Annotated in this window: 49 protein-coding genes, 1 tRNA gene and 1 pseudogene; 28 read left to right on the forward strand and 23 right to left on the reverse strand. The window is 41.7% G+C overall.

Going from position 1 to position 57,671, the window contains the following annotated elements; genetic code table 11:
• The 9 genes from ACEYW6_RS13190 to alr form a co-directional block, all read right to left on the reverse strand.
• On the reverse strand, positions 1-1,916 hold a 1,916-nt coding region (locus ACEYW6_RS13190), incomplete at its 3' end, for a HEAT repeat domain-containing protein (RefSeq protein WP_412980040.1).
• A gap of 150 nt (positions 1,917-2,066) precedes the next feature.
• Positions 2,067-2,507, reverse strand: a complete 441-nt coding sequence (locus tag ACEYW6_RS13195; RefSeq protein ID WP_412980041.1) for a hypothetical protein — start codon at positions 2,505-2,507, stop codon at positions 2,067-2,069.
• 440 nt (positions 2,508-2,947) lie between these two features.
• Complete coding sequence (locus ACEYW6_RS13200) at positions 2,948-5,983, reverse strand: response regulator (protein WP_412980042.1); 3,036 nt, start codon at positions 5,981-5,983, stop codon at positions 2,948-2,950.
• Positions 5,984-6,068: 85 nt separating this feature from the next.
• Complete coding sequence (locus ACEYW6_RS13205) at positions 6,069-8,897, reverse strand: methyl-accepting chemotaxis protein (protein ID WP_412980043.1); 2,829 nt, start codon at positions 8,895-8,897, stop codon at positions 6,069-6,071.
• Positions 8,898-8,959: 62 nt separating this feature from the next.
• Complete coding sequence (locus ACEYW6_RS13210; protein WP_412980044.1) at positions 8,960-9,457, reverse strand: chemotaxis protein CheW; 498 nt, start codon at positions 9,455-9,457, stop codon at positions 8,960-8,962.
• A 4-nt stretch (positions 9,458-9,461) separates the two neighbouring features.
• The gene (locus ACEYW6_RS13215) at positions 9,462-9,839 is read right to left on the reverse strand and encodes a response regulator transcription factor (protein WP_069071198.1); all 378 of its coding nucleotides are present in this window, start codon (positions 9,837-9,839) and stop codon (positions 9,462-9,464) included.
• Between the two features lie 62 nt (positions 9,840-9,901).
• The gene (locus ACEYW6_RS13220) at positions 9,902-10,969 is read right to left on the reverse strand and encodes a response regulator (protein ID WP_190890187.1); all 1,068 of its coding nucleotides are present in this window, start codon (positions 10,967-10,969) and stop codon (positions 9,902-9,904) included.
• A 1,016-nt stretch (positions 10,970-11,985) separates the two neighbouring features.
• Positions 11,986-12,067: transfer RNA gene (locus tag ACEYW6_RS13225), tRNA-Leu, on the reverse strand.
• 90 nt (positions 12,068-12,157) lie between these two features.
• Positions 12,158-13,345, reverse strand: a complete 1,188-nt coding sequence (gene alr, locus ACEYW6_RS13230) for an alanine racemase (protein WP_412980045.1) — start codon at positions 13,343-13,345, stop codon at positions 12,158-12,160.
• Between the two features lie 289 nt (positions 13,346-13,634).
• Between alr and ACEYW6_RS13235 the strand changes: the two genes are divergently transcribed.
• The 11 genes from ACEYW6_RS13235 to ACEYW6_RS13285 all read left to right on the forward strand — a co-directional run bounded on the left by ACEYW6_RS13235 (position 13,635) and on the right by ACEYW6_RS13285 (position 24,247).
• Positions 13,635-14,132, forward strand: coding sequence for an HNH endonuclease (locus ACEYW6_RS13235; RefSeq protein WP_190890185.1), 498 nt, complete (start codon positions 13,635-13,637; stop codon positions 14,130-14,132).
• Positions 14,133-14,828: 696 nt separating this feature from the next.
• A complete protein-coding gene (locus ACEYW6_RS13240) occupies positions 14,829-16,112 on the forward strand; it encodes a DHH family phosphoesterase (protein WP_190890184.1) in 1,284 nt (427 codons plus the stop codon).
• 256 nt (positions 16,113-16,368) lie between these two features.
• Positions 16,369-16,581 carry a DUF29 family protein gene (locus tag ACEYW6_RS13245; RefSeq protein ID WP_412980046.1) on the forward strand — a complete coding sequence of 71 codons (213 nt, stop codon included), beginning with the start codon at positions 16,369-16,371 and terminating at the stop codon, positions 16,579-16,581.
• Positions 16,582-16,964: 383 nt separating this feature from the next.
• A complete protein-coding gene (sixA, locus tag ACEYW6_RS13250) occupies positions 16,965-17,459 on the forward strand; it encodes a phosphohistidine phosphatase SixA (RefSeq protein ID WP_196510432.1) in 495 nt (164 codons plus the stop codon).
• Positions 17,460-17,567: 108 nt separating this feature from the next.
• A complete protein-coding gene (locus ACEYW6_RS13255) occupies positions 17,568-18,704 on the forward strand; it encodes a citrate synthase (protein WP_190890182.1) in 1,137 nt (378 codons plus the stop codon).
• 475 nt (positions 18,705-19,179) lie between these two features.
• Positions 19,180-20,298: an NADH-quinone oxidoreductase subunit NuoH gene (gene nuoH / locus ACEYW6_RS13260; RefSeq protein ID WP_190890177.1), complete on the forward strand. Its 1,119-nt coding sequence runs from the start codon at positions 19,180-19,182 to the stop codon at positions 20,296-20,298.
• A gap of 132 nt (positions 20,299-20,430) precedes the next feature.
• A complete protein-coding gene (ndhI, locus tag ACEYW6_RS13265) occupies positions 20,431-21,015 on the forward strand; it encodes an NAD(P)H-quinone oxidoreductase subunit I (protein ID WP_190890175.1) in 585 nt (194 codons plus the stop codon).
• A gap of 80 nt (positions 21,016-21,095) precedes the next feature.
• Positions 21,096-21,710 (forward strand): NADH-quinone oxidoreductase subunit J, encoded by a 615-nt coding sequence (locus ACEYW6_RS13270; RefSeq protein WP_412980047.1) that lies wholly within the window; start codon positions 21,096-21,098, stop codon positions 21,708-21,710.
• A gap of 59 nt (positions 21,711-21,769) precedes the next feature.
• Positions 21,770-22,075, forward strand: coding sequence for an NADH-quinone oxidoreductase subunit NuoK (nuoK, locus tag ACEYW6_RS13275; protein WP_006199065.1), 306 nt, complete (start codon positions 21,770-21,772; stop codon positions 22,073-22,075).
• A 6-nt stretch (positions 22,076-22,081) separates the two neighbouring features.
• The gene (locus ACEYW6_RS13280; protein ID WP_190890173.1) at positions 22,082-23,002 is read left to right on the forward strand and encodes an NAD(+) kinase; all 921 of its coding nucleotides are present in this window, start codon (positions 22,082-22,084) and stop codon (positions 23,000-23,002) included.
• Between the two features lie 414 nt (positions 23,003-23,416).
• Positions 23,417-24,247, forward strand: coding sequence for a GNAT family N-acetyltransferase (locus tag ACEYW6_RS13285; RefSeq protein ID WP_412980048.1), 831 nt, complete (start codon positions 23,417-23,419; stop codon positions 24,245-24,247).
• On the opposite strand, the gene ACEYW6_RS13290 is transcribed toward ACEYW6_RS13285, so the two are convergent.
• Together ACEYW6_RS13290 and ACEYW6_RS13295 are read right to left on the reverse strand one after the other, a co-directional pair.
• A complete protein-coding gene (locus ACEYW6_RS13290) occupies positions 24,221-26,839 on the reverse strand; it encodes an EAL domain-containing protein (RefSeq protein ID WP_412980049.1) in 2,619 nt (872 codons plus the stop codon). The two genes, ACEYW6_RS13285 and ACEYW6_RS13290, sit on opposite strands and share 27 nt — an antisense overlap.
• Positions 26,840-26,980: 141 nt before the next feature.
• Positions 26,981-27,268: a pentapeptide repeat-containing protein gene (locus ACEYW6_RS13295; RefSeq protein ID WP_412980050.1), complete on the reverse strand. Its 288-nt coding sequence runs from the start codon at positions 27,266-27,268 to the stop codon at positions 26,981-26,983.
• A gap of 381 nt (positions 27,269-27,649) precedes the next feature.
• Between ACEYW6_RS13295 and ACEYW6_RS13300 the strand changes: the two genes are divergently transcribed.
• Together ACEYW6_RS13300 and ACEYW6_RS13305 are read left to right on the forward strand one after the other, a co-directional pair.
• Positions 27,650-29,311 carry a glycosyltransferase family 39 protein gene (locus ACEYW6_RS13300; RefSeq protein ID WP_412980051.1) on the forward strand — a complete coding sequence of 554 codons (1,662 nt, stop codon included), beginning with the start codon at positions 27,650-27,652 and terminating at the stop codon, positions 29,309-29,311.
• A gap of 217 nt (positions 29,312-29,528) precedes the next feature.
• The gene (locus ACEYW6_RS13305) at positions 29,529-30,248 is read left to right on the forward strand and encodes a DUF4079 domain-containing protein (protein ID WP_412980052.1); all 720 of its coding nucleotides are present in this window, start codon (positions 29,529-29,531) and stop codon (positions 30,246-30,248) included.
• A 280-nt stretch (positions 30,249-30,528) separates the two neighbouring features.
• On the opposite strand, the gene ACEYW6_RS13310 is transcribed toward ACEYW6_RS13305, so the two are convergent.
• Positions 30,529-30,978 carry a hypothetical protein gene (locus ACEYW6_RS13310; protein WP_412980053.1) on the reverse strand — a complete coding sequence of 150 codons (450 nt, stop codon included), beginning with the start codon at positions 30,976-30,978 and terminating at the stop codon, positions 30,529-30,531.
• Positions 30,979-31,027: 49 nt separating this feature from the next.
• On the reverse strand, positions 31,028-31,600 hold the full coding sequence (cobU, locus tag ACEYW6_RS13315; protein ID WP_412980054.1) for a bifunctional adenosylcobinamide kinase/adenosylcobinamide-phosphate guanylyltransferase: 573 nt from the start codon (positions 31,598-31,600) through the stop codon (positions 31,028-31,030).
• A 216-nt stretch (positions 31,601-31,816) separates the two neighbouring features.
• Here cobU and ACEYW6_RS13320 point away from each other — a divergent pair, with 216 nt between their 5' ends.
• From ACEYW6_RS13320 to ACEYW6_RS13345, 6 genes are all read left to right on the forward strand, one after another.
• Positions 31,817-32,626 (forward strand): hypothetical protein, encoded by an 810-nt coding sequence (locus ACEYW6_RS13320; RefSeq protein WP_412980055.1) that lies wholly within the window; start codon positions 31,817-31,819, stop codon positions 32,624-32,626.
• Positions 32,627-32,805: 179 nt separating this feature from the next.
• Positions 32,806-33,738: a glycosyltransferase gene (locus ACEYW6_RS13325; RefSeq protein ID WP_412980056.1), complete on the forward strand. Its 933-nt coding sequence runs from the start codon at positions 32,806-32,808 to the stop codon at positions 33,736-33,738.
• A gap of 67 nt (positions 33,739-33,805) precedes the next feature.
• Positions 33,806-34,762 carry a glycosyltransferase family 2 protein gene (locus ACEYW6_RS13330; protein ID WP_412980057.1) on the forward strand — a complete coding sequence of 319 codons (957 nt, stop codon included), beginning with the start codon at positions 33,806-33,808 and terminating at the stop codon, positions 34,760-34,762.
• Positions 34,763-34,772: 10 nt separating this feature from the next.
• Positions 34,773-35,354: a hormogonium polysaccharide biosynthesis acetyltransferase HpsU gene (gene hpsU / locus ACEYW6_RS13335; protein ID WP_412980058.1), complete on the forward strand. Its 582-nt coding sequence runs from the start codon at positions 34,773-34,775 to the stop codon at positions 35,352-35,354.
• Positions 35,355-35,895: 541 nt separating this feature from the next.
• Positions 35,896-38,292 carry a response regulator gene (locus tag ACEYW6_RS13340; protein ID WP_412980059.1) on the forward strand — a complete coding sequence of 799 codons (2,397 nt, stop codon included), beginning with the start codon at positions 35,896-35,898 and terminating at the stop codon, positions 38,290-38,292.
• Positions 38,293-38,429: 137 nt separating this feature from the next.
• Positions 38,430-38,906 (forward strand): hypothetical protein, encoded by a 477-nt coding sequence (locus tag ACEYW6_RS13345; protein ID WP_190890148.1) that lies wholly within the window; start codon positions 38,430-38,432, stop codon positions 38,904-38,906.
• 43 nt (positions 38,907-38,949) lie between these two features.
• Here the strand turns inward: ACEYW6_RS13345 and ACEYW6_RS13350 are convergent, their stop codons facing one another.
• From ACEYW6_RS13350 to ACEYW6_RS13360, 3 genes are all read right to left on the reverse strand, one after another.
• A complete protein-coding gene (locus ACEYW6_RS13350) occupies positions 38,950-39,348 on the reverse strand; it encodes a nuclear transport factor 2 family protein (protein WP_190890146.1) in 399 nt (132 codons plus the stop codon).
• Positions 39,349-39,386: 38 nt separating this feature from the next.
• Positions 39,387-40,394, reverse strand: a complete 1,008-nt coding sequence (locus ACEYW6_RS13355) for a zinc-binding dehydrogenase (protein ID WP_412980060.1) — start codon at positions 40,392-40,394, stop codon at positions 39,387-39,389.
• A gap of 345 nt (positions 40,395-40,739) precedes the next feature.
• On the reverse strand, positions 40,740-41,534 hold the full coding sequence (locus tag ACEYW6_RS13360) for an aspartyl/asparaginyl beta-hydroxylase domain-containing protein (RefSeq protein ID WP_412980092.1): 795 nt from the start codon (positions 41,532-41,534) through the stop codon (positions 40,740-40,742).
• Between the two features lie 117 nt (positions 41,535-41,651).
• Between ACEYW6_RS13360 and ACEYW6_RS13365 the strand changes: the two genes are divergently transcribed.
• Positions 41,652-43,127, forward strand: a complete 1,476-nt coding sequence (locus ACEYW6_RS13365) for an amidohydrolase family protein (RefSeq protein ID WP_412980061.1) — start codon at positions 41,652-41,654, stop codon at positions 43,125-43,127.
• 164 nt (positions 43,128-43,291) lie between these two features.
• On the opposite strand, the gene ACEYW6_RS13370 is transcribed toward ACEYW6_RS13365, so the two are convergent.
• From ACEYW6_RS13370 to ACEYW6_RS13385, 4 genes are all read right to left on the reverse strand, one after another.
• A complete protein-coding gene (locus ACEYW6_RS13370; RefSeq protein ID WP_412980062.1) occupies positions 43,292-44,065 on the reverse strand; it encodes a DUF4437 domain-containing protein in 774 nt (257 codons plus the stop codon).
• A 30-nt stretch (positions 44,066-44,095) separates the two neighbouring features.
• Positions 44,096-44,920 (reverse strand): alpha/beta fold hydrolase, encoded by an 825-nt coding sequence (locus ACEYW6_RS13375; protein ID WP_412980063.1) that lies wholly within the window; start codon positions 44,918-44,920, stop codon positions 44,096-44,098.
• A gap of 154 nt (positions 44,921-45,074) precedes the next feature.
• Entirely contained in the window at positions 45,075-45,374 is a 300-nt protein-coding gene (locus ACEYW6_RS13380; protein WP_412980064.1) for a protealysin inhibitor emfourin, read from the reverse strand.
• Positions 45,375-45,550: 176 nt separating this feature from the next.
• On the reverse strand, positions 45,551-46,630 hold the full coding sequence (locus ACEYW6_RS13385; RefSeq protein WP_412980065.1) for a M4 family metallopeptidase: 1,080 nt from the start codon (positions 46,628-46,630) through the stop codon (positions 45,551-45,553).
• Positions 46,631-47,062: 432 nt separating this feature from the next.
• Here ACEYW6_RS13385 and ACEYW6_RS13390 point away from each other — a divergent pair, with 432 nt between their 5' ends.
• Together ACEYW6_RS13390 and ACEYW6_RS13395 are read left to right on the forward strand one after the other, a co-directional pair.
• Positions 47,063-47,410 carry a histidine kinase dimerization/phospho-acceptor domain-containing protein gene (locus ACEYW6_RS13390; RefSeq protein ID WP_412980066.1) on the forward strand — a complete coding sequence of 116 codons (348 nt, stop codon included), beginning with the start codon at positions 47,063-47,065 and terminating at the stop codon, positions 47,408-47,410.
• A gap of 20 nt (positions 47,411-47,430) precedes the next feature.
• Positions 47,431-47,763: an ATP-binding protein gene (locus tag ACEYW6_RS13395; protein ID WP_412980093.1), complete on the forward strand. Its 333-nt coding sequence runs from the start codon at positions 47,431-47,433 to the stop codon at positions 47,761-47,763.
• A 92-nt stretch (positions 47,764-47,855) separates the two neighbouring features.
• On the opposite strand, the gene ACEYW6_RS13400 is transcribed toward ACEYW6_RS13395, so the two are convergent.
• The gene (locus tag ACEYW6_RS13400) at positions 47,856-50,126 is read right to left on the reverse strand and encodes a RelA/SpoT family protein (protein WP_190895252.1); all 2,271 of its coding nucleotides are present in this window, start codon (positions 50,124-50,126) and stop codon (positions 47,856-47,858) included.
• Between the two features lie 295 nt (positions 50,127-50,421).
• Between ACEYW6_RS13400 and patD the strand changes: the two genes are divergently transcribed.
• Positions 50,422-50,775 (forward strand): heterocyst frequency control protein PatD, encoded by a 354-nt coding sequence (gene patD / locus ACEYW6_RS13405; protein ID WP_412980067.1) that lies wholly within the window; start codon positions 50,422-50,424, stop codon positions 50,773-50,775.
• Positions 50,776-50,953: 178 nt separating this feature from the next.
• On the opposite strand, the gene ACEYW6_RS13410 is transcribed toward patD, so the two are convergent.
• Complete coding sequence (locus ACEYW6_RS13410; protein ID WP_412980068.1) at positions 50,954-51,145, reverse strand: TetR/AcrR family transcriptional regulator; 192 nt, start codon at positions 51,143-51,145, stop codon at positions 50,954-50,956.
• Between the two features lie 675 nt (positions 51,146-51,820).
• Here ACEYW6_RS13410 and cysH point away from each other — a divergent pair.
• From cysH to trxA, 5 genes are all read left to right on the forward strand, one after another.
• The gene (cysH, locus tag ACEYW6_RS13415) at positions 51,821-52,546 is read left to right on the forward strand and encodes a phosphoadenosine phosphosulfate reductase (RefSeq protein WP_412980069.1); all 726 of its coding nucleotides are present in this window, start codon (positions 51,821-51,823) and stop codon (positions 52,544-52,546) included.
• A 63-nt stretch (positions 52,547-52,609) separates the two neighbouring features.
• Complete coding sequence (gene sbcD / locus ACEYW6_RS13420; RefSeq protein WP_412980070.1) at positions 52,610-53,863, forward strand: exonuclease subunit SbcD; 1,254 nt, start codon at positions 52,610-52,612, stop codon at positions 53,861-53,863.
• Positions 53,864-54,168: 305 nt separating this feature from the next.
• A complete protein-coding gene (locus ACEYW6_RS13425; protein WP_190895344.1) occupies positions 54,169-54,699 on the forward strand; it encodes a YdcF family protein in 531 nt (176 codons plus the stop codon).
• A 335-nt stretch (positions 54,700-55,034) separates the two neighbouring features.
• Positions 55,035-56,198 (forward strand): GuaB3 family IMP dehydrogenase-related protein, encoded by a 1,164-nt coding sequence (locus ACEYW6_RS13430; protein ID WP_100898834.1) that lies wholly within the window; start codon positions 55,035-55,037, stop codon positions 56,196-56,198.
• A gap of 415 nt (positions 56,199-56,613) precedes the next feature.
• Positions 56,614-56,937: a thioredoxin gene (gene trxA / locus ACEYW6_RS13435; RefSeq protein WP_190895257.1), complete on the forward strand. Its 324-nt coding sequence runs from the start codon at positions 56,614-56,616 to the stop codon at positions 56,935-56,937.
• Positions 56,938-57,085: 148 nt separating this feature from the next.
• Here trxA and ACEYW6_RS13440 read toward each other — a convergent pair.
• Positions 57,086-57,638, reverse strand: a pseudogene (locus ACEYW6_RS13440) (MarC family protein).
• Positions 57,639-57,671 lie beyond the last annotated feature (33 nt).

Below are 57,671 nucleotides of genomic sequence, written 5' to 3' on the forward strand. Positions count from 1 at the left end.
TCTGCCGCCCGCCAACGGGTGGAGTCATTCACAGTAGTTGATTGCAGCAGTTGCACCAAGGCGGCGATCGCAATTTCATTGCCAGTGCCGATTCCCCCTAACCTAGATGCTGCCTGCCAACGGGTGTAGTCATCCACAGTAGTTGATTGCAGCAGTTGCACCAAGGCGGCGATCGCAAATTCATTGCCTGTACCGATTTCCCCTAAGCTATCTGCTGCCAGCCTACGGGTGAAGTCATCCAGATGAGTTGATTGCAGCAGTTGCACTAAGGCGGAGATCGCAAATTCATTGCCTGTACCGATTTCCCCTAAGATAAATGCTACCTCTCCACGGATGTGGTCATTTACATCTTTTGATTGCAGCAGTTCTACCAAGGCAGCGATCGCTTTTGTACGGTCTGTTTGTTGCAGTGCTGATCTAGCTTCATCCTTAATTGGATCGGCAAATGTTATCCACTTCTGTTTTTTAGTGTTGAAATAACCAAATCCCCATTTGATAATTTGCTTAACTATTTCACTTGCTCTAGAATCACCTCTAAACTCTGCAATTCCTGTCGCAGCTAAAAAATAGGTGCGATATTCATAAAATCCTTTATTTACATTTTCTCTATTACCCTTACCACATCCATCTTTAAAGTTGACCAAAGCATCAATAAATTGTTCCTTTTTATCTTTGAGGTTTTCTTCTTCTCGACCTAACCAAAGTAATATTGTTTGCTTCCATTGCGGTTCAAAGATGCGATAAGTTCCTTGACTGGGATTTTTCGGAACGTGGTTGAGAAAGAAATGCCAGTCATCAATTGCTTTAGCAGCAAAGTACTCTTGAAATGAGGCATGAAAGAAAGCGTAAACAGGTTTTCTATTCGTATCTATCCCGACACAGTTTAGCCAGCCGCGATTTAGTGCCAATTTCAGCAGCGAATTTTCATCATCAGCATCACCCAAAAACTGAGTAACAGAATCCTGTCGCAAGCGAAAACGGGTTTCTTCTTTATCTAATATTGCTGCTTTAGCTAATTCTCCCAGTTTGACATTAAGTTGCTGACGCTGTTTAGAGTTTGTTACAAATTCGGCTTTTTTCCAATTGTCGAAGTCATCAACAAATTGCTGATAGAGTCCCGCTTGAGTATCGGGTAATTTACCATCTCCCGATTGCCAATTTAAACACAGCAGCGTCAACCGCAAAGGATTTTTCACTAAATCTTGAATCCGTTCTTTACCTGGTTCTTTTAACGCAGTACATAACTGCTTTGCAGTTTCGGGAATAGCAGCGAACCATTTGTGAATAAATTTCTCTACCTGTTCTGGATAAGAAAAATCTAAACTGCGATATGTATCAAAATCATCAAGTGCATTAATGCTGCCATCCCACAAATTAACCCGACAGGTCAGCACAATTCGCACTTGAGAAATTAATCCCCCTTCACGAAATTGTCGTGCAATCTCCGTTAGAGAATTAGATGCAGACATTTCATCTAACCCATCTAACAACAGCCACACATTATTTTGATTAAACAGAGCAACAAAATCATCCTTCAGTTGCTTAGTGGCTTCAGCTTTACCTATTTTCTCAGCCACCTGAGTTAACCAAGTTTCAAACAGATAAGATTTTAGTTCCTGACCTCGCAAATCTGCTAAAGATACCCAAATGACAATCGACTGGTGAATCTCACGAGATACCCAATCAGCAATCTGTTGTAACAGTGTTGTCTTTCCTGCTCCTGGTTCGCCAATAATCGCAATTCGCTTACCTTGACTTTTAGGCGTGTTCTTCTGTTTGAGAACTTCTTCAAGAAAAACATCATGCTCAAACGTTTTGGTGATTTCTGTCTCCTTGTATAGTTCTGAACCCTGTTCTGGAGAAATATCACCTTGAGGCTTGGATGGTTTTTTGCGCTCAACTAATCCCAGTGGCACATAAACATCATCAACTTGCAGGTTAACGCCTTCAGTTGATGTCAGAGGATTTGTAGTTAGCTTTCGCCGTTCTACCAGAATTTCACGGCAGATTTTACGCCACTCATCGGGAGTTAACTTTGTCCCATCCTCCCCTGGGGACGACTGTAGTCAAAACGTTTGGTTAATAGTCTGATTATTAACTGTGCCTTGATTTACAACCCCAATTTTTTCTGCTAGCTGCGTCAGATTTTGAATGGTTGGCTGTTGAGACTTGAGGGTATTTTCGATTTCTTGAATTTTTTGAGTGAGTTTTGGTTCTGCTTTTGCTGCTGCTTCCACTTCCACAACTGCTTGAGCAATTTCTGAGTCTGCATCTGCTGCGGCTTTCAGTTCCAGCACTGCTTGACCATAATCTAAACGCTGCGGTTCATTTGCTTCTACAGCACTGGTGAGTAATGGCGATTTATTCTTCTGGCGGAGCTTTTCTATTAACTTGCCACCTAGCGTCCATGTAGCATCACCAATATTTTCGCCGATTTTCTCTTGGGCTTTAGTCCAAAGTGTAGTTGCGATCGCAGTAGCAACAGCCGTCAGTGTTACAGTCACCATAAATTCACTACAAATTGAGTTGATGTAGAGATTATTTGAATTGACACAAATAGTATCACGAAAAAGCTAGGCGATTAATTATTAGTGATATCAATCAATACAGTTCAGATAAAACCAAAACAATTGTAGAGACGGCGATTTATCGCGTCTCAAAAACCCAAATTTTTGCCAGTAGCCTTTAACCCAAGCGTATTGTGATATAAATCAGTCTTATAACCCGCGCAGGTGGGTTTTGTCTGTGTAGCCGCGACTTCTAGTCGCCAGGATACTAATATCAATTCAATTAATGATTGCAACATATCCTTGGGTAAAGACGCGATGAATCGCGTCTCTACAAATGGTCTGTTTGTCGCATTCTTGTTTCAAATTTGTATAAAAAGGTGCGTTAGCCTTTGGCATAACGCACCCTACGAAAATATATGCAACCTAGTTATGAATTATTAATTGGAAGCTGCTTTTTGCGCTACAGTGCGAATTATCTCCTCTAGCGTTTGAAGTAATTCTTGCTCGTTATAAGGTTTAGAAAAGTAAGCCCGCGCCCCTAATTGCATAGCGAGTTGTCGATGTTTATTGCTACTACGAGAAGTCAGCATTGCAACTGGAATATTTTTTGTATCAACATCTGAATTTACCTTACCTAAAAAGCCATAACCATCAAGGCGAGGCATTTCAATATCACAAATTACTGCTTCAACTCTCAATCCACTATGGAGTTTTTCTAAAGCATCTTGACCATCTTTAGCTTGTTCTACTTGATATCCTCCTTTTTCAAGGGTCAGAGCTAAAAAGCGGCGAACATTAATTGAATCATCTACGATTAAAATTGTGCCTTTCTGCTTAACAGATGCTGCTGATATTTTCTCTTCATCAAATATGAGGAACGGTGTCTTTAACCTTGCTGATGGTAATTGAGTACCTCTGGGAGTCCGCCGATTTGTAGCAATCCAATACAGCAACTCATTGACATTAACTAGTGGCACTACTCGGCCATCACCGAGAATTGTGCAGTTGCTGAAGCCTTCAGGTAAAGGTATATTTCCCTCGACTTGGCGAATAGCAACTTCCTGTTCACCCCAGCAACGGTCTATTTGGATAGCTACTGGCTGATTATTACCTTTGACTACTAACACGCTGTTAGCATTAATTGCGGCTGGAGTCTCCAACTCTGGGCTATCGTAGCGCAGGCAATTAAACTCTAAGTAGCGAGTCAGGCGAATCAGTGGCAGCATGGTTCCTTGCCAATTTAGAACTTCGCTACCTGCCATTTGGAAAACTCGCTCGTCTTGGAGTAAAGATATTTCTGAAATCACATCTGTGGGAAATGCCAATAGGATTTTGTTGATTTCTACCAGCAGAACTCGCGCAACGGAAAGTGTAAATGGAACTGATAGGGTGAAGGTAGTACCAACCCCTGGTTCCGTATCAACTTTGACATCTCCTCGAATTAGTTTGAGGTTGTTGCGAACCACATCCATACCGACACCGCGACCAGATAATGCTGTCACTTGCTCAGAGGTAGTAAAACCTGGTTCAAAAATTAGTGATAACAGTTCTTCATCACTAGCATTAGCGAGTAGAGAAGCATCTAATCCCATAGCTAGAGCGCGGGTGCGAATTTTCTCCAGAGAAATGCCCCAACCATCATCACGGATAGTAATCAGGGTACGATTACTGCGGTGAGTAGCTGTAATTTCAATCAATCCTTGTTCTGGCTTACCCAGAAGGCGGCGGGTGGCAGAGTCTTCAATACCATGATCAAAGGCGTTCCTTAATAGGTGCATTAAAGGTTCGTTTAATGCTTCTAAAATGCTGCGTTCAATTAAAGTGTTGCCACCTTCAATTTTTAACTGGACATTTTTCCCATACTCTACATTTAAATCGCGCAAAGCTCTAGGAAAACGTTCAACTAAATCGGACAGCGGCCGCATCCTGATATGATTTAGTTTTGTCTGTAACTGTTTCGATGTTTTGTTTAGTTTACGAGCAATTTGGTCTGTATCATCTACACTGAGTTGTACATCAGTTGTAACTTCCTGTACCTGAACAATGGTTTCCATAACTTCCTGCGATCGCAGGTTTAAATCGTTATAGCGATCCATCTCTAAGGCATCAAATTCCCTTTCTGTACCTTGTGTTTGGTGGCTATTTTTATCTTGCACCCGCACTTCAGTAGACATGGAAGCTTGAGTGGAAATTTTGTCGTAGACTATACGTAATTCCTGGTTTTCGCGGTCGAGAACTTGGACTCGTTGGTTAAGGTTACGAACGAGTTTGCGTAATCTTTCTAGTTGGGAGTTTAACCCATTCCGCTGAACAATTAGTTCACCAAATAAATCATTAATTTGCTCTAATTGTTTGCTAGGAACTCGAACGCTATTTTCATGAATTTCCCTCTCTTTAGCAACGCCATTTTGTTCTCCTTTGCCTTCACCAAATCTGGCATCTGGAGAATTATTTTCTTTAGCAAATATTGTATTGTGCTCGGTGACATTTACAGCATTTACGTCATCGGCAAATTCTGCATCCACAAATGTAAAATTAGCCGCGATACCTGCGGTGGGCTGCACTAACGCTTCATCATTAGTCCAATTTTCCCTAGTGTTTTCTGGTTGCCAAACAGATGTTGACACTGCTTCTGTGTCTGTGGCGATAAACTGTGGTATTACTTCTGCTGGTAATAGTAGCTGGGATTGCGTATAACTACCAAAATCAAGTTCTGTAGGCAAGTTATCTAATTGATTCGTCAGCACCAAAGCTTGCGATCGCCGCCATGCTTGCAATGCTAACTGGGCAATTTCGGGAATGCGCGAGCTAGTAACAGTTTCCAATTGCTGTGTTACTGACTCACAAAGCTTGGTAAAAGCTGCCAACTGGAGCATTTCCCCTAAACCACCCAATTCAGCTGCCATGATCACAACTTCTTCATGCAAACCGGACTGTTCGCTATCTGCCAATACAGATTCTAGACGCTGTAAACACTCTTCTACTTCTGTGCCAAATAGCAAGGGGATAACGTCTTGGCCATCTTCTGGGGATAGCATAGTTGAGGCATCCTCAGGGGTGGGGTCACCCAAGCGATCGTGTAACTCATCAAAAATTGGGTAACAGAAGGTTGCTAACCACGCATCTTCAACAACATTTCCTTCTGCAAGCAATTCTACAATTTGACGCAGCCAGTCAACTCCAGATAGCAATAAACTTTGCAACTGAGTATCAATTTCTAAAGAATTTTTTTTAGTTTTTAAAACTTTAAAGGAATCTTCCAGACGGTGAGATAAATCACTTAGCGATCTAAATCCCATCATCCCCGCACCACCTTTGATAGAATGGGTGGCGCGGAGTGCAGCATTGATTTTATCTAAATCGATGCGGTTAGTAGTATCGATTTCCAACAATACCGATTCTAAGGTATTCAAGTATTCAGTTGCTTCTTCCAGAAACTGCATCTGGATTTCTAGTTCTTTGTCTTGTAACATGGTTTTTGTTAATAGTCATTTGTCATTTGTCATTTGTCATTTGTCAGTAGTAAGTAGTGAAAAACAAACAACTGACAGATGACCACTAACTAACTTTGAAAGCCTCGACAGTCTCTTGCAACTGCTGGGAAATCTCCACAGTTTGTTGCAGAGATTCAGAAACTTGGCGAGAAGAATCGCTAGTGCGTTGTGATATGGCAGCGATATCTTTCATTAATTGGCTAACACTTTGTGATGTTTCAACTTGAGATGCAGTTGCAGTAGAAATTGACTGCACCAAGGAGTCAATTTGAGATGATACATCCAAAATTTGACTCAGACTTTGTTTAGCCTCCTCCACAATTCGAGTCCCTTCTACCACTTGGGTGGTTCCTATTTCCATTGCTTGCACTACTTCACTGGTTTCGCGTTGGATATTTTCAACAATTTGTTCAATTTCTTGGGTTGCTGCGGCACTCCTGACTGCTAGTTCGCCGACTTCTTCAGCCACTACGGCAAAACCTTGACCTTCTTCACCCGCACGCGCTGCTTCAATACCGGCGTTAATCGCAAGCAAGTTAGTTTGAATAGCGATTTGGTTAATCAAGGAAACCACGCGAGAAATTTGTTGCGAAGATTCTCCCAAACGTTTCACTTTCTTAGCAGTTTCACCAACGGTTTCCCGCAAAGACAGGATATTTTGTACTGTCAAATCCATCGCGTATCCACTCTTGGTGGCGGTGTGAGCAGCATTGTTGGCAATGAAAGCAGCTTTTTCGGCGCTTTCGGCTACGGCTTTCATAGATTGGGTCATTTGGTCAACAGCATCGAGGGTGCGGTTGATTTCGGCAGCTTGGGTGAGTGCTTCTTCTGCTAGGTGGCGAATGGCTCCTTCGTTAGAGCCAATGGCACTATTCACATGGATAGCAGCTTGTTTAACTTGGGTAACAATATCTCTGAGGCTTTCCACAATGGAGTTGAAAAAGTCGGCAACAGTACCTATTTCCCCAGCGGTTACGTCTGCACGCACTGTCAAGTCGCCTCTGGCTGCACCTTCTACGTCGTTGAGTAGTTGTAAAAGTTGTTGTTGCAGTGTTTCTTTTTCTTGCTGTTCTTCATCTGAACCTGTTACGGCAACATTCCTAGATTGCTCTATCTCCTCTAATAACTTGGCTTGTTCTAAGGCATAGCCAACTTGAGTTGCTATCTGTTGAAACAAGTCAATTTCCGGCTGTTGCCAAACACGAGGAGTTTCGCAATGATGAGCAATTAATAAGCCTAAAAGTTGCTCTTGGGCAAGAATCGGTACGATCAAATTACCTTTGACAGCAAATTTTTCCAAAAGTTGGATGTAACCGTTGGCATTTTTCAGGCTTTGGTCTTGATGAATGTTGGCAACTGCTTGCACCTGTCCATCGTGATAAGCTTCTACATAACGTTCCCGAAAATAGGGGTCGTTAATTTGCACTCCGAGCATTTCCGGCCAATTACCAGTTACCGATTCAGCAACGACAACGCCATCCCAAGTATCTGGATTCAGACTATAAATGATTACCCGGTCTGTTTTTAGCACTCGGTGAACTTCTTTCACTGCTGCGTGATAAATATCTTCAGTTTTGAGAATTTTCCGAATTCGTAGGGTAATGTCTGCTAGTAATTTTGCCCCTTCAACGTCTACTTCTTGTTCCTTAACTAAGACCTGCAATTGTTCGGCCATCTGGTTGATATTTGCACTCAATAACCCTAATTCGTCTTCTCTTTCGATTTCCAGACGGGTATTGAATTTACCTTGACCAAGCTTTGCTAATGCCGCAGTCGCATTGAGAATTGGCTGTGTAGTAAGTTTAGCTAACCGAGATGCGATCGCAGCTACAATCAATGCTGTCACTGCTGTGCCGATGGCTATAATCCACAATAATTGTCTTTGCGGCTCAAATACAGTTGCTGTGTCTGTGGATAAAAGTACCTGCCAGTTTAAATCTGGTAAGCCGTCTAGCGTACTAGCTGGGACGTAGCTGACTAGTTCTTGTTTTTTATAAATTTTGGGAACTTCTATAAAACTATTTGGCTTTTTAGCTGCAAGCAGTTTGGGTAAACTAGAATACTCTTCCTTTGCCTCTTTCCCCAATAATTCCTTTTGTGGACTCAAGAAAACTGTTCCCGAAGCATCGAGCAAATGGTATTGTTGCCCATTGGCTACATAGTTTTTGACTACTTCCTCTAAAGATTTTACGGGCATACGCGCTCTTAGCACACCAATAGTTTGGCCCGTCCTTGTCTCTTTCACAGGTGCAGCTATATAAATACTCACTACACCAGTATTTTTTGCTGCTTCTGGCTTACTGATAACAGGAGTATCTTTTTGCAAAGCGTCTTGAAAATAAGTACGGTCTTTTTGGTTGTCTAGTGGTTCGCCTGTGGACTGCACAATCAAGTTACCTTGGCGATCAAAAACAGCAACACTGTCATAAGCTTTGTAGGCTTCGACAACTCGATCTAGAACTGCTTGTTTTTGCTGAGTAGTAATACTGACACTAGCTTGGGGACTTGTCAAAAATAGCAAGTTTGATATTACCTGAATATCTGCATAGCGTCCCAGCATGAAGCGGTTAACTTTATCACTTAAATCAATGGCTTCGGCTTGTTGAGATTGAGTAATTTGCTTAGTAATCGATTTATTGGCAAAACTAAAAGCGATCGCGCCGATGCCCAATACTGGTATTGTACCGATTGCGATCGCTAAAATAGTCGCTTTCTTAACCAATCCCAGCCTTGTAAAAGATCCAATGGCCTGATTTAGGGAAGAATTATTAGCCGTTTCACTAGTAGCCTTAGTTGGTAGCTTTACTACGCTACCAGTAATTTTTTGGGATGAAATCAGGGATGCTCGATTTTGAGCACCACTCCCTTGATTCGTGTTGGTTTTATTAAACATAAAAGTAGTTCTCCTAACTATGTGAATAAGAACACTAAAAATCCTTTTTTTAGTAATAGACCCTAATCACTGCGGAGAATAGAAGACTGTACAATTGCTTGTGCATCTAATACCAGTAATATTTCTTCTTGTTGCACAACGCAGCCACATAAATAAGGAACTAAACTGGATGCCACTTGTCCTATAGGAGAATGAATATCATCAGCGATGAATTTAGTTGTACCTTTTATTTCTTGGACAACTAAGCCCAACACCAACGATTCCACTTGAATAATGATCGCATTGTACTGCCGCAGTCGATAATCTATAGATTCTAAATTGAGCATTCTTGGCAAATCAACTACCCAAATTATCCGACTGCGCCAATTCATTAATCCTAATATGCAGGAGGGCATATTGGGCATTGAGGTGATAGATTCAACAGGTACAAGAATTGCCTCTTGCGTATGTTTCATTGATAAAACAGCAGCAGTCTGTTGATTTAGCTGAAACTTCAGATAACCGTCTGCTAAGTTATTTTGGGTTGGTTTTGAAGGAAGTGTAATGTTGTTACTAGTCATTGATTCAAATTACCACTGATTTAATAGTACGTAGGAGATGTTCGCGGGTGTAAGGTTTAGTTATATAGGCATCTGCACCTTGTCTCATCGCCCATAAACGATCAATTTCTTGATTTTTGGAACTACAAACTACAATCGGCACTTTTGCAGTAATCGGATTTCTTCTCAAAGAACGACATAATTCAAATCCACTCATTTCTGGCATGACTACATCAGTAACGATCGCATCTGGTTTTTCTAACACAGCTTTTTCTAAACCCTCTTTCGCACCACTTGCTTTAATTACGTTATAACCACTCTCTTTGAGATAATGGCTCATTAATTCCAATTCACTGGGAGAATCTTCTACAATCAGAATCGTGCCAAGCAAAGTCAGGCTCACTATTAAATCTCCTAAAAAAATAAATTAAACATATTTTGTTATTTTTATTTGCCTTGTTTAAATCAACCAAGATGCTTAAAAACCATTTTTAGCAATTCTGATTGGGTGAAAGGCTTAGTCAAATATCCTGATGACCTGACCATTTTAGCCTTTGCTCTGTCGATAAATCCTGTTCTACCAGTCACCATAATGATCGGTGTATTTTTAAAAGCTGAATGTTTCCGTAATAAGGAACATAGTTCGTAACCATCTAAACTTGGCATTTCAACATCTAGCAAAATCAGATCGGGCTTACTCCGAAGAATTTGCATTAAAGCTTTTACTGGATCGTTGATCATTACAACAGAAAATGTGTTTTCATCCAGAAAGTGTTTGATGGAATTCAAAACTGTTTGGCTATCATCAATGCAGGCAATTGTATATAGTTTTTTGCTAACAGTTGGCTGAGTAGTTTTATTATTCTCAGAAATATCAAAATTGATTGGTATCGGCAACTTTTGCCCAAGTTTTATTTGCAGTTGTGGCTGAACTTGAGACGGTTGTGTTTTAGACAAAACTTGGGAACTCCCACCAGCCGGTATTGATGACTGGATATTTTGCCGATTTCGTAACTGCTTTTGACAGTGTTCAACAAGTAACCGCAAATCCAGGCGGCAGAATTTTGGTAGTTTATCCAAAGAGCTTTCCGGGCTGAATTCATAGCTACCTTCTTTTAAACACAGAAATGATTCCAGTACTTCTTTTGCCAATTCGTCTATCAGGCTTCCTGCTTGTACAGAAGTAATATAATCCTGATTTACTAACCAACAAATAGCTTGGTAATCTGCATTTGGTATTGATTGATGTTCATTCTTCGTCTCAAACATCAGCCGCATCTGCACGCGAGTGGCGCTGTTGAGAGCAGGAATTTGCTGGCTCAAGCGTCGCAAGTGACTGTCAAGCCGCTCAAACAGTTTATCTGAATAGGAGGCATAAGTAAGTTTACCGTCCTCTAGATAAATTGACCAAGAAACTATTCCAGTAAATATGTTTAAGCACCCTGTAGCACGCCGACTGGTTAATTGTGCCAACAGAGATAGCGGATGTAGTTTTTGGAACAACCTGTAGCTACCTATAGGAGTTGTGCTCATTTTGCTTTTACTTCAGCTAAATTCGATACGTGTAAGCTAATTTCATACAAAGTGATTTCACAATTGAAATCAGGTAAAAAATATTAAACTTTTGTATGTTTAAGTACATCAGTTTATATCTAGGGTTTGTGTTCAAACTCAACGAAAACAGCGTTATTTTCAAAGATCAAATCTCAGTAAATTCGTAAATTATTATTAATTTACTTCCTGTTACTGAGATTTACAGACATCTTCGGAGAATAAGACATAAAAATGTCAAGACTAGATGAAGCCACTTTCCATTGAGTAACCCCAATCTGACCACAGGAATAATACTGATTTTGTAAATAGTAATATATTTGAACTTCTGTATTTACACTTAAGTAAAACCCAGTCTTTAACCAACTAAGGACTATAATGAAGCCACTTTGCATTGAGTAACTTCAAGTTGACCACAGCAATAATACTGATTTATTGATAATAATAAATTAATTTTTTAATATTCACCAAGGCGGCGGGAAGCCCACTTCTTCTCTACGAGATGCTGTGCAAACAAAGGGTGTTCGGGATAGCCGCCCCGCCGTTAACTGTTGACTGATGACTGTTAACTGTCAACCGTCATCAGTTATCAGTATGCACGTGTTATCCCATCCCCTTTTAGAGGTGGGATGAGCTTAAACTTAAAAATGTGGATTAAAGAGAATGTAAAAGTTATTTTTTTAGCGACAGCATAAGGCACCAAAAGCACTTGGAATGGTACGTTATACTCCTAATGCACCCTACCTACGAAAATTGTAGATTATTAAATCCACGTTCTTTATATTTGAAACTATACTGGCTAAACATATTTTTATTTAGCAGGACTTACGCATTTAAAACCTGAAACTTCGTTCTCGTAGCGCACTCCTCCTTAAAAAGAGGATCTTTTATACGTAAGTCTTAATTTAGGTAAAATTTAAATAGGCTGGTAACTATCCTTGAAGTTTTAACTCAAGTTTCATTACCAGCCTAGATAAGGCAATTCAATTTATTAAGAGTGCGGATGAAAGGACTTGAACCTTCACTCCTTTCGGAACTAGAACCTAAATCTAGCGCGTCTGCCAATTCCGCCACATCCGCATCAGTTTACTATCATACCACAAGAAATTATTTATGGGAATAGAGAATGAGGGACAAGGGAAAAATTAATTTCCTATGCCCCATACCCAATTACATAACTGCAACACGAGGCAGACGATGCTTAAACCCACAGAGAATTTCCCAGGAAATAGTGTTTAGTTGTTCTGCCCAATCGTCCGCTGAAATTTGTTCTTTTCCCTGTTCCCCTAGTAAGGTTACTACTTCCCCTTCTTGGATATTGGGTATAGCACTCACATCCAGCATCAATTGATCCATTGTAATTGTCCCGATTTGCGAAACCCGCTGACCGCGAATTAACGCCTGCATTTTGTTCGAAAGATTACGAGGCACACCGTCAGCATAGCCAATTCCCACGACAGCGAGGCGAAGTTCACGCGGGGCAATAAATTTATGACCGTAGCTGACAGCAGTTCCTGGGGCAATTGTTTTGACTTGGGTGACTCGCGCTTTAAGTTGCAAAACGGGCTTGAGGTCGATCGCATTTTGTAAATGCGGGGCTGGGTAAAGTCCGTAAACAGCTAAACCTACTCGCACAATGTCGTAGTGCAATGCCGAATCTGTTAGTGCAGCCGCTGAGTTTGCCAAATGCAAGCAGGGCGGTTCAATTCCCATTGCTTTGATTTGAGCGATCGCTTCCTCAAATCGTTTATGCTGTTCTTCCATTACCGTCGGATCAGGATCATCTGCTGTTGCCAAATGAGAATAAATACTGGCAATAGAAAGATGTGGTAACCGCTGCACTAATTGCACAAATTCGCCAGCTTGCCGCCAATCGGTTCCCAACCTAGACATTCCCGTGTCTAATTTGATGTGTACGGGCACTGGAGAACCATGATTAATGGATTCTAGGATATCGGAAAATACCAAAGCTTGTTTAGGGCTACAGAGTGTAGGCTGAAGTTTCCAATGTGCGATCGCATGAATCTGCTCTGGTGTATGAGTTGCCCCTAAAATCAAAATGGGTGCCTGAATCCCGCCTTCTCGCAATTGAATTGCTTCTGGTACTGTAGCCACTCCCAGCCAACTAGCTCCCGATTGAATTACAGTTTGGGCGACTGTTACCGCTCCATGTCCATACGCATCGGCTTTTACTACTGCCATCAACTGGGTACCTGGCGATAAAAACTGTACCAATTGCTGTATATTGTACGACAACGCCCCTAAATCAATTTCTACCCAAGCTCGTTGCGAAAACCACGCGTAGGGGTCGCACTGCTGATTAGGAACTACACCAGGGATTTGTTTGCGACTTAACATTTGTACTGACTCCTATCCCACCACGGCTAAACTTCCAAGTTATCTATCTATACACGCTCATAAAAGCGAGATCAGATTTAAATAGGAAGTTTACCCTTCATATTAGAATTGATACAAGATATTGCGATAGTAAAGTAAAAGTTAAAAGTTGTGAATTTAGAAGTTTAAACTTATAACTTAATTTCCGAATTCTCTCGAAAGTATAATTTATTCTCATCACCCTAACAGGGTAGATTTGTGTTAATATATGTAAAACTTAGTGTAAAACTAATACCCTGAGCGCAGATAAATGGGGAAGGTTTTAGTCTTAAACGCCTCTTACGAACCTCTCAATATAACGAGTTGGCGTCGTGCTGTGGTTTTGTTAATTAAGGGCAAAGCGGAACACGTGGAACACAACGGTAAATTCCTATACTCGGATTTTCCGTTGCCGACCGTAATCCGGTTACGTCATTACGTGCGTGTTCCTTATAAAGAAATTCCTCTGACTCGTCGGAATATATTGCACCGTGATGGTCATGCCTGTCAATACTGTGGTTACACAGGGGATGAGTTGACTCTAGACCATGTAATACCGCGATCGCGCGGCGGGGGCGATAGCTGGGAGAATATTGTGACCGCTTGTGTCCGTTGCAATGTCAAAAAAGGCAGTCGCACTCCCCACGAAGCTCATATGCCTTTGCGTCATCCCCCACGCCAACCTTATAGCAGCCTCTATTTTGAAGTCAGCAAACATCTTAAGAGTGGACTGCACACAGAGTGGCAAAAATATGTTATAGGTCTTTGAGCAAAAAAGCAGAGGAGCAAAGGGGAAAGAAAAAATAACCTCTTGCTTTGGGACATAACCAATAACTTTAGTTATGGAGCGTTTAAAAATTGTCGGCTATATGGCTTGCAACGAAGGCGAGTGCGTCTCGTAGACAGGCACAATCCGTCAATGCTCAATGCTTCTACATTAGTGTATGGGTTTCCCCCTTGCTCCTCATCTTTTCTGGCTTCTGCCTTCTTCCACTAGGCTCGCTCTAAATTATCAGAATTTTCAGAATTTTCAAAGGGGATACTAAACACGCGTTATTCATCAAAAATAATTATTAATTGCTCAATAGTCACAATGATGAGAATATTAAGCATAAGAATATTTCAAATATCAAGGACTAATTCTAAAGTATAAAATAAAAAATATACCCTAAGCAAGATAAAAATTCAGTTGATTCAATTAAAGGAAGAGAAAAAAGCTCCTAAAAGAAATTTATGCTGTCAGATACAGCCCGATATACTAAACTTCTTTGCCTCCAGCACCTATACGCACTCTCATGGAATTTAGTTTATTGTTGAGCGCTGTTACTGACAAAAAATATACTTAGATGTATAGTGCAATGTCTTGAAATTTTTGCGAAGATCAGAATAATGTGGCTAAATTCAGTGAATTGCTGATCGTAGTATTTCTGAATTAAAGGAGCCTCACACTTTAAAAAAGTTCCCTATGTACTTGAATTCGCCCGTTACTCAGTTTGAGAGTTTGTCATTGACCACAGAGCCAAACCCAGAGGAACCTGAAATCGAGAAAGCGCCAGTGGAAGTTGCATTTAAGAGTCCGTCATTACCGCCATCGGTAGGTGATGGGGCTATATATCTCAGTCAGCGTGGTAATTCGCTGGCACAACAGAAGTCAGAAGAACTGCAAAAAACTCTTTTGGCACATCGGCACGATCGCCAACTGGTAATTCTGCAAGATTTTCCTGACCCTGATGCCCTTTCCTGTGCTTGGACTTATCAGTTAATCGCCCAGCAATATGATATCAAATGTGAAATAATTTATGCTGGTGCGTTGAGCCATCAAGAAAATATTGCTTTGGTAAGGCTAACTAACTTACCAATCCAACGTTGGACACCGCAAACGTTGAAAACCAAAGATTTGTCATCTTATCAAGGTTTTGTACTAATTGATAACCAGGGAACCACTTCACAGCTACTGTCAGCGGTGCAGCAGGCTGGAATTCCCCTAGTGGTACTAGTTGATCATCACAGTATACAAGGTGATCTCCACTCAGAGTTTGAAGATATCCGCCCTTATGTAAGAGCAACAGCAACAATTTTTACTCAGTACCTCCAGACGGGATTACTGGCATTAGATACCAGCATAAATCAACACGTCAAATGCGCCACTGCCTTGATGCACGGCTTGCGATCTGATACAAATCGGCTCATGCAAGCGCAAGAAGAAGACTTTATGGCAGCGGCGTATTTAAGCCGATTTTATGATGCTCAACTGCTAAACGCCATTTTACAGGCGAACCGTTCCAAGCGGGTAATGGATGTGATCGAGCGATCGCTAAAAAATCGCATCGTCCAAAATAACTTTTCCATTGCTGGTGTTGGTTACTTACGTTACGATGACCGCGATGCCATTCCTCAAGCGGCTGATTTTCTCGTCACTGAAGAAAACGTCCACACCGCCGTAGTTTATGGCATTGTTCACGATGAAGACGATGAACTAGAAATAGTCATCGGCTCCTTGAGAACCACCAAACTCACCCTTGATCCTGATGAATTCATCAAAGAAGCCTTTGGACAAGATAGTGCAGGGCGCTTTTTCGGCGGTGGAAGAACAAGCGCAGGCGGCTTTGAAATTCCGATGGGCTTCTTATCTGGCAGCAACGAAAATTCCGCCTATGCGAAAATGAAATGGGAAGTATTCGATGCTCAAATTAAACAAAAACTGCTGAGGTTGGTTAATCCCAGAGATAACCCGATTCAGTCGGAGTAGAAAGAGATTAAGGAGATGGGGAAAACTCCTAACTCATGCAGCAGTCAAAATGTTTGGTCAGATAGCATCCCTAAGTCATTTGTGATAAACATATTTCCCGACTTTTGAGAAAAGTCGGGAATTTTGATTTTTTCACAGAGGCTGAACTGATTGAGGATGTAGTTCATGCTTAATGTTAAGTAGGTAGGCACAAATAAAATTAAATCGCACCTACCTATTTTATTTGCTAAAAACAAGCGTCATAAAGTCTATAGAATTGCAAAGGTTACAAACTCTGTATGAGCAAGATTTTTGTGCATGGGTAGAGCAGACAGCAGAGCTTTTGCGATGTCTACAACAGGCTACGCCTACGCACCACTGGGACACGCTGGATTTAGAACACTTAATTGAGGAAGTGGTGGAATTGGGTAAGAGTCAACAGCGTGCCTTGCAGAGTGCGTTGAGGTTATGCATACCTTATTTGACTTAAATCTCATTGCCATTAATCCAAAAACAATGATGGTTCATATTTCCCCTATTCTTAAAATCACTGAGTATCGAATACTTGAGGGGATCAAGTTACGAGTTCCAGAAGAAAAAATTTGCCATCCCAAACAGGAGTATTTGAAACAGAGGTTTGATCAGTGTAAATGGTGTCCTGCTGTTGAATAATTCAAAATCATCTTCATTTTTTGTTCAGAGGTATCAAAAATGATGCAGTAAGAGTTATCGAAACTTCGCGTTATACCGGACAAATGGGAGATTAATGAATACGTAGTAATAATGATTAAGATTAGGATAGGTTAATTAACACCACACGTAAATCCTAACTAAGCACGGGCTATGCCCTGCTACGCTAATAAAACTAAAAGTATGGAATTGTATTTAATTCGTCATGGCATCGCCGAAGACAAGGGATTAGGCATCAAGGATGAGGAGCGCAGCCTTACCAAAGAAGGAAGGCAAAAAACGGAGAAAGTTGCTCAGAAAATTGTTAAATTGGGTTTAAGCTTTGATTTGATTCTCACCAGCCCCTTAGTGCGGGCCCGCCAAACGGCTGATATCCTCATATCAGAAAAACTAAGCTCCCAGTTAGAGGAATCTAGCCACCTCGCCCATGATGGTCAAATTTCTAGTTGGCTAAAAGACTGGTTAGAGCCAAGAAATTATTCCCAAAATACCCAACTGGCGCTGGTTGGACACGAACCTGATTTGACCAATTGGGCAGAAATTCTCCTATGGGGAGAAGTCAAAGAAAGCTTAGTCTTGAAAAAAGCAGGTATGATTGGGATAAAACTACCAGAAACAGGTTCTCCTCTGGGTCGTAGTCAGATGTTTTGGTTGACACCACCCAAGTACCTGCTATAACAGTTTTTCAACATTTTCTATTGTTGTTAGAACGGCTACTGTTATGGCGACAATAAATTTCTGGTAAGTTAGCTTGATCAGATATTTCACAAAGCGAATGGTGTTGCCATGATGGTGTGCGAATACAAGCCTGGTTTAGAAGGCATTCCCGCCGCTCAATCAAGTATCAGCTATGTTGATGGGCAAAAGGGAATACTAGAATATCGTGGCATCCGGATTGAAGAATTAGCAGAAAAAAGTACATTCCTAGAAACTGCTTATCTCTTAATCTGGGGCGAACTGCCAAGCAAGGAAGAACTGGAAACATTTGAGCATGAAGTTCGTTACCACAGGCGGATAAAATACCGCATTCGGGACATGATGAAATGCTTTCCAGAGAGCGGTCACCCAATGGATGCGCTGCAAGCCTCTGCTGCTGCTTTAGGCTTGTTTTATTCGCTCCGGGATTTACATAATCCTGCTTACATTCGAGATTCGGTGGTGCGCCTGATAGCAACCATTCCCACGATGGTGGCGGCGTTCCAACTGATGCGAAAAGGCAATGACCCGGTGCGTCCTCGTGATGACTTAGACTACTCCGCCAACTTTTTATACATGCTCAATGAGCAAGAACCCGATCCTCTGATGGCGCGGATTTTTGATATCTGCTTGATACTTCAGGTTGAGCATACAATGAATGCTTCCACATTCAGTGCCAGGGTAACAGCTTCCACCTTGACTGATCCTTACGCTGTGGTTGCTAGTGCCGTGGGAACCTTGGGAGGGCCCCTGCATGGTGGAGCCAATGAAGAAGTAATTCAGATGTTGGAAAAAATTGGCACTGTGGAAAATGTCCGTCCCTACATAGAGCATTGTCTGCAAACTAAATCTAAGATTATGGGCTTTGGACATCGTGTGTATAAAGTGAAAGATCCACGAGCCATAATTTTACAAGGACTAGCAGAGCAACTGTTTGAAAAGTTTGGCTATGACAAATTCTATGACGTTGCTCAAGAAATGGAACGAGTGGTAGGAGAAAAACTCGGTAGCAAAGGGATTTATCCCAATATTGACTTTTACTCAGGTTTGGTGTATAGGAAGATGGGTATTCCCACAGACTTGTTTACGCCAATATTTGCGATCGCTCGCGTTGCCGGTTGGCTAGCCCACTGGAAAGAACAACTAGCAGAAAACCGGATTTTCCGTCCCACCCAGGTTTACAACGGTCGGCACGAAGTTACTTATACCCCCATTGAACAACGTTAACTGGCAGTCAAGCAATTTTGGATTTTAGATTTTGGATTCTTTTTCTTAGTGAAAACAAGGTGCTTTTACCAAAAAATCTCAAATCGACAGTCTAAAATTACTAAGTCATGTCAGTCCCCAGTTCTGGGGAAGCAGAAAATTTCACAAAGCAGACAACCGTTGCCAAAAGGGAAGCGGAGTATTTGTGTTGTCGTGCCGGGGGACAAGGAGGACAAAGTAAAATTTTCTCCCTTGTTTTCCCCTGCTCCCCAAATTCTGAGGATTTATTAGCCAATCTCAATGCCAACCATAAGTAGAAGTTCTCATCTCGCTTCAGAGGGCTAAAACCATCCAAGGATATACTAGGCATGGGAATTAGCAACAAATCTTCAATCAAGCGTCATCTGGGCAAAAATTAAAAATAGGTGAATTTACAGGTATTAATTCAACTAATAGTTGTAACTCACCATGACTCGATGTCTTAAAGAGCGGAAACATGAACTCAGGAATTGACCTCCAAGGAACTTTTATTGAATCCCTCCGGGATTTAGGTATACCAGCAGGAACAGCCAAAGCGATTTGGATGCCACTGCCAATGATACTGATGCTGATTGGGGCAACAGTGGGGGTATTAGTCGCTACTTGGCTAGAACGAAAAATTTCCGCCGCTGCACAGCAGCGAATTGGACCAGAATACCAGGGTCCTTTTGGGTTACTAGTACCTGTAGCGGATGGATTGAAGTTGGTATTTAAAGAAGATATAGTACCAGCCAAATCTGACCCTTGGCTGTTTACCCTTGGCCCAATTATTGTTGTGATTCCGGTGTTTCTGTCATTCCTGATCGTCCCTTTTGGGCAGAACATCGTAATTAGCAATGTGGGCATGGGCGTATTCTTGTGGATTGCCTTGTCAAGCATTCAACCGATTGGTTTGTTAATGGCTGGCTACGCATCTAATAACAAATACTCCCTCTTAGGGGGGTTGCGGGCAGCAGCGCAATCTATTAGTTATGAAATTCCTTTGGCGTTAGCGGTGTTAGCGATCGCTATGATGTCTAACAGCCTCGACACCGTTGATATTGTCAATCAACAGTCTGGCTACGGCATCCTGGGCTGGAACATTTGGCGACAACCAATTGGTTTCCTGATCTTTTGGATAGCCGCCCTAGCTGAATGCGAACGATTACCCTTTGACTTACCAGAAGCGGAAGAAGAAATCGTCGCAGGCTATCAAACTGAATACTCAGGGATGAAATTCGGTCTTTTCTACCTGGGTTCTTACGTTAACTTGATCCTTTCTTCCCTATTAGTAGCAATTCTCTACCTGGGCGGTTGGGACTTTCCCATTCCCCTCAACCTCATCGCTGGTTGGCTGGGAGTCAGTGAACTAAATCCCGTGTTCCAGATAGTAACTGCTGCTTTGGGGATCACGATGACCGTGTTTAAAGCCTATTTACTAGTGTTTGTCGCCATCCTGTTGCGCTGGACAGTGCCACGGGTAAGGATTGACCAATTGTTAGATTTAGGATGGAAGTTTTTGTTGCCAGTTGGTTTGGTTAATCTCCTATTAACTGCCGCCCTTAAACTAGCCTTTCCCTTCGCCTTCGGCGGGTAATGAGAGAGTTAAGAGTTAGGAGTTATAAGTTATGAGTTATGAGTTTTTAATTAACTCCTCATTCCTCACTCCTAACTCCTCACTCCTAACTCCTCACTCCTAACTTTTATCCCCTTAAAAGAGAGACAAAAAATGCTAAAGTTCCTGAAACAAGTTGGTGATTACGCCAAAGAAACGGTACAAGCTGCGCGTTACATTGGTCAGGGACTTTCTGTTACCTTCGATCATATGCGGCGGCGTCCGATTACCGTACAGTACCCTTACGAGAAACTGATTCCTGGCGAACGGTTTCGCGGTAGGATTCACTTTGAATTTGATAAGTGCATTGCCTGTGAAGTTTGTGTTCGCGTTTGTCCGATTAACCTGCCTGTAGTAGATTGGGAATTCGACAAAGCCAGCAAAAAGAAAAAACTCAATCACTACAGCATTGACTTTGGGGTTTGTATTTTTTGCGGTAACTGCGTGGAATTTTGCCCAACTAATTGTCTATCTATGACAGAAGAGTATGAGCTTTCCACTTACGATCGCCATGAATTGAACTATGACAGCGTGGCGTTAGGTCGTCTGCCCTACAAGGTAACAGATGATCCAATGGTTACACCACTACGCGAACTAGTTTACCTACCCAAGGGCGTCCTCGAACCACACGGACTGCCCGCAGATGCGCCACGTGCGGGTGCGCGTCCAGAAGACCTAGTAGAACAAACAGAAAAATAAATGTCATTTGTCATTTGTCCTTTCCTAATGACGAATGACCAATGACCAATGACTAATCCAATGACTAAGGACAAAAAACAGTGAATCTAGCAGAAGGAGTACAGTTTGTATCGCTTGGCATATTGGGTGTGATGATGATTGGGGCAGCTATTGGTGTGGTGCTGTTCTCCAACATTGTCTATTCAGCATTTATGCTAGGCGGCGTGTTCATCAGCATAGCGGGAATCTACCTGTTGCTAAATGCTGATTTTGTTGCAGCTGCACAAATACTGATTTACGTTGGGGCGGTTAACGTATTGATTTTGTTTGCCATTATGTTGGTGAACAAGCGGGAGAGTTTTGTAGCATTTCCCAACTCTTGGGTGCGGAAATTACTGACTGGTTTAGTCAGTGTAGGATTGTTTGGGCTTTTAAGCACAATGGTTCTGGCTACTCCTTGGGCCTACTCAACTCCTCCTATGGCGGGTGGTGAAAGTTCTATCATTTTAATTGGAGAACATTTCTTCACTGACTTTTTACTACCCTTTGAATTGGCTTCCATTTTGCTGCTGATAGCAATGGTAGGAGCAATTATTTTGGCACGCCGCGAGTATTTGCCAGACCTATTGACACCATCCAAACTGGGGCAAACTGTTTTGACTTTGCAAGAACGCCCCAGAGAACTGGTATCAACAACCAGCGAAACAAAAGAGTAATATTTACTACTCAGGTCGTAAATAAATAGCCAGATTTTTCAGGAGGGATATTCAGATTCATGCAACTCCAGTACTTTCTATTACTAGCAGCAGCTTTATTCTGTATCGGCATCTACGGTTTAATTACCAGCCGCAACGCTGTGCGGGTGCTGATGTCAATTGAGTTACTGCTCAATGCTGTTAATCTGAATTTAATGGCATTTTCCAACTTCCTCGACTCAACATTAATTAAGGGTCAGGTTTTCACAGTATTTGTGATTACCGTGGCCGCAGCCGAGGCGGCGGTGGGTTTAGCGATCGTGCTTGCCATTTATCGCAACCGCGATACCGTCGATATGGAGCAGTTTAATCTCCTGAAGTGGTAATTGTGCGTGCAACTCAAGCAGGTAATCATTGCTTATAAAGCGCGGGATGCCCGAAGTAAAGAATGGGCAGAAATCTGTGCTAAACAACTAGAAAGCCGCGAGTGCCATGTGTTGATGGGGCCTAGCGGGCCGAAAGACAACCCCTATCCTGTCTTTTTGGCTTCGGCGGGCCAACCAATCGATCTCGCTTTGGTACTCGGTGGCGATGGTACTGTTTTAACTGGTGCCAGACATTTAGCCCCAGCAGGCATCCCTATTCTGGGAGTGAATGTGGGAGGTCATCTGGGGTTTTTAACTGAGTCAGTAGAAGAGTTTCAGGATACTGAGAAAATTTGGGATCGACTGTTTGAGGATCGCTATGCTATCCAACGGCGGATGATGTTACAAGCTGCGGTGTATGAGGGTCATGGGTCTAATTTAGAACCAGTGAGTGAGCATTACCTGGCTTTGAATGAATTTTGTGTCAAACCCGCCTCCGCTGACCGGATGATTACTTCAATCCTGGAAATGGAAATTGACGGTGAGGTAGTTGATCAGTACGTCGGGGACGGGTTAATCATTGCTACTCCTACAGGTTCTACTGGTTACACTGTTTCTGCTAATGGGCCAATTATGCATGATGGCATGGAGGCGATTACCATCACTCCTATTTGTGCAATGAGCCTTTCTAGTCGCCCCCTCGTTTTGCCCCCTGGTTCTGTGGTAAGTATTTGGCCTTTGGGCGATTACGATTTGAGTACCAAACTGTGGACAGATGGGGTATTGGGGACTTCAATTTGGCCGGGACACCGCGTTGATGTGCGGATGGCAGATTGTCGGGCTAAATTTATTATTTTGCGCGAGAACAATTCCTACTATCAGACGCTGCGGGAGAAGTTGCTTTGGGCAGGTACAAGGGTTCGCTACAGCAATAATCACCGTAATTAATTAAGTATTGTAGAGTGCATTTACCGCAGATTGCATAGGCGTAGCCCGTCGTAGACATCGCGTACCCGCCCCCGTAGGCGATCGCTACGCTCACTGCAAGCATCGCAGCTAAAATTATCCAAGCCCCTGGATTTATCCGGGGGCTTTCTGCCCTGATTTTGACTTTCTTTGCTGACTTGTATTTATAGCGTATATCAAAGGAAAATTTTGTATCTTATTGCCAGATTTTTTGGTAATTAATGTCCATAATAAAAGCACTCTACCTCTAATCCAAGAGAGGAACAAAGCTCTCTATAGGTTCTTTTATCGAAAACCGTATGGAGCACGCTTCGACACATTAACACATAATGTGACCTGTTTGTATAGTGCCTAAATCCTAGTAGAATAATTTCGCAAATCTAAGTAGGAAGATAGATGGAAGTTTCTGGACGCAACATCAATTACCCACTGAATCCTCCTGCCCCTCTTGAAGATTTTCCCGTCCTTCAAACTGAAAAATATATCCTACGGCTGGCGACAACTGAAGAAGAATTAGAATCAATTTTCCGGTTGCGCTTTGAAGTTTTTAATATTGAACTAGGCTTGGGATTTTCTGCTTCTAACTTTACCCAAATGGATATAGATAAGTTTGATGCGGTTTGCCATCATTTAATCTTGATCTCCAAACAAACGGGTAAAACGATTGGAACTTATCGGATGCAAACCTATACAATGGCTTCTCAAAGACTAGGCTTTGATGCTGCCGATATATTTAATCTTAATGCAATTCCCAATTCTGTGCTTCAGGTATCAGTTGAAGTTGGGCGTACATGTATAGCTCAAGAATACCGCAACATTCAGGCACTTTTACTACTCTGGGAAGGGCTAGCAAATTATCTCATCTGGAGTAGAAACCAATATTTCTTTGGCTGTGCATCATTACTAACACAATGTCCTTTACAAGCTACTTGCGCCTATGATTATTTTCGGCAAAATCGTTTGATGCATCCAAGTGTTTTGGTTTATCCAAATTCACAATTTTGCCTAGAACTACCTCAAAATTATCCAGATTCATGTAATGTTGAGATTCCTAAAATTTTGCAGGCATACTTGAGTATTGGAGCTAAAATATGCAGCCTTCCAGCTATTGACCGACAGTTTAAAACTATTGATTTTTTAACTATATCTAATATTGCAGACTTTGCCAGATGGCGTTATCCAAATCCTCTCAAAAAACCCTTACCACTGAGGATTTGCCACGATTAATGCCACTACTGCCGCGTTATCCAACGGACGCGAGAAAAAATATCCTTGTCCATATTCACAGTTCAACTTCCTCAGAAATGCTAGCTGCTCTTTTGTCTCCACTCCTTCGGCGGTCACATCCATACCTAATTTGTGCGCCAGTGTGATAATTGTCTCAATAATTTCTAAATTCTTGCCATTAGAATCTATCGGGCTGACAAAGGAACGGTCAATTTTCAACACACTAATCGGAAAGCTATGGAGACGGCTTAATGAAGAGTAGCCTGTACCGAAATCATCAATTGATAACTTAATGCCCATCTTCCGAAGTTCTGAGAGTTCATCATTTGCCTCATCGCCATTTTCCATAATTGCACTTTCAGTAATTTCTAACATGAGACTGTCGGCATCAAGACCAGTCGAGTGCAAAATTTCCTTAATCTGCTCAATTAAATCCCGTTGAGAAAATTGCTTCACTGAGAGATTGACGCTGATTTTCTCTAACGAGTTTGTCGGATGGCTCACCTGCCAGCTTTGCATCTGCCGGCACGCCTCATGTAGTGTCCAGTAGCCAACCTCGACAATCATTCCGCTTTCTTCTACTAGGGGGATAAAATCTGTTGGAGAAATCAAACCCCGCTCTGGATGCTGCCAGCGCAGCAGAGCCTCAAAGCCTGAAAGTCTGCCATTAGTCAGGGAAACAATCGGTTGATAATAAAGCTGAAACTCATGGCGTTCGATCGCTCGCCGTAGATCGTTTTCTAACTGCAATCTGACCAGAGCTTTAGTATACATTTCTTGGTTGAATAGTTCATAGCGGGCTTTGCCCAGCGCCTTGGCTCGGTACATAGCCGTATCAGCATCCCTTAGCAAGTTTTCTGGTTGGTCATAATCTACTGTCGAACTCAGGGCGATACCAATACTTGCCGTTGTAAATACTTCTTGCCCATCAAGCTCAACGGGTAATGTCAGTTCTTGTTGAATTCGTTCAGCTACTTTGATGGCTTCTGATAGATTCTGGATTTCGTCAAGCAGGATTGTAAATTCGTCTCCCCCAAGCCGTGCGGCTATATCCGTGGAGCGTATGCATATTACTAATCTATTTGCAATAGCAATTAGAAATTGGTCTCCTTTTAGGTGTCCGAGACTGTCATTGATTACCTTAAACCGATCCAGGTCGAGAAATAGTACAGCAAATAAATAATTCTTCTGCCGCTTGGCTCGCTGGAGTGTGTGTTTTAAGCGCTCCATAAAGAAAGCTCGGTTTGGTAGACCTGTCAGTGCATCGTGAAACGCATTATGTCGTAACTGTTCTTCTACCTGCTTACGTTCGTTAATTTCAGCTTCTAATTGCCTGTTAGCTTCTAAGAGTCCAGTAAATGAATCTTGTAATTGAGTGGCCATTTGATTATGAGCCTGAGCAAGAACTCTTAGTTCGTTGATACCCTCTACTGTAACGGTTTGGTTTAACTTTCCATTAGCGATTTCTTTAGAGGCAAAGCTCAAACAAAGAATTGGTTGAGTAATCCAATGAGAAGTAACCACTCCTATGACTGTAGCCAATATCAACGATCCTAAACACAGCAAAATAGTGGTTCGGGTATTGGCTTCGATATGCTCCATAAAGTCGGCTTCTGGAACCACCACTATAATCACCCAATTTAGCCCACAATCGGCTGTAAAAGGCATTAACTGTACGAATTGCCGCTTGCGATCAATTTCAAATTCTAGCTGCTGACTAGAAGAAATGTTTCTAAAATTACCAACTTGTGACTGCAAATACTGTGTTGTCAGATGAGTGATCCGATCGCTGCTAGCGATCGCTCTGAGCCGTTTAGATATCTTTTTACCTCCCTCATAACTCAGGATAAAAGGTTGCTCCGCGGTTGAAGTTGCTACTAGCTCTCCAGAATGCTCGACAATAAATGTCTTTCCTGAGCGACCAATCTTTAAACTGTGCAAAAACTCACTCAGTTGTGAGAGAGATAACGTTGCATTGGTCACTCCCAGCAAGGTACCTGTCTGGTCATAAAGAGGTTGGGTTGCACTGAACGCTAGCCCCGATGAAGAGAAATATGAATAAATTTCTGTGCAAGTAGTTTTACCTGCTTTTACAGCATTTGTGTACCAGGGGCGAGTGCGAGGATCAAAAGTTGGGTTAACTTCAAGTAACTTGACAATATTACCTTGATTATCAGTGGTGTAAGTATAGTAATTGTTACCCGTTGATTGATCTTTTTTTCGGATAACTAGTGAACCATCGTTAAGGCGATCAACCGCATGAATATCTCCTTGTGTACTTGCAAAAGCGATTGGTTTTAAGGGCTTGAACAACTTCATTTGATGCCATAAATGGTGTTCTAAACTTTTTGCATTTTTTAAACTTAACTCACCAAAATGGACAGAATTGGCATTAATCTGAGTGACAAGTTGGGGAATCTCTATGTAATCTGTGACATGTTGATGAATCCGAGTTATAACTTCATTCCGCAGCTGAGTAGCAACATCATTAACAGCTTTCTGACCATTTTTTAAAGATAAGAATGCTGTTAAACCTACAGCAATAGAGATTTGCAGGACAAAAGGTACTACAAGACCTACACGGAGCGGCACCCTTAATAACCTTTTTGGAATCGAACGCAAGAAATTTTGCTGTCGCATCTGTGCGATCTTAGCCTCCGATAGCTTAAAAGCAAGTGTTTATCTTCTTGCCAAGGGAGTATTCTCAATCTGCTGATACAGCTATTTAAACTGCTATAGGAATCTGCTTTGATTTTTGTTCGCGTACCGTGGCGTAGCCATACTTACTTGCGTGGTACGCGTTGGCGTTGGCGTTGGCGTTGGCGTTGGCGTTGGCGTTGGCGTTGGCGTTGGCGTTGGCGAAGCCTCTCGTAGAGAAGCCTCTCGTAGAGAAGCCTCTCGTAGAGAAGCCTCTCGTAGAGAAGCCTCTCGTAGAGAAGCGTCTCGCAGAGAAGCGCAGCGCAAGCTCCATAGGTAGGCAATAGACAAGAAGGCTTTTTGAGTTGTACAAAGTTTTTTCAAAAATCAAATATGATTCCTATACCTCGACTTCTTATCAGTTAACAATACCAAGTGGCGATCGCCCAGTGCACGGTAGCTGTGGAGTCGGCTTACCACAGATGCGGCTACACCTAGTGTATTTTACACTCCATTGATATCTTGGTTTTAAAACCAAGTCCAGTTTTGCGGGATTTGATACAACCTTGCCCACTTCTTTTCGTAGTTAATAAAGGAGAGGTGTTGATTGCCAATCTTCCCAATCAAATTAAAGTATGGTTGGCGATGTTTAACAAATAGGCTTTGCTTGAAGTCTTGGCGATGTCTATGACGAGCATAGCTGCGACACCTCATCCAGTCCGCTTATATTAGATGATTTGAGAACAATTTTTAGGAACCCCAATTATGCGCCATCTCAAATTTGCTCCGAGTTGGTTGCGATTTTTAATTATTTTCTTATTAGCGATGGGTATGTTGTTTCGGTTTTTTAACCTTGATGGCAAAGTTTACTGGCATGATGAAACTTATACCTCATTGCGAATTTCTGGTTACACAATTAATGAAGTAAAACAGCAACTTTTTAATAATCGTGTCATTGGCAAAGAAAGCTTTGCTCAGTTTCAAGGGGCAAACCAACAAAAAAGCTTAAATGCCACAATTATGAATTTGGCAGAAGAAGATCCTTATCATCCACCGCTTTATTACATAATAGCCAGATTGTGGATGGAAATCTTTGGTAATTCAGTGACGGCGATTAGAAGTTTATCTGCCTGCATCAGTTTGCTGGTTTTCCCTTGTGTTTACTGGCTATGTCGAGAATTATTCAATGTGCCGTTATCGGTTCCTGGTGTAGCGATCGCACTCATGGCAATTTCTCCAATTCACTTGGTTTATGCCCAAGAAGCACAAGAATATATTCTCTGGTTAGTCACTATATTGCTATCCAGTGCGTCTCTGCTGCGAGCAATGCGGCTGGAATCACAAGATAAAAATGAGCCTGTGAAAGAACGGCAACGACCAGATTTATTCGCTATTTGGAGCATTTATGCAGTAACTTTAGCCATCAGTCTTTATACATTTCTTTGGAGTGCATTTGTAGCAGTTGCTCATGGAATTTATGTGATGATCACTGCCAAATTTCAGTTGACTGAAACTGTCAGAACTTATCTTTTAGCATCACTGGTAGGTTTTTTAGCCTTCATGCCTTGGATAACAATTGTAATGGGTGACTTTTTTCAATTTTTGATTTCAGCAGATAAGACAACAACGCAGTCAAACTTAACGCCTGTCTTACCATTTTTGCTGATGCAGTTAAGCAGGATTTTTTTTGATATAGACCTTAGCCTAGATAATTATTTTAACTATTTAATTACACCATTTGTTTTAATTTTGGTAGGATATTCAATTTATTTTCTTTGTCTAACAACTAATTATAAAGTCTGGTTTTTTCTCATCACATTGATTGTAGTGCCAGCGCTACCCCTAATACTCTCAAGTGCTGGAGGTATACAATCATCTACTGAAGCATATTTCATCCCATCTTATTTAGGAATCCAAGTGACTGTTGCTTACCTACTAGCTACGCAACTATATAATGGCAGCTTGTCACGCCGGAGCATTTGGCACATAATCATGGCATTAGTAATTATTTGTGGTCTAATTTCTTCTAGGGTGAGTTCCCAGGCAGAAACTTGGTGGAATAAGGGTATGAGCTATGGCAATCCACAAGTTGCCCAAATCATCAATCAGACAACTCGCCCACTTTTGATTAGTGATGCTTTGGGCAATAATTATGGGAATGTTTTTTCTCTCAGCTATCTTTTAGAACCAAAAGTGCGTTTTCTGTTGGTAAACAACCAAAAAATTCCTAAAATACCTGATGGTTTTGCTGATGTATTTTTATTAAATCCTTCAGACACTTGGCATGAAAAAATCGAAAAAAAGTATAAATTAAAGACAGATATTGTTTACAGTGATAAATATTATTCAGTTTGGAAATTGGCTAAATTTACTAAATTACGCCGACGTAATATTCCACCTAATAATAAGTTATCTGCAAGTTTCTAGTGTGGCAATGTACATGTTTCATGTATATGGGTAGAAAAACTATTTACAAAAGTTATAAATTTTTATAAATTATTAAAATATTTGCTTTTTAAAAAGTTAACAACAACACAATTAAATAAATATTCAAAAGATTCTCATCTGAAATTAATTTAAGTGATAGTAAAATGCTTTATATTGCCATTTGACATGAATTTAATGATTCATTTAAAGGTGTTGTATGGAAATAACAGATTTTATACGTCTTTTACATCCAGCGATCGCAGTTATATTCGTCTTCCCACTCATCGGTATAGTGGTTAATTTTGCTTGGCAAACACGCCAACGCAGATTGCAAATTTTAGCCGGGAGTAAGAGCAAAATTCCTCCAGTGGTGGGTGGAGAACATAAGCAGTTAGGTGAAAGACTAACAAGTGCAGTTGTCGGATTAAGTTTAATCGGATTAAGCTACCCTATTGGCAAAAATATTATCACAAATCAGTTATGGAATAAAACACCTTTTCAGTTTGCTTTTATTCTGTTAATATTTGCTGCTACTATCGCCTCTTTAGTTTTACTTTATCGGGCAAAACAGCGAGTATGGCGGGCAGTTTTTGCTACGTTAACTGGTGCAGGTTTAGTAATACTAGGCTGTCAGGATGGAGTATATCGTCGCACCAATGAGTGGTATTGGTCACATTATTATATTGGTATTACCGCAGCACTGCTAATGATTTTTTCATTGGCAATTGTTCAAGATATTTATCAAGATAAGTCCAATCGATGGCGCATCGTCCATACGATTTTAAACTGCATTGCTTTGTTGCTATTTATTGGACAAGGTATGACAGGAACGCGAGACTTATTAGAAATTCCCGTGAGTTGGCAAGAAGCCTATATTTATCAGTGTGATTTTGCTAATAAAACTTGTCCAACGCCAAATCCTCAAGTACCAAAGTGAACTGAGAAACTTTCAATAAAAAAATATCCAACTTATAGGGGAGCCAACGCGTTCCCCAGATTTATCTGTAGCAAGATGAGGATGTGAAAGCTTCTTCCGTATCAGGTTTTTCGTTCGTGAATTGGTATCAACTGGAAGCCAAAACACGAGAGAATACAGATGTGCGTCCCTATTACAGATAGGTAAAAATCCTGTAATTGAACTAAAAGCCACTACAGGAAAAATTCAAATAATCAAATAATTAGAGAAAACTTATCAGATTTACAACTTGGTTGTTTGTTTATGCAATATTATCTAACAGCCGATCGCGAATTGTTTTGAGTTGGTCTTGAGTCTTAATTGGCTCTCGCGGTCCTGGTAATTCGGTATTAGGCCAGTTAGGTAAATCATTGCACGGGCATAACAACGCAGGCATCCCGACGTTTCGGGCGGCTACTGGCATACTGCAACGGCCACAAGCCACCATATCCCATGCTGGTGTCAACAGTTCAGCAATGGTTTCATGTGTACCCTCTAGGTAACAATCACCCGATTCCGGTGAGAGAATTTTTTGCCAGCACTGTTCAAATTCTTCACTATAGCGATCGCCATCTAGCACCGATAGCGGAGCGTTAGCGAGTCCGCGAGCGTCTTGGGGCAAAAAGCTTGCCTTACCGTTGCCCGTAATCACTTTCTTACCCAACTGAAACCAGTAGGCGAGGTATCTTCTAACTTCTTGTTTGCTTGCCATATTACAATTTTAGATTTTAAATCTTAGATTTTGGAGTAATTTGAATTAATTAAGAATCTTGACTTCTCACTTCTCCTTTGCCTCTATTTGGTAATGGGTAACCAAGGATGCTGAGATTGAGAACATGACCACCAGTAACTAAATAAACAGTATTGCTGAGTACACCTAGCTTGCGCACTAAAGAACCCAAGCGATCGCGGAATGTCCTCCCAAGCGGATAAGCTGGTACCACACCCCAACCCACCTCTTCTGCTACAAACAGCATATCAGCAGCAACCAGATCCACCGTCTCTAATAACTCTGCAAGGATGTTTTCCCAGGTAGATTCGTCTTCTTCTAAGAGATTAGCAACCCAAGTCCCTAAAGAATCGACTAAAAGACAGGTATATGGTTTGGCATCGGCGATGGTAGCAGACAGTTCTACAGGTACAGATAAAGTCACCCAGTCTTGGGGACGGCGTTGTTGGTGTTCTAAAATGCGTTGATGCCATTCTTGGTCATCTGGGTTATCGGTGGCTGTTGCTACGTAAACAACTGCTTTTCCTGACTGCATGGCCAGAGTTTCCGCCCATTCACTTTTACCAGATCGTGCTGGCCCTGTTACTAAGATGATTTTACCCAACGTTGTTACCTGAATATTTTAACAATATGCCTACGGTTGCAATTTATCACCACAGTTTTTTACTTCATCGGTGAAATTTTTAGTTTCAAATAACTTTTAAGGGATAAAATTAGCACCAGCATCATTGATGCCCTAACTGGCAAAAGCCAAAAATCCCAACAACCCCATTTTCAATTATTCAACACCATTGGGGACAGCAAACTTTAGGATGTCTTTATGAACGCAGGCTTAAAACGCATTGAAGCAACTCTACACGATTTAGGGAATCGCGGCACTGCCTCTGCCGCTGAAACAGTTGATGCGACGACAAAACGACCTTTTTCCTTCAGAATCAGCGTCGGAGCCAACGAACCTACAGAAAGTACACAAACTCCATCCTCTCAGGAAGGACAAACAGTTGACTTGGGCGTAGATACTGAGAGTGATTATCCTTCTGAACAAAATTTCTTTCCTCACCATGACTCTGTGCAGACCTTTCAAGCAGAAGAGAATGGTGGCAAAACACCCAGCCTACCCAAGCTGAAAACTCCGACCTTTAGTAGCCATCGTCACGGAGCGAATCCAGCATTGGCGATGAATCTATTGCAAGAAATTCAGGAAACTGTCGCGGGTTGGCAAATAGAATTGCAAAATATTTTGAAGCAAATTCAGGATATTTACTTAGAAGGGCCAATTGTCAATGGCTGGTTAGAATCTAATCCCACCGAGCCAGAACCGGGAGGAACCGCAACACTGCGCCATGCAGAAGTTGATCGCCTGATGAACTACGTAGAAGAAATTTGCGCCACTGGTGGGAAAGTATCTTATCAATCATCTATTACTGGCTACCGCCTCTGTGGTGTGGACGATGCTGGTAAAGTCTGGTCGCGCCCATGTCCAGCAGATCAGGTTCCCAATGTTAGTATGGCGATCGCTCGTTACCAAAAGTTACGTCAACTGTTGGGGCGCAAGCAATCTTTGGAAACCCGTCTGAGTCAACTAGCCCAAACACTTGTAGTTTTACACAGTCATATTCAACAAACGTGAAGTTTTAAAGATTATTTCCGAAGAAACTCGGTTGGTGGGTCGGTAATTTTTGGTTTAGATTAACTCTCAGCAAGTGTGCGTTGGATTTAAGATTTTTATCTAAAATCGTTCGACTGAGCCAAGCCGTTCGCGCAGCGTTCCGCAGGAAAGTCCCAAATCTCAAATCCAAAATAAAATCTATGCCAGACACCCAAATCTCTGCCATTATCTGTACCCACAATCGAGATACCTATTTAGGGGCTGCAATTGATAGTCTTTTAGCGCAGGATTTTGCTGCTGACTTTGAAATTGTGGTAGTTGATAATGGGTCTAGCGATCGCACCCGTGAGGTTGTAGAACAAAGGGCCCACAATTCGCGCCTGAAGTATGTCTTTGAACCCACCATTGGCTTATCTGTCGCCCGCAACACGGGTGCAAAAGTAGCTAGTGGTGATATTCTTGCTTATCTAGATGACGATGCCGTTGCGAGCAAGGGCTGGCTGCAAGTTTTATATTTTGCCTATTACAATAACTCTAAACTAGCGATCGCAGGTGGCAAAGTCACTCTCATCTGGCCCCAGGGAATCCAGCAACCACGGTGGCTATCTCCAGGGCTAGCTGCAAATCTAGGTGCATACGATTTGGGTGACAGTATCATCTATATTGAGCAACCTGGCTTAACACCCAGAGGCTTAAATTACTCCATCCGCCGTGGTTTCCTAGAAGAAATTGGCGGTTTTGATCCTCACCTCGGTCGGGTGGGAAAAAATCTATTATCAAATGAAGAACTGCAAATGACCGAATTTGCCCTACAGCGCAATTGGCAAGTCGCTTATCTTCCCGAAGCGCTGGTTGCTCATAATGTTGCTCCAGAACGCCTCCAACGCTCCTGGTTTTTAAACCGAGGTTGGTGGCAGGGGATCAGTGAATGCTATCGAGAACAACTCGCTGGTAAAGCTGGAATCGCTCAATTGCAGCGAGGTAGCGAACGGTTTGTGCGCGGCTTGTATAAGGCATTGCAATATTTTTCTGATCCAGCAGAACGGTTTGACAAACTTGTATATGCTTATGGTCAGATTGGTTACTTAAATGCTGCTATTCAGGGTCTTCTATCCACATCAAATAAGAAATAAAGAAGAATGGAGAAGTCAGAATTCAGAATTCAGAATGCTTTACTCCTAACTCCTAACTCCTAAATATATGTCATCTAAAATACCAGTTTCTGTCTTAATTCCCGCAAAAAACGAACAAGCAAATTTGCCAGCCTGCCTCGCTAGCCTCGCCAGAGCAGATGAAATATTTGTAGTAGATTCTCAAAGTACCGATAACAGCATTGAAATTGCTAAAAGTCACGGTGTAAATGTCGTGCAATTCAACTTCAATGGACGCTGGCCTAAAAAGAAAAATTGGTCTTTAGATAATCTACCCTTCCGTAACGAATGGGTGCTAATTGTAGATTGCGATGAGCGCATCACCCCCGAACTTTGGGAAGAAATTGACCAAGCAATTCAAAATGATGAATATACAGGTTATTATCTGAACCGCCGCGTATTTTTCTTAGGAAAATGGATTCGTTATGGTGGGAAATATCCCGATTGGAATCTACGTTTATTTCAGCATAAAAAAGGTCGCTACGAAAACCTACATACAGAAGATATTCCCAATACTGGTGATAACGAAGTTCACGAACACGTGATTTTGCAGGGGAAAGTTGGGTATCTCAAAAATGATATGCTCCACGAGGACTTCCGCGACCTTTATCACTGGTTAGAACGGCACAACCGCTATTCAAACTGGGAAGCCAGCGTTTATTTTAATATTCTCACAGGTAAAGATGATAGCGGTACTATCGGTGCTAATCTATTTGGTGATGCAGTTCAACGCAAGCGCTTTTTGAAAAAAGTGTGGGTACACCTGCCATTTAAACCTATTTTACGGTTTGTTTTATTTTATATTATTCAACGTGGTTTTTTGGATGGCAAAGCCGGATATATCTATGCACGCTTGCTGAGTCAATATGAATATCAAATTGGCGTTAAACTCTACGAATTACGCAACTGTGGTGGTCACTTAAATACTGCAACTACCTCAAAGGAAGGAGCAGGGGAGCAGGGGAGCAGAGGAGTAGAGGTAAAGCTATTGACCATTGACTCCTAATTAATGACTAATGATTAATGATCAACCTTTTGTAGATTTACGCAAATATGACCAATCTTGGTTTGATCGCGGCCGTCCAGCTTGGTATATTTTGTTATGGTGGCTTGTACAAGCGATCGCCTTTCCCCTCACTCCTCAACCGTTAAATATTTTACGTTGTGCTTTGCTACGACTATTTGGCGCTCGTATCGGTAAAGGCGTATTAATTCGACCCACCGCCCGCTTCACCTACCCTTGGAAAGTTACCATTGGGAATTACAGTTGGATTGGAGATAACGTAGTTTTATACAGCCTCGATCAGATCCACATAGGTGAACACTGCGTAATTTCCCAAAAAAGTTACCTATGTACTGGTAGTCATGATATCCAAGACCCTGCCTTTGGGTTGAAAACAGCGAGTATCACCATTGAGAATGGTGCATGGGTAGCAGCAGATTGTTTTGTTGGATCGGGGGTGCAAATCGGGGCTAATGCTGTGATTGGCGCTCGTAGTAGTGTTTTTAGTAATATGCCTTCTGGGCAGGTTTGTTGGGGAAGCCCCTGTCGTCCCAAGACAGTTCGGATAAAACTTGATCCCCCGACAACCCCGTAATTTGATAGATAAACATAGTAGGGGCGCACAACTAGCTGTGCGCCCTTTTCTACATATTTCTCAATTGCATAGGATACAGACCACTCGTAGAGGCACAGGATTGCTCATACGTGTATCGTCGTGTATTGCATCCAAAAGAGAAGCGCTATAGGTGAATCATCAAGCTAAAATTGCAAGTAGCGTAGGATTACTTACGCCTACACCGAACCTTCAACTTGTAGTGCTCTAACTCAGAGGCTATGTACTTTTTACACACATAGCTGGGCTGATGTTTCCTACCTATAAGCTTTACTTTATAGACGTAGGTATTTCCAGAAAATAGTTTACTTTTAATTCAATCTTTTTGCTTGGATCTAAAAAACTTAGCAGAACATGTGATATACCAAATCAACCAGAAGATAGTCTAATTAGCAAAAATTATTTGCCATTCCAACTAGTAGGTGATAAAGTGCCGTTTGCCATCCATATTCGTCAACTTGCCAAAGATTTTAAAGGCGAACAAATTCGATAATTTTTAAAATAAATTTAATAAGAGGCAAGTATGAATTTTAACAACAATGAAAAAAATGTCATTTTAATAGTTGATGACGCTCCTATTAACTTAGAAGTATTATTCGATTTTTTAGAGTTTTACGGCTTTAAAGTTTTAGTAGCTGAAGATGGAATAACGGCACTTAATATGGCAGAATATGCCTCACCTGACCTGATTTTATTGGATGTATTAATGCCAGAAATCGACGGTTTTGAAACTTGTAGACTTTTGAAAACAAATCCAGTTACTCAAGATATTCCTGTAATATTCATAACTGCCATGACTGACAAGGTGGATAAAGTCAAAGGTTTGAATCTTGGGGCAGTAGATTACATCACTAAACCTCTAGAACAGAAAGAGGTTTTAGCTAGGGTAAATACCCATTTACGTTTACGAAACCTCACAAAAAAACTCACAGAGCAAAATAAACGTTTAGAGGCGGAAATCTTGGAGCGCCAGCGGGTAGAGGAAAAACTTCGATGTCATTCAGCTGCATTAGACGAGTGGAACAATCGCTATCAAGCACTAATTCAAGCGAGTGGTCAGATTATCTACGACTGGAACCTGCATACCAATGAGATCAAATATGGTGGCAATGTAGAGGGAATATTAGGTTACTCTATGCCTGAGATGTTAGGAGGTTTAAACCGTTGGCTAGAGTTGATTCATCCTGATGATAGAAACTTCTTTAACGAAGAGATTAACCGCGTTTTATCCACAAAAGAGCGATTCCACCTTGAATTTCTTATATGTCGCAAAGATGGCACTTACATCACAGTTGAAGACAACGGGTATATCTTTTTAGACTCTACAGGCAAAGTTGCTCGAATGGCGGGCTTTGTAATTGATATTACTGAACAGCAAGCTGCGCTACGCGAACGCAAAAACGCAGAACAGAAAATCCGTGAGCAAGCCGCTTTGCTCGATATCACCACAGATGCGATTCTCGTTCAAGATTTGGTTCACAAAATTCAATTTTGGAATAAAGGGGCTGAACATCTCTATGGTTGGATGGCAGAAGAAGCACTGGATAAGGATGCTAATCAGCTTTTATATCAAAAGCAAAAATTTTGCCAACTGAAAAACATTCAGAAAACTCTATTTGAACATGGTTCGTGGCAAGGTGAGTTAAATCAAGTCACAAAACAAGGCAAAGAGATGATTATTGCTAGCCGCTGGACACTAGTAAATGATGATGAAGGGCAAGCCAAATCCATCCTCATTGTCAACTCCGACATCACCGAGAAAAAACAACTCGAAGCGCAGTTTCTCCGGGCCCAGCGGATGGAGAGTCTTGGCACCTTAGCAAGTGGCATCGCCCACGATCTCAACAATGCACTGACACCTATGATGATGACAGTGCAACTTTTGGAGGCAAAACTCCCAGATGAGAAAAGTCAGCAATGGCTAACAATTATGGAAAAAAACGTTAAACGTGCAGCAGATTTAGTTAAACAAGTGCTGTGGTTTTCCCGCGGATCTGTAGGTAACTTTAAAACCTTACAGGTGCGGTATTTAATTTCAGAAATTGAAAATATTGTTAAGCAAACATTTTCCAGAGCTATTGAAATTCGCATCGATGTTCCTCAGCAAAACCTATGGAATATCTTTGGCGATGCTACTCAGCTGCATCAAGTGCTGATGAACATCTGTATTAATGCTCGTGATGCCATGCCTCATGGCGGTATCCTAAAGATTTCTGCGAAGAATTTCTGGATTGATAGCGACTATGCCCGGATGAATATTGATGCTAAGGTGGGTTCTTACGTGATGATTAGCATCTGTGATACAGGTATAGGAATTAAAAGAGAAATAGTAGATAGAATTTTTGAGCCATTTTTCACAACAAAGGAACTAGGTAAAGGCACAGGGCTTGGTCTTTCAACAGTGCTTGGCATTATCAAAAGTCACGGCGGCTTTGTAAATGTAGTTACTGAAGTAGGCAAAGGCACGGAGTTTCAAATTTGCTTACCCGTCACCCAGACAATGGAGATAGACAGTAAATTAGGTAGAGATCATGAATTACCAGCAGGGCATGGAGAATTGATTCTAGTTGTTGATGATGAAGATTCAATTCGAGAGATTACTCAAACCTGGTTAGAAAAAAATGCCTATAAAGTTCTATTAGCTAGCGATGGTATTGAGGCGATCGCACTATATACAAAACATCAACAAGAAATTAGTGTGGTCTTGGTTGACATGATGATGCCATCTATGGATGGGCCAACAACTATCAATGTGTTGAAAAAAATTAATCCAGATATCAAAATTATTGGTGTTAGTGGATTAGCCTCCAATCATGAAATGATTAGAATCCTTGGTAATAATGTCAAACTCCTTTTGTCTAAGCCCTACACCTCAAGCGACTTGTTAAGAAATTTACAAATGGTGATTAATACAAAGTAGAGTTTGTCATGAGTCATTAGTTATTAGTTATTTTCCCTCTGCCCCATCCCCTGTTTGTCCAATGCCCTGTTTGGTCAAGCAAAATGGTAAGCAGCAGTGGTAATATGTTTTCATGGCTGCTCTAATCCTTGCTATTGATGAACAAACTATTGGATGAAACGCTGTCAATCAAAATTGCTGAAAGCATAAACAGCAGAGCTAGCACTCCGTTTGATAATGCTTACAAAGCAGCATTATCCACTGAGGGAGCAAGATATATTCAGGGATTTTTAGCTTTTGGCGGGAAGCCATACAGACCGATTGAACACAGTTGGATTGAGATAGGCGACGCCTCCGATGTCCGTATTATCGATCCCACACTACCGCACCTAAACAAAAATCCCCAAGAACTCTGGTATTTTGCAGCACAAAGGCTGACCGTTAAAAAACTGAAAGCCATTATTGAAGAATCGAAAGAAGATTATCCAGAAGATGATCCATTACCAATCTATGGTGATCCACCTTATGAATATTATGGTGATGTTATGTTGGGTGGTCAAGACTATTTAGCAGCATATCAAGCCGCAGAGGCTAAATGCAGAGAAATCAACGAACTCAACCCTGAAAGGAACTAACAAAAGTGTATTAAATAATTCGTAATTTGTAATTACGAATTATTTAATAGGATTTACCATCGCTGCCGAAGTATTCCCTATAGCCACAAATTTTGTCTCCACGCACATCAAAGGAAACTGCTACCCGATTTTTGTAAAGCTGTCCGAACAAAAGCCCCTCATCCCGAAACTCAAAAACAGCTGTCGTTTCATTGCTAGTAACACGGTCTAGACCAGTCAGGTTCAAACCAGGATTGAAGGATTCAAAAACGTACTCAAAAAATTCTCTAGCTCGCTCTTTTCCCACGTTTAAGCCGTGGAATTTACCCATTGGAAACCAAAGGGTAAAATCTTCTGTGAGCATATCTAACAATGCTTCCCACTCTCCTGTTGCCATACCATGCGTAAGATTATCAAATGCTTGCCGAGCAACTTTTAAAGTATTTTCTGAATCTTGTATCATTCTCACCCCCCACTGGATATAAACTAATACGGTGTTACTTAAAACCTCACCACTACTTTGCCACAATTATGACCACTGAGAAGATATTCTACAGCGTCGGGTATTGATTCTATGCCTTGAAACTGGGTTGGGTCAACGGCAACTTTGAGTTTGTCTGTGTAGAACAGGTTTAAAAGGCGATCGCGTGCCTCTGCCATATGTTCTTTATAATGAGGCATGAGAAAGCCTCTCACAGAAGCAGCTTTCCAAAATAGCTGGTGATAAATTCGTGGTTGTGTAATTTGCTCTACATCAACTGCGTATTCGGAGATGAAACCTACTACTATTAACCGTCCCCGCACTGCCAAGTTTTCAACGCAGGTATCAAAAACTTGTTTACCTACACAGTCGAAAATTAAATTAACCCCATTGGGGTATTCTTGCTTGAGGACTTGATTGAGGTTTTCTGTGCGATAGTTGATAATGCGATCGCACCCTAATTCCCTTAGTAACTTTGCCTTCGCCTCAGAACTACAAGTACCAATAACATGATTCCCAGCTAGCTTTGCCAATTGCACTGCAATATGACCAGTTCCCCCTGCTGCTGCTGTCACTAAAACCACTTCATTACTTTTCATCTCCCCCACTTGTTCCAATGCAACTAAAGCTGATACACCTGTAGGCATTAGTGTTAGCAACTCTGACGTTGCTTCCCGCACCTTCACTGCTAAGTTTGCATCGATAACCTGATATTCTCGATAGCCGCCACCACGGACGGTAGTTACTACAGCATCACCTATTTGAAAATCTTTAACATTTTCACCAATAGCGACAACTTTTCCCACAGCTTCCACACCCAAATCAAAGGGAGGAATTAAGTTAACATAGGGAACATCACCACGACAAAGTAAAGTATCAAAGCCACCGTTAACTCCAGCAAATTTGTTTTGAATTAAAAGTTCATTAGCAGCAAGTTTTGAAATAGGAATTTCGACAATTTCAACGGCAGATTTAAAATCTTGATTCAGTTTGTTTACTATTAACTTTTTGTAAGTTTTTACATTCATTGGTACAGGAATTATACTTGAGTTGTAAAATTAGTCGTGGAAGCAGTCAATAGGTAATAGGCAACAGATTTTTTTCACGCAGGAATGATTTAGGATTCCTATATACAAGTAAGGCGTTGCAAACATTTAAAGCTATATTGAAAAATTTAAATTTAGGGTACGTTATGCTTTCAGCTAACGCACCATCAACAATCGAAGGTGCATTACACTAAAAAACGTGGATTAAATAAAATGCAAAACTTCATTCTGTCTCTAGCTTCCCTCTCCTGTACAAGCAGAGGGATTGAGGGTGAGGTAAGTCAGGGGCATAAATTGTTGTATGTTATTTAATTCTTATTCCTAAGCTTATAAAGCTTTATCCCACTCTAACTGATGGGCTAAACCATACTTGATAAAATCTTCTACTTTAGCTTTATCGCTTTTCCCAAAAACGCCTAAGCTATAAGGATTATCTTGCATACGTTTTGTGACTTGCTCTTTTTCGAATTGGATAACTTCCTCTCTAGATTTATCCGGTTTAAAAAAGTCTACAACCAAAACAGTCCTATCATAATTAGTATAATTATGCGGGCAGTGTGGATAGCTATGGTCTAAAACCAGGAATTTTCCTTCATGCCAATAAAGTTGGTCATGGCATATTTTCATAGCCACATCTCCCTCTGGCACGATTAATCCTAGATAGCCGCGATTCATGTGAGGGTTATAGTTTACATGCAGCTTGATATCCAAACCGGGATGGAACGTACCATAATACACGTTTCTGATAATCTTATTATCAAGAGAGTTCACTGTTTCTATTACTTTAGCTAAATTCGGAAAATATTTCTCTCTTAATGCAAGTGCTTTTTGTGATGCATCATTTAGCCCATAATCAGGATATTGTATTTGATACGCTTGGATATATTGTTCAATAAACATACCTTGAAATAAAATACCAAAAGCACTATATTTTGCATTTCCCTTGGTTTTAATTGTTTGACTTTTAGGCCCCAGAATTTCGTAAGTAAGTTTTAACTCTTCATTAGATGCATTATTAATAAAACTTGTAAACTCATCTCTAATCACTTGCCAGTTATCTTGAAAGCTTTTGAGAAAAGTAAATTCTTTTGGGTCTATATGATATTCATTAAAACTTTCCATTGTCTTTTCTCCTGAAGATGATTTCATAAAAAACTGTTATATAATTATGGGATTTGGTCTTCGTCCTGATTCGATGTTGGAATTCCTGGCTAAACTCATTTTAGTGTGAGGTCTACTGTGTCTGAAACTCCCGTATTAGATCAAATTATCAAAAATGTGCGGGTAGTGCGTCCACATCAGGATGCAATCGAACTACTTGATTTAGGCATTAAGGATGGGAAATTTGCTCAGATTGCCCCTAATATTAGCCCAGACACAGGTAAAGAGGTATTTGATGGCAAAAATTTACTGGGCTTTCCTGGGGTCGTGGATGCCCATATGCACATCGGTATATATCAATCCCTTGACAAAGATGCTGTGACTGAAAGCAAAGCAGCCGCAATGGGAGGCGTAACTACCAGCTTAAATTACATCCGTACAGGGCAGTATTATCTCAACAAAGGCGGCTCCTACCGGGATTTTTTTCCAGAGGTATTGGCGTTATCCGCAGGTAATTTTTTTGTAGATTACAGTTATCACATCGCACCTATAGCCAGCCAGCATATCGACGAAATACCTCTATTGTTTGAAGAACACGGTGTCTCTTCGTTCAAAATTTTCATGTTTTATGGCGGTTATGGCTTGCATGGTTTGTCAGACCAGCAAAACCTCTTCTTGATGATTAATAAAGAGGAACGGTACGACTTCGCCCATTTTGAATTTATTATGCGTGGTCTAACTCGCTTGATGGAAAAACATCCAGAAGCGCGAGATACTATCAGCTTGAGTTTGCACTGCGAAGTTGCAGAAATTCTCAACGCCTACACCAAAATAGTTGAAAACGATTCTAGTCTTAGCGGATTACATGCTTACAGTGCAGCGCGTCCACCTCATTCTGAAGGTTTAGCAATTTGCATTGCTTCTTATTTGGCGCATGAGACTAACTGTGCAAATATCAATTTGTTGCACCTGAGTTCGCGTAAAGCAATGGAAGCAGCTTTGACTATGCAAACTGCTTTTCCTCATATCAACTTTCGGCGAGAAGTTACTGTCGGACATTTGTTATTAGATGTCGATACTCCAAATACAATTTGGGCAAAAGTTAACCCTCCTATCCGTCCTCGCGCTGATGTGGAATACTTGTGGCAAGCAGTACTCAACAATCAAGTAGATTGGATAGTTAGCGACCATGCTTGCTGTTCTGCTGAACAAAAAAGAAATGTTAAAGACCCGAATAATATTTGGTTAGCAAAGTCTGGTTTTGGCGGTACAGAATCTTTACTTTCTGGTGTATTTAGTGAAGGTAGCAAGCGGGGAATGTCTTACAGCCAGATGGCTAAATTGCTATCTTGGAACCCATCGCGGCGCTTTGGGTTGTTAGAAAAAGGCGATATTGCTATTGGTTATGATGCTGACTTGGTGTTGATAGACCCAAATGAAAGCTTTGTAGTAAGTGCTGCTGAGTCGGAGTCAAAACAAGGTTACACACCTTTTGAAGGAGTGGAATTAACTGGAAGAGTGAAGAGTACTTTTCTACGCGGAAACTTGATTTACAACAATAGGCAAGTTTTAGGTTTGCCCACTGGACGTTATTTGAAACGCTCCCAGTCTTGAATAACTCCTGCTACATCAAAGTATTTGCAGGTTTAAAGTAGTAGTCTGTCAAATTCATTTTGACGGTTAGAAAGACGCGATAAATCGCCGTCTCTACAGGGAATTTATCCATCAATTATTTATTGACAGACTAGTAGAGACAAGATTACTTCATATTTTGGTATCTATTTATTCCAATTCCAAGGATAGTATGTATGTAATGGCGGTTCCCAGGCATGGTAAGAAAGATGGGGATTGCCTCCTCGTACTAAAGCAAAGTACCCGGTTTCTGTGTATGCTGGGGCGTGTGAAATCAATGGCGGTCGCCAAAAGTAACAACCTGGAGTCATGTGACCAGCCTGTGTTGTGAGACTGCCTTGGAGGACAAATTCTTCTTCAGGAATGGGATGATACTCTGCAAAAGGTTCAACAAACTGCGGTAAACACCCCAGAAGCCAAGTGCTTCTTCCGCCCTCTAGCCCCTTACGTAAAGTTTTTCTCATTGCTCCTGGGGGAAAACCGGGGGTGATAGTAGCAGACCAAGGAATCAGTTCAGAACTGTAGGAGGGTATATATAATTCTCTTTTTGCTCCTGATTCATCTTTACAAGCTTTTGTAAAGCTGGGATTTCCTTCAGGCATCCACAAAGCTGTAGTGTTTTCGCTGACGCTCGATGATTCAATACAGACACCTTTTGGAATAAAGGCATAAGTATAGCGACCGAGGCGAAGTTGCCCAATTCGCATTTCTCCACTGAGGACAAACATTTCCACGTTGCAATTGAAATAACCTGAACTACTTTCCCAGTGTTTTGTCCATTCGACTAGTTCTGTAGATGCACCAGTTTCAGTATCAAAACTTAAAATACGTGTTAGCCCACTTTCTAGAAAACCATCTACAAGCCAAGTTTTTTGGATAATATCTGCTGATTGAATAAACTCAATATGATTTCTTGGCATAAACTTTTTGACAACCTGCTTTCTAAAATTTTAAACATCTATATCATCTAGAAAATCTATTACTATTTGCGATATTTTTTCAGGCATTTGGTTCATCATGCAGATGGTTCCACCTTCAATTTCAACCACCTTGCTATGAGGAATTGCTTTGGAAACAAAATATCTATTTTCTGTCTTGGCTAATCCGAGTCTGTCAAAGGTTTTCATATCCTCAGTTCCCCACATAATCAAGGTGGGAGACTTTATCAACTGAAATCTTTTTGGCGCATTCAGGCAGTAGTTTTGTACAGCCCAAATAGCATATAAAGGATAGCCAGAGCTTTTTAAATCGTCTAAAACCCAACGTTGATTTAATTCGGGAGAGCCTACATATTGGGCACGGGCTGACCATCTTTCCATGAGGTGGGAGCCATCTGCTTTTATTTTGAACCCGTCATAAAATCTCTTTAATAGGGCTTCTTTTCCTTCTTCATCGAAGCCAAAAGCATTACATAATATAAGTTTATCTACTTTTTCAGGATATGCTGCCGCCACTTCTCCTGCCACAAAGGCACCCGTATGGTTTCCCAGGATGCTTGTAGTTGAAATACCTAATTCCCCCAAAAGGGCAATGACAGTTTTCGCGTAGTCTTCAGTAGAGTACATTCTTGGGGGTTTATCAGAATCACCTAATCCCAGAAAGTCCATAGCAATGACACGCCTTGTCTGAGCTAAAATAGGGATTAACTCACCAAATTCATCACTGCTTCTGGGATTTTGATGCAATAATAATAAAGGCTCTCCTTCACCACCGATACGGTAAAGAATCTGCCCATCTTCAGTGTCTAAAAATGCTCGTTTGATTGATTTATTCATATCATGCTGATAAATCCATTATTAATTAATTAGTTATAATACATGCCGTTAGCAAGAGGTAGAACAATGTTATGCTTCTACCGCGTGTTGCTATTTCGTCTTTTTTATTTTTGATTACCGAAACAGAGCCTTATAAGTAATTATTTTTATTTTTTTACCTTTTTTGTGACATTGTTTGTAGCCATTCAATCAGGGGCCTTAAGGTTCCTGGCAATGCTGCTTCACTCACAGTCACCGTATGCTGTTTACCGTTATCTTCTACTGTTAACTTATACTGAAAGCGATCGCTCTGAGGATTTGGCGAGGTAATTAGTTCAGGTAGCCTAAATAAATCTGCAACTTCCACCAGTCGGGGAAGTGTGCTGGCTTCGTTTGGCGGGAGAGTTTCTGTATCAACGGTTGTCTTCTTGGTAATCCCAGCAAAGCCGCCTGTGCGTTCAAAGGATATCCGCATTTTTTTGCTCTCCGTTGTGTTATTTAGTTGGGATAAATACAAATACTGGGAGATGATAGTTCTCACCTCCCACTTTAGCAACAACAAACAACAGATTTATCAGTCCTGAGTGTTGAGTGAGGGAGTGGAAGGTATTGACCATTTATTCCTAACTCCTTACTCAACACTCCTAACTCCTAGATAACTCCTACCTTTTGCCAAGCATTCTGCACAGCTTTTTGCTCATGACTGTCATTGCCATAGAGTTCGCCAGCAATTTGAATGGTGACGTTGGCAGCTTTTTTAAAATCTGCTTTGGCACGCAAGCGATCGCGTAAAGCTATGTACCAAATTTTACCAACTTTTTCCCAGGCATAGCCACCAATCTCAACAGCAGCTAGATAAAAGGCATGGTTAGGGATTCCTGAGTTGATATGCACCCCAGCATTATCTTCAACACCTGTATATTTATCTTTCATATGGGCTGGTTGAGGATCTTTTCCCAGTACTGGGTCATCGTATGCTGTTCCCGGTGCTTTCATTGAGCGGAGGGCAACACCTTTGACAGTCGGTACTAAAAGACCTTCGCCAATCAGCCAATCTGCCTCTTGTGCAGTCTGATTTTTGGTCTTTTGTTTCACCAAGCAACCGAAGACATCAGAAAACGATTCATTCAGTGCCCCAGGTTCGCCATAATACTGTAAACCCGCTTCATACTGAGTTATCCCATGAGCTAGTTCATGCCCAATCACATCAATCGACTTTGTGAAGCGTTGAAACATTTCTCCATCGCCATCACCATAAACCATTTGGTCGCCATTCCAAAAGGCGTTGTCATATTTGACGCCATAATGGACGGTGGAGTCTAAACGCAGCCCCTTGTCATCAATGGAATTGCGATCGAATATCTCATAAAACAAGTCATAAGTAGCACCAGCAGCATCGTAGGCTTCATTCACTGCTACGTCGCTGCTTGGTGGGTCTCCTTCACCTCGCACCAATGTGCCAGGTAGTTGCTGCCCATTTTTTGCATCGTAGATGGTGCGGCGCTTTTCACCTGGAGAAGGTGCAAATGAGATAGTACCTATGACATCTCTCCGTCCACGAAGCTGTGCCGAAACATTTAATGTATGAAAAGCCCAACTCCGCTGTTGAGGGTTGCCATTCACCACGACATTTTCCAGCATGTGGGGCGGGATAATACAACAAATAGGGCATCTAGAGTCAAGTGGATGCTCATATTTAAACCCGGCTGATTTCTTTTTATTTCGAGCCATCCAAGATATTCTCCTTTTGAAACTAAGTGATGGCAAACAGTGGGTTGAACTCCACTTTTGAAACGAGCAGAAAAATGAATCTAAATTGCGTGTCCCTGGTTTCTTTATGAATAAAATTTTCTACTCTGTATTTTCGGATAGGTCTGTGGAGGATTGAAAGTACCCTCACGGGTACTTTCTGATGTGGGAATATTGCATAAAAACATAAAGTAAGCTTAATTACCGCAAGTTTCAGCCAAAAACCTTGCGTGAGTTAGCAAGACCTCCTTCACAGACCTAATGCGTTTATATATTAGTTCTGATCAAGAGAAATAATGTTATTTATTGCTGTTTTGTTACTATCAAGCTATTAATGCTATAAATACCTATTAGAGACAGGTAAATCCCAAATCCAGTTTAGAAGAAGATTTATTACAGGGAGCTGCACAAGATGTGCTAAGGGCTGTTCGCCAGATTGATACAGTAATTGATGAAGCGATCGCTCGTTGCTTTAACAGTTATACTCAAGGACGATTACAAGAGCTTAAAAAACTCCAAAGTCAGTTGCGATTGACTAACCAAGAGCTAACTCGTTTGGTTCGCGCTAATAAAGATAATCTCTCTCATTTGGCTCATGAACTGAAAACGCCCCTCACTTCAATCATCGGTTACGCAGACTTATTTCTGCGCCAGCAGCGTCAACAACCAGAACTCTTGAATGCGATGGCTTCGCCAACGCTAAACGCGAACGCGCCCCAAGTCAAGTTAGCACAGATCCTCTTCGGCTTCAGCAAATTCTGACAAATCTGCTGAGTAAAGTAATTCGCTACACAGAATCTGGTTCAATTCATTTGGAGTGCTGGACAGTATCTCAACAGCAGTGGGCTATCTCCGTTACTGATAGTGGTATTGGTATTTCTCCAGATGCTCAAGCACAAATCTTCAATCCCTATTTTCGGGAAGTAACTGCTCCCCAAGTGCAAAGTTCTGATGGTACAGGATTAGGTTTAGCAATAGTCTCTCGATTGGTTCAGTTAATGGATGGTGAAATTAAAGTAGATTCACAGCTAGCAAAAGGGTCTACATTTACAGTAATTTTGCCATTAGAAGCGATTTTACGTATGAATGTCGCTTTGTTACAACTCAAAATTTAAAACTTGAGAGTAAAATCGCAACTTAAACTGGTGCGTTACATTGGGTTAACGCACCCTAGCTGTTATCGGGGCACAGTATTTTTGTACTCCTACTATTCGTCAATTTGACCAACACGGCGGATATTCAAAATATCGCTCATTTTCTTAATTTGAACGAAGACTTGCTCTAGTTGAGAGCGATCGCGTATATCTATTCCTAGGTCGATCAATGCAGGTTGACCAACAGAGGTTTTCACCTGGGCATGGCGGACATTGATCCCTTGGTCACTCAAGCGTGACAAAATATCCTTTAGCACCCCTACGCGGTCAAGAGATTCAATTTGAACATCTACAGGGTAAGTGTGCGGACGACCACTATTTTCGGCGGCTGGGTTCCACCTAACTGGTACTAAGCGCTCATACTCCACAGTCTCTAGATTATGGCAGCCTTGGCGATGAATCGAAATCCCCCTACCTCGCGTCACCACACCAATAATCGGTTCGCCAGGAATCGGGGTACAACACCCAGCTAAATAATACACCAACCCCTCTACCCCAACAATTGGCGAATCACTAGAGCGGGAAGTAGTTGGAGGTGCATCTCGCAAAGCTTTTGATGTAGTTGGTTCTTTGGGGATAAATGGCGGCACTGTGGAAACTGGTTGTTGTCCCTTCGCCACTTCTCGCCAACGATTTAGCACTAGGTTCAACGTAATTTCTCCGTAACCCAAACCGGCAAGTAAATCTTCCACGCTGTGGTAGTTACACTTTTCGGCGACAATCTGCATCGCATCTGACTTCAGCAAACTATCAAAACCAGTTTTACCAAGTTCCTTTTCTAACAATTCCCGTCCACGGGCAACATTTTCTTCTCGGCGCGATCGCTTGTACCATTGTTTTATTCGATATTTCGCCGCCGAACTTCTCACAAAGTTCAACCAATCTAAACTCGGATGGCAGTTCTTTTGAGTGAGAACCTCTACTATATCGCCATTGTGTAGCCGCGTTGACAGAGATACCATTCGCCCATTCACTCGCGCCCCTGAACAATGGTTTCCCACTTCCGTATGAATGCGATAAGCAAAATCTACAGTGGTAGAACCGGGGCTTAAAGGAACAACATCCCCCTTAGGGGTGAAGACATAGACATCATCTTCAAATAGATTATCTTTGACGCTATCAAGATATTCTTGTGCGTCCTTGAGATCAGTTTGCCATTCTAGCAGCTGCCGCAGCCAAGTAAACTTGTCATCTGTCGCTGTCAAATGGCTAATACTAGAACCTCCAGTTTCTTTGTACTTCCAATGGGCGGCAATCCCATACTCGGCGATATGATGCATTTCGATTGTCCGAATTTGCACCTCTAAAGGACGGCCTGTTAGTCCAATCACCCCAGTATGCAAGGACTGGTAACGGTTAGGCTTTGGCAGTCCAATGTAGTCCTTAAATCTCCCAGGAATTGGGCGAAAAGCATCATGAACCACCGCCAACGCCCGATAGCATTCCTCATTGGTTTGAACAATAATCCGCAGCGCCGCCAAATCGTAAATTTCATGAAATTCCTTTTGCTGGCGGTGCATTTTTTGGTAAATGCTATAAAGGTGCTTGGGACGACCGCTGATTTCCTGAAAGTGGATTCCGGCTTGCTGCAAACGCTCTTGCAACATGTTCGTAGCTCTAGCCAATTTCTCTTCTCGCGCCGTCCTTTTTTCGGAAACATGCTCCTGCATTTGGCGGTAAGCTTCCGGTTCCAAATACTTAAAAGCCAAATCTTCCAGTTCCCATTTAATTCGCCAAATCCCCAAGCGATTAGCTAAAGGCGCGAATATATCTCGCGTTTCTTGGGCACTGCGGCGGCGGCTGGCCTCTGACATGTATTGTAAAGTTCGCATATTATGCAAACGATCTGCCAATTTCACCACAATTACCCGAATATCTTGCGCCATTGCCAAAAACATCCGCCGGAAATTTTCGGCTTGGCTTTCGGTTTTGCTAGTGAAATTTATTTTAGAAAGCTTGGTGACACCTTCAACCAATTGGCGCACTTCTGCGCCAAAGCGTTCTTCTATTTCTTGACTTGTAACTTCTGTATCTTCAACGACATCATGAAGAAATCCAGCTGCTATCATAGCAGCACTGCCTCCCAAGTCATGCAGCAAGTCGGCTACAGCGATGGGATGAGCGATATATGGTTCTCCCGATTTGCGGTATTGACCTTGATGGAGTTGGTAAGCAAATTCAAATGCGCGACCAATTAAGACTGCATCATTATGCCTTCGGTGATCTTCCGCTTCGCCGTTACTTGTCGATGATTCCTTCAAACATTTCTTTAACCATTCCGGAATGGTCAGATCAACTGATGAATTTATAGCTAGACTGCTCATACAATTGGGTTTGGATAGGATCGGTAGATAAGTGAATGATAAATAAAACTGGCAGCATCAACCTAAGAAGATGCTGTTGCCCAGAGACGGGTAGAAAAAACAGTGTAAGGATGATTCTCCAATTGCCGACGGTAGTCATCCAGTGTGAGTTTCAAGGATCATAAGCTTGAAAATCCATTGATGGCAAACAAAGCCTCAAATCAGGATTTGAGGCTTTTAGTGCTGATAAGCGCTTAAGAAAGTTTATTGTAGAAGAAAAATTACTTGACATTAATACTATCTTAACTAGCACTGGATGTCTTTAAACCGTGAGAAATATTTGGCACTCGTAACCTTACTAGAGCAATTACGCTCCGATGCCACAACTACCCCAATCGTTGCGCCCAAACTGCGACAGCGTGTAGCCTCGTTGCAGCAATTTTTCGGGCAGCAGATTGTGCCTTTGGCTGATGAAAACTGGCGAGTGCAGTCTTATCAAACGGAAATGAGCAAGCAATTGCGCTTGTTGGCAATAGATGTGATGTTTTTGCAAGGAGCGCGGCAAGCATCTACTGCACAAACGAGACTTCAGACGATTAGCGATCGCTTGACCACTCTCATTCAATACTGTAATGCCATCCTGCAACCAGAAGCGGAAGGAGAAAAATAACAATTGTTCACCTTTTTCTCTAATTAATCCATCATCTCATTTACAACCGTTCGTGAAAAGTTATTTTGGTAACAAGTTGCTGTTACGCATTTAATTTGTACATTTACCTGATGACTGTTGACGGTTAACAGTCATCAGTTAACGACCATCAAGAGTGTTTATATACTTTAGACGCGCATCAGCTTATTTTTTTGGCGGCATTATTGATCAAAATATCCATGTCTCCCCAAAAACTGCCAGTATCGGGGATCGCTAAATCATCTCTCAGACTTTCTATAGTGTCTGCAACTAGTTCTTCTTTGGAAGTGTAACGCAGATAGATGGTCGTTTTGCCAATTCCAGCACGGGAAGCGATCGCTTCTATAATCATGCTTTCATATCCTATATCCTACCTCTGCAAGCAAGTCTAAGGTTGCTTGGAGAATAGCTTGGTCGGCGTGGATGATGCGATCGCATCTTAATTTTAAATTCTCTAATTGCAAAACTACGTAAAAATACGGTTTCCAAATGATTTTCTGCCGAAAGTCATAGAAGAAACTTAATATACACGGTTTTATCTGGATAATAAAAGTAAAAGTCCCACTCAGTTTTGAGCAGGACTATGTGAAGTCTTGTTGCTAAAATTAGAAATCTTTATCTTAGAAAAAGTTCATTATTGTAATTATGCTAACGCTGGTCAACATCATTAAAGCGCCCATAATTATAGATTCATTTAAGCGATTAGGGGATTTTGAAGTGTTCATTTAAGTAAAATCCTTTTTATTAATTGTTTCTTAACCATATCAAAATCAGTATAAATATCTATAAAAGCATTGTAAAACTTAAATTACCGTAAAATTTCTTAGTAAACACTTAATTTTTTATTAAAGTATTAATTTTTACTTTGAATGGGTTATTCTCCTGATCTCCCAATTCCCTACTCGCCACTCCCCAAAATTTAGTAATTCCCGAACAGAATAAATACCTGAACTCCGAGCGGAATACGCGCCTTGATGGAGTAAAATAAATCTTAATCAAGGTAAAAATATTTGAACAGAAGATTATCATGACAGTCCCCACGGCATCTATAAACCAAGTGATCGCTTTTGACTTAGAAAAATTAAATCAGCAATTTGAAACTGCCACTCCCAAAGAAATACTGGCATGGTCTATAGAGAATATCCCAACGGGACTGGTGCAAACAAGCGCCTTTAACGTGGATGACATGATAATTACCCATATTCTTTACAGTGAACTGAAGCATCCCGTTCCTGTGATCTTTCTTGACACCTTGCATCACTTCCCTGAAAGCCTAGAATTAGTTGCCAAAGCTAAACAAATCTATAATCTGGATCTGCAAACTTTCAAAACTCCAGATGTAGACACCCGCGAAGCCTTTGAAGCCAAATATGGCGACAAACTCTGGGACAAAGATATTGCCCAATTCCACCACATTACAAAAATTGAACCACTGCTACGGGGTCTAGACGAACTCAACAGCGTCGCTTGGATAACTGGCCGCCGCCGCGACCAAGCAGTAACCCGTGCAAATATGCCCATATTTGAATTAGACGGTAAAGGTCGGCTGAAAGTAAATCCTATAGCTACTTGGACACGTCAAGATAGCTGGGTTTACGTGGCTGAACATGGAGTCATCTACAACCCCCTTCACGACCAAGGTTATCCCAGCATCGGCGACCAACCTATTACTACTAAAGTCGGCGAAGGCGAAGACGAACGCGCCGGACGCTGGCGGGGAAGTGATAAAACAGAATGCGGAATTCATATTTAGTTATTAGTTATTGCTCATTTGTCATTAATATTTAGACAAATGACTAAATATTAATGACAGATTATGATTAAAATCCTCCATCTCTCCGACATCCACATGGGAAGCGGCTTCTCCCACGGACGAATTAATCCCGCAACTGGATTAAATACGCGATTGGAGGATTTTGTCAATACCTTGTCTATATGTATCGACCGAGCGCTGACAGATGCTGTTGATATGGTGATATTTGGTGGCGATGCTTTCCCGGATGCTACACCACCGCCATACGTACAACAAGCTTTTGCCAGTCAATTTCGCCGTCTCATGGATGCCAATATACCTACAGTGCTGTTGGTTGGCAACCACGACCAACATTCCCAAGGACAGGGAGGAGCGAGTTTAAATATTTACCGCACTTTGGGAGTGCCAGGATTTGTTGTCGGTGACACATTAACTACTCACTGCATCGAAACCCGCAATGGTAAAGTGCAGGTAATTACCCTTCCTTGGCTGACCCGTTCCACCCTGATGACTCGCCAAGAGACTGAAGGTTCGTCTTTAGCGGAAGTCAACCAACTATTAACGGAACGCCTGCGAGTAGTTCTAGAAGGTGAAATTCGCCGTCTTGACCCCGATGTGCCAACAGTCCTTCTGGCTCACTTGATGTCTGACAATGCGACTTTGGGCGCAGAACGCTTTTTGGCGGTGGGTAAAGGCTTTACTCTGCCCTTATCTTTGCTGACGCGACCTTGTTTTGATTATGTAGCCTTGGGACACGTCCACCGCCACCAGAACCTCAATAAATCCAACAACCCGCCTGTGATTTATCCAGGAAGTATTGAGCGGGTAGATTTTAGTGAAGAAAAAGAAGACAAAGGCTATGTGATGCTAGAACTGGAGCGGGGGAAGGCTGAATGGGAATTTTGCCCCCTAACAGTTCGGACTTTCCGCACCATTGAAGTGGATGTCTCGAAAGCAGATGATCCCCAAGCGGTGTTAATCAAAGCGATCGCTAAGTATGATAATCAAGATGCTGTAGTGCGGCTAATTTACAAACTCCGCTCCGAACAGATGGATTTAATTGACAGTTCCTCTCTGCATACTGCTTTAAGTCCCGCTCATACCTATACCATTCAAGCAGAATTAGTGAGTCAATTAGCTCGCCCCCGCATTCCTGAATTGAGTGCAAGTAGTAGCATCGACCCAATGGAAGCTTTGAAAACTTACTTGAATAACCGTGAAGACCTCAAAGACATAGCAACATCAATGCTGGATGCAGCACAGAAGTTGCTAGCAGATGATGTGGAAGTCTGGCTGGAAGCAGCAACTACTGAGTAGGATAAATGCCAATTATATTTTTATCTTCTAAATAGTCTTATCCGGCAAGGTGCTAGAACCCTTTGATAGATTGTCCGATATCGGTTAGGATAATCCATCAATATAGAGGAAAAACTTCAAGCACGCTTAATCGCGCTGTAACATAAAAATTACCCAAATATAAATTTGGGCAGATTTTATAGGAGTTTGCTACTGTTCTACTATCAATCGTTGTTTTTCTTCTAGCTAGAGGAAATTTTGGAATCAGTAAAAAAAGTTATCGAGCCTTGAATAAGCTACTCTTTACAGGTAAATCTTTTCGTTTTATGGCTTTTGTCCTACCCCTAATCACGTGGTGGGGATACAAAGAAGTACAAAACCAATTTGTACAGCCGCAAGCAGTTGTAGTTTTGGGTGGTTCAACCAGACGTTTAGAGCGAGAAAAGTTTACGGCCGAATTTGTTCGCCAGCATCCAAATATACCAATTTGGATTACTGGGGGTAGCCCACCTAGATTCACCCAACGAGTGTTTACCAAAGCTGGTGTTGATCCCAAACGTTTACACTTGGACTATGAGGCCGTAGATACAGTTACTAATTTTACTACGTTAGTAGATGATTTGCAAGCTCGCGGCATCAAGAGCGTTTATTTGATTACTTCAGATTTCCATATGCGTCGGGCTTGTGTTATCGGCGAAATTATTTTGGGTAGTCGAGGTATTTATTTAAAACCAGTACCAGTTCCTTCAGAAAAACCCCCTGAATCTATCGAAAAATCTATTCGCGATGGAGCTAGAGCGATACTTTGGATAGCAACTGGTTACACCGGTGTGGATGCAGCTAAAAATAAACAGTAAATCATTAGTGGGAATTTGCATGATTTTGACTTAACTCAATACAGGCAAATTAAGACAATTAATGCCAACAATCTTGATATTAACTAAGTAATAACAGACACATGAGACTACAATTCTCCAAAAACTAGCGCAACACCAACCCTCAAACAACACAATATAAAAACCAATTAACAATTTTTACTCATTTGGTTGCTTGGTCAATACTTTGCGTCCATCAAAGTTTCGAACGACGGCTTGGGTAACTTGAATTTATCTCTGTAGTTCAGGAAAAAAACGCCCCAACTTATCTCACAATTTGATACCCTAGCTTAAACAGATTTAAGAAAAATTAAAGCGTGGAAATTCAACTTGGGCGGGGAAAAACAGCTCGCAGAGCTTACGGAATAGATGAAATTGCTCTAGTCCCTGGTAACAGAACACTAGATCCCAGTTTGGCAGATACTAAGTGGCGTATTGGCAATATTGAGCGAGAAATCCCGATAATTGCCAGTGCAATGGATGGCGTAGTAGATGTTCGCATGGCTGTACGTTTGTCACAGTTAGGAGCATTAGGTGTTCTCAATTTAGAGGGTATTCACACTCGCTATGCAGACCCAGAGCCAATATTAGATCGGATTGCCTCTGTGGGGAAAGATGAATTTGTTGCCCTGATGCAAGAACTCTATGCCGAACCAATAAAGCCGGAATTAATTGAACAACGTATTCAGGAAATTAAACAACAAGGTGGCATTGCGGCGGTAAGTGCAACTCCAGCCGGTGCAAGTAAATATGGCGAGGCGGTGGCAAAAGCTGGGGCAGATTTATTTTTTGTGCAGGCTACGGTAGTTTCTACTGCACATCTGTCACCAGAGTCTTTAGTACCACTCGATTTAGCAGAATTTTGCCGTTCCATGCCCATCCCCGTAGTGTTAGGGAATTGCGTGACTTACGAAGTTACATTGAATTTGTTGAAAGCTGGGGCGGCTGGAGTACTAGTGGGAATTGGGCCTGGTGCCGCTTGTACATCCCGCGGTGTATTAGGCGTGGGTGTACCACAAGCGACTGCGATCGCAGATTGTGCAGCTGCACGAGATGATTACTACAAGGAAACTGGTAACTATATCCCCATTATTGCTGATGGCGGTTTAATCACTGGTGGCGACATTTGTAAATGCATCGCCTGTGGTGCTGATGGTGTGATGATTGGTTCCCCCTTTGCCAGAGCCGCAGAAGCCCCAGGACGAGGTTATCATTGGGGTATGGCTACTCCCAGCCCAGTGTTGCCTCGTGGCACCCGCATTCGCGTTGCCACCACCGGTAGCCTAGAGCAAATACTCGTTGGTCCAGCAGGACTAGATGATGGCACTCACAATCTTTTAGGAGCCTTAAAGACGAGTATGGGCACCTTAGGAGCTAAAAATATTAAAGAAATGCAACAAGTAGAAGTTGTGATTGCGCCTTCTTTATTAACCGAGGGTAAAGTTTACCAAAAAGCTCAACAATTAGGTATGGGGAAATAGAATTGGGGTATGGGGCATGGCGCATCGGGCATGGGTAAGAGACAAGAAAGAGCGCAAAGACAAAGAAGAAACTTGTTAAATAATTCCCCCTTGTCTCCCCCTGCTCCCTCATCCCCCACTCCCCACTCCCAACTCCCCACTCCCCACTCCCCAATTCTTCAATAAATTTTTCCAGCCCCCTAAACAATTGCTGGAAAAATTGGATATGTCGCCTACAATAGAGATAGCGGAGACAAATGTTTCCGTTCACTCCTCACACCACACTCCGCCCGGACTACTGTTCGGGCGGTTCCTTATGTTTATAAATAAATTCTAGAGCTTCTTTGCAAATGTACATCCTCGCACTTCCAAGCTGAGGTTTTTGCTATGGTAGAATTTTCACCAAGTTCAGATATTATTGGCGAAGGTTTTAGGCATGTCAACAGCCGCACAAGTTACCGATTCTAGTTTCAAGCAAGAAGTACTCGACAGCGATGTACCCGTTTTAGTTGACTTTTGGGCACCCTGGTGCGGACCATGCCGTATGGTAGCTCCTGTTGTCGATGAAATCTCCGAACAGTACAAAGGTCAAATTAAGGTCGTCAAAGTCAACACGGATGAAAATCCTAATGTTGCCAGTCAGTACGGTATCCGTAGCATTCCCACATTAATGATTTTTAAGGATGGACAAAAAGTGGATATGGTAGTCGGCGCTGTGCCTAAAACTACATTAGCTTCCACTCTCGAAAAGTATCTTTGAAACTCAATCGGCAATAAACTCCTCTTGAGTTATCCATCTTGTTCTAACTTTAGGTTAATTTTTATAAACAAGTTTGAGAGGCGCGAATTTCTCGTCTCTCAAACTTGTTTACATTTGTATACAGTTTCCGAATATTTTTAGGAGTTTTCTACCTCAAAAACAACTCCCTTATTCCTGCACTACCAATTTCCACCGCTAGGGCCGCCAACAGAAAACCCAAAAGCTGAGTCACAATCACTTCACCTTCTGTACCAATCCACTGGTCAATCAGATTTGCCAAACGCAAAATTAACCAAGTGATAAACATCGACCCTAATATACCCACCACAACAGCAATCAATATGCGGACTCTGTGATTTCGACATCAGTAACATTACCGTCGTCAAAGTTCCTGGCCCCGCTAGCAGTGGTAAAGCTAGTGGAGTAATTGCAACATCGCGTCCTTCCTCAATAATTGGCTGATCTAATTTTCCTTGCAGCATTTGCAAAGCAATTAACAGCAACAATAGTCCTCCTGCTACTCGCAAAGAGCCGATACTGATTTCCAAATAATTTAAAATTACTTGCCCTGCAAAGGCAAATAGCAAAAGAACTGCGATCGCAACGATAATTGCTTTATCTATGACTTTGTTTCTTTGGTTCACAGCATCCGCCAAGACAAACACAGCGATAAATGTTTGAATAAGAATAGAAATATCCACAGCAGACAGCTTTTATCAGGGTTTGATCACAAC

It is taken from the genome of Nostoc sp. UIC 10607 (assembly GCF_047228265.1).
GTDB classification, from domain to species: Bacteria; Cyanobacteriota; Cyanobacteriia; order Cyanobacteriales; family Nostocaceae; genus Nostoc; species Nostoc foliaceum_A.

Excerpts from the sequence above, each read along its gene's own strand:
- ACEYW6_RS13285 (WP_412980048.1), top strand. The coding sequence starts at position 23,417 with ATGGAAGTTTCTGGACGCAACATCAATTACCCACTGAATCCTCCTGCC.
- sixA (WP_196510432.1), top strand. The coding sequence starts at position 16,965 with ATGGAATTGTATTTAATTCGTCATGGCATCGCCGAAGACAAGGGATTA.
- ACEYW6_RS13330 (WP_412980057.1), top strand. The coding sequence starts at position 33,806 with ATGTCATCTAAAATACCAGTTTCTGTCTTAATTCCCGCAAAAAACGAA.
- nuoH (WP_190890177.1), top strand. The coding sequence starts at position 19,180 with ATGAACTCAGGAATTGACCTCCAAGGAACTTTTATTGAATCCCTCCGG.
- ACEYW6_RS13320 (WP_412980055.1), top strand. The coding sequence starts at position 31,817 with ATGAACGCAGGCTTAAAACGCATTGAAGCAACTCTACACGATTTAGGG.
- ACEYW6_RS13400 (WP_190895252.1), bottom strand. The coding sequence starts at position 50,126 with ATGAGCAGTCTAGCTATAAATTCATCAGTTGATCTGACCATTCCGGAA.
- hpsU (WP_412980058.1), top strand. The coding sequence starts at position 34,773 with ATGATTAATGATCAACCTTTTGTAGATTTACGCAAATATGACCAATCT.
- ACEYW6_RS13380 (WP_412980064.1), bottom strand. The coding sequence starts at position 45,374 with ATGCGGATATCCTTTGAACGCACAGGCGGCTTTGCTGGGATTACCAAG.
- ACEYW6_RS13210 (WP_412980044.1), bottom strand. The coding sequence starts at position 9,457 with ATGACTAGTAACAACATTACACTTCCTTCAAAACCAACCCAAAATAAC.
- ACEYW6_RS13255 (WP_190890182.1), top strand. The coding sequence starts at position 17,568 with ATGATGGTGTGCGAATACAAGCCTGGTTTAGAAGGCATTCCCGCCGCT.
- ACEYW6_RS13410 (WP_412980068.1), bottom strand. The coding sequence starts at position 51,145 with ATGATTATAGAAGCGATCGCTTCCCGTGCTGGAATTGGCAAAACGACC.
- ACEYW6_RS13370 (WP_412980062.1), bottom strand. The coding sequence starts at position 44,065 with ATGCCAAGAAATCATATTGAGTTTATTCAATCAGCAGATATTATCCAA.
- ACEYW6_RS13360 (WP_412980092.1), bottom strand. The coding sequence starts at position 41,534 with ATGGAAAGTTTTAATGAATATCATATAGACCCAAAAGAATTTACTTTT.
- ACEYW6_RS13350 (WP_190890146.1), bottom strand. The coding sequence starts at position 39,348 with ATGATACAAGATTCAGAAAATACTTTAAAAGTTGCTCGGCAAGCATTT.
- ACEYW6_RS13310 (WP_412980053.1), bottom strand. The coding sequence starts at position 30,978 with ATGGCAAGCAAACAAGAAGTTAGAAGATACCTCGCCTACTGGTTTCAG.
- ACEYW6_RS13235 (WP_190890185.1), top strand. The coding sequence starts at position 13,635 with ATGGGGAAGGTTTTAGTCTTAAACGCCTCTTACGAACCTCTCAATATA.
- ACEYW6_RS13240 (WP_190890184.1), top strand. The coding sequence starts at position 14,829 with ATGTACTTGAATTCGCCCGTTACTCAGTTTGAGAGTTTGTCATTGACC.
- ACEYW6_RS13340 (WP_412980059.1), top strand. The coding sequence starts at position 35,896 with ATGAATTTTAACAACAATGAAAAAAATGTCATTTTAATAGTTGATGAC.
- nuoK (WP_006199065.1), top strand. The coding sequence starts at position 21,770 with ATGCAACTCCAGTACTTTCTATTACTAGCAGCAGCTTTATTCTGTATC.
- sbcD (WP_412980070.1), top strand. The coding sequence starts at position 52,610 with ATGATTAAAATCCTCCATCTCTCCGACATCCACATGGGAAGCGGCTTC.
- ACEYW6_RS13305 (WP_412980052.1), top strand. The coding sequence starts at position 29,529 with ATGGAAATAACAGATTTTATACGTCTTTTACATCCAGCGATCGCAGTT.
- ACEYW6_RS13385 (WP_412980065.1), bottom strand. The coding sequence starts at position 46,630 with ATGGCTCGAAATAAAAAGAAATCAGCCGGGTTTAAATATGAGCATCCA.
- ACEYW6_RS13345 (WP_190890148.1), top strand. The coding sequence starts at position 38,430 with ATGAACAAACTATTGGATGAAACGCTGTCAATCAAAATTGCTGAAAGC.
- ACEYW6_RS13325 (WP_412980056.1), top strand. The coding sequence starts at position 32,806 with ATGCCAGACACCCAAATCTCTGCCATTATCTGTACCCACAATCGAGAT.
- cysH (WP_412980069.1), top strand. The coding sequence starts at position 51,821 with ATGACAGTCCCCACGGCATCTATAAACCAAGTGATCGCTTTTGACTTA.
- ACEYW6_RS13205 (WP_412980043.1), bottom strand. The coding sequence starts at position 8,897 with ATGTTTAATAAAACCAACACGAATCAAGGGAGTGGTGCTCAAAATCGA.
- ACEYW6_RS13355 (WP_412980060.1), bottom strand. The coding sequence starts at position 40,394 with ATGAATGTAAAAACTTACAAAAAGTTAATAGTAAACAAACTGAATCAA.
- ACEYW6_RS13220 (WP_190890187.1), bottom strand. The coding sequence starts at position 10,969 with ATGAGCACAACTCCTATAGGTAGCTACAGGTTGTTCCAAAAACTACAT.
- trxA (WP_190895257.1), top strand. The coding sequence starts at position 56,614 with ATGTCAACAGCCGCACAAGTTACCGATTCTAGTTTCAAGCAAGAAGTA.
- ACEYW6_RS13425 (WP_190895344.1), top strand. The coding sequence starts at position 54,169 with ATGGCTTTTGTCCTACCCCTAATCACGTGGTGGGGATACAAAGAAGTA.
- patD (WP_412980067.1), top strand. The coding sequence starts at position 50,422 with ATGTCTTTAAACCGTGAGAAATATTTGGCACTCGTAACCTTACTAGAG.
- ndhI (WP_190890175.1), top strand. The coding sequence starts at position 20,431 with ATGCTAAAGTTCCTGAAACAAGTTGGTGATTACGCCAAAGAAACGGTA.
- ACEYW6_RS13375 (WP_412980063.1), bottom strand. The coding sequence starts at position 44,920 with ATGAATAAATCAATCAAACGAGCATTTTTAGACACTGAAGATGGGCAG.
- ACEYW6_RS13195 (WP_412980041.1), bottom strand. The coding sequence starts at position 2,507 with ATGGTGACTGTAACACTGACGGCTGTTGCTACTGCGATCGCAACTACA.
- ACEYW6_RS13300 (WP_412980051.1), top strand. The coding sequence starts at position 27,650 with ATGCGCCATCTCAAATTTGCTCCGAGTTGGTTGCGATTTTTAATTATT.
- alr (WP_412980045.1), bottom strand. The coding sequence starts at position 13,345 with ATGTTAAGTCGCAAACAAATCCCTGGTGTAGTTCCTAATCAGCAGTGC.
- ACEYW6_RS13200 (WP_412980042.1), bottom strand. The coding sequence starts at position 5,983 with ATGTTACAAGACAAAGAACTAGAAATCCAGATGCAGTTTCTGGAAGAA.